Origin of the sequence: Brachybacterium saurashtrense (assembly GCF_003355475.1) — a bacterium.
Classification (GTDB): domain Bacteria; phylum Actinomycetota; class Actinomycetes; order Actinomycetales; family Dermabacteraceae; genus Brachybacterium; species Brachybacterium saurashtrense.
Window position 1 is genome coordinate 3,286,587 of sequence record NZ_CP031356.1, and the last position, 57,671, is coordinate 3,344,257.

Sequence of the window (57,671 nt, forward strand, 5' to 3'; positions counted from 1 at the left end):
CTCGGACGGGGCGTCGGCGGTGGGCAGCTGCTGCGGGGTCGGGACGCCGGTGCGCTCCGGAGCGGGCGGGGCCGCGGACGGCGTCTCCTCCGCGGGACCGTCGCCGGCATGGCACGCGCCGAGCGCGAGTGCGAGCAGGAGGGCGGCGTAGACGGTGCGGAACAGGGAGGTCGATCGACGGTGAGCAGCCATGGGGCGGACGTCCGTTCGGGCACGGGGACGGCGGCCCGTTCCGCCCTCCCCAGGGGACTGCCTTCGAGGATAGGCCCTCCGCCGCGGCGGGGGAACGGTCAGGAGGGGGCTGTCGCCGCCCCGTCGGCCGGTCCGTTCCCCGGCGCCGCCCGGACCCCGCCCGCCCAGGCGCCCAGCCGCGTGATCACCTCGAGCAGCTCCGGCGGGTCGATCACCTCGATCGGCGCGCCGATCCACGCCAGGTGCATCGCGATCCAGTGCAGATCATCCGCGCCGGCGCGCAGGAGGCAGGCGCCCGGACCGTCGGCGGTGACGGTTCCGGCCCGGGCCGGGATCCGCGGGGCGATCTCCTCCGCCGGGGCGAGGATCCGCACGGTCGCCGCGGCGGCGTAGCCGCCCACGGTGATCGACTCGTGCACCGCCTGCTCGATGTCCGGGGCGGTCCGCTCGGAGATCGTGAAGGTCGAGACCTGGACCGTGCCCATGCGGTCCAGGCGGAAGGTGCGCCAGTCCTCGCGGTCCAGGTCCCAGGCGAACAGGTACCAGCGCCCCTCCACCGACAGCACCCGGTAGGGCTCGAGCCGGCGCTCGGCGCGCTCGCCGTCGGCCCGCACGTAGTCCACCCGCACCCGCACCCGGTCCCGCACGGCGGTGGCCAGGGCGGTGAGCACCGCGGCACTGGTGCCGGCCCCGGGCCGCGCGATCACGCCGAGCGCCTCCGTGACCGCGCCGGCCTCCGCCCGCACCGGCGCGGGCAGGATCCGCTCCAGCGCCGCCAGCGCCCGCAGCGCCTCCTCGTCCAGACCGTCCACCCCGGACGCGGCCGCCAATCGCAGTCCCACCGCGACCGTGACCGCCTCGGAGGCGCTCAGCAGCAGCGGCGGCAGCGCGCGTCCCGCGCCCAGCTGGTAGCCGCCGCCGTGCCCGGCCGAGGTGAGTACCGGATAGCCCATCCGCCGCAGCCGGTCCACGTCCCGCCGCACCGTCCGCGTGGTCACGCCCATCTCCGCGGCCAGCTCCGGCCCGGTCCACACCGACCGCGACTGCAGCAGCGCCAGCAGTCGCAGCGCCCGTGCCGTCACATCGCTCATCGCCCCGCCTCTCGTCTCCGTCGGCCTCCAGTCTGCCCGTCTTCGCGGACAGAAGCTGTCCGCCGAGGGGTCGAGGGTGGGCATCGGCCGACCGGCGCGGGAGGTCCGCCACGGGCCGGCCCGCCGCAGGACCCACCACGACCACCACGACCACCACCCCTTCGAGGAGCACCTCATGCCGTTCCTGACCGCCGAGACCACCGACGAGCGCGACAGCCTCGCCACCTTCGCCCAACAGCAGATCGATCAGATCGCCACCACCCTCCACGACCTCGACCGCGAGCAGATCGCGAGCCGCCCCAGCGCCTCGACGATGAGCCTCGGCGCGCTCGCCCGGCACGTGCTGTTCATCGCCAGCGGGGCGGTGCAGGCCCTCGCCGCCGCACCGGAGGCCCCGCCGAGGCCCGAGGGCACCCCGGAGCGGTTCCGCGCCGAGGGCACGATCGCGCCCGAGGCCCTGCGCGAGGAGGACACCGCCGAGTCCCTCGCCGCGCAGCTGCGGGAGGTGGGCCGGGAGCTCGCCGCCGCGATCCGCGCCGCCGACCTCGACGTCGAGGGGCCCGTGCCCGACGGCCCCTGGTTCGCCGGCCGCACCCGGTGGAGCATGCGCTGGTTCGCCCTGCACCAGATCGAGGAGAACGCCCGTCACGCCGGTCACGCGGACATCCTCCGTGAGAGCCTGGACGGCAAGGGCGCCTACGAGCTCAACGCCCTGGCCGACGGGGAGCCCTGGCCGCCCGCCGGGTGGTGAGCGGCCGGGCGGCGGCCCGCCACCAGCAGATGCAGCGGGATCGTCACCACCAGCACCGCCGCGGCCACCAGGGGGAGGTGCGCGGGGCTCGATCCGGCGGCCAGCGCGAGCCCGCCCAGCCCGCCGCCGAGGGCGCTGCCGAGCGAGACCGCGCTCGCGTTCAGCGCCATCACCACCGGCGCGGACGCCGGGGCCATCGCCGCCAGCCGTGCCTGCTGCGGGACGGCGTGGCCCCCGTTGCCCACGCCCGCCACCAGGAACCACACCACGCTCGTCACGACCAGCACCGCCGGTGCGGCGACGGTGAGGACGATCGCGCCGAACAGAGCGTTGACCAGCAGCAGGACGAGGATCACGGAGAGCACCCGCACCGGGGAGAAGCGATCCACCAGGCGCCCGGTCACCCCGTTGCCGAGCATGCTGGCCAGGCCGTAGGCGCACATGAGGGCGATGATCGCCCAGCGTGCCGGGTGCGAGGGCTCCAGGATCAGCACCGCGTAGGTGAAGCAGGCGTAGCTCGCGCACAGCACCCCGGTGGAGACCAGCAGCCCTCCCACCAGGCGGGGCCGCGCGAGCGGACGCAGCCGCCGGCCGAGCGTCGTGGCGGGATGGCGCAGCCGGGGCAGCCGCAGCGCGATCCCCACCAGGGCCGTGAGCCCCACGGCGGAGACCATCAGCAGGGGGAGGCGCCAGCTGGTCTGCCCCAGGATCAGGCCCACCGGCACGCCGAGCGCCGTGGCGGTCATCCATCCGCCCAGCACGAAGGACAGCGCCCGGCCGCGATGGCGCTCCGGGACCAGGTGCACCACGTACCCGGTCACGGCGGCGGCGAGCAGGCAGCCACCGAGCGCGGCGACCACCCGCCCTCCCAGGGCGACCGCGTACGTCGGGGCCAGCGCGTTGACGAGGTTGCCGAGCACGAAGGTGCTCAGCGCCGCCATGATCGTGCCGCGCTGCTCCCAGCCGCTGGTCAGCGCGCCCAGCACGGGCCCCGCGAGGGCGGAGGTGAGGGCGAAGACGGCCACCAGCTGCCCGGCGGCGGCCGCGCCCACCTGGAGATCCGCGGCGATGTCCGGCAGCAGGCCGGCCAGCACGTAGCCGTCGATGCCGGTGGTGAACGTCGCGACCGCGAGCCACAGCAGCACGCGACGGGGCACGCCGTGCGATGCGGGGGCGTCGTGGGGCTCGGGCTCCTCGCTGTGCATCGTCACCCTGGGAACGGTATCCCGATTCGGTGAACTTCTCACCGCCGGGCCGCTCGGCGGGAGACCATGGGGCATGTCCTTCGATCTGGTTCCCGCCGAGCTCCTCGCCAGCGCACTGATCGCCGTGATGGTGGCGATCCCGCTCGCCTTCGCCCTCGCCGCCTCCGTGATCACCGGCCCGCGCCGCACGTGGAACCGCGCCGGCCTCGCCCTGGGGCTGGGCCTGCTGCTGGGCGTGGGGCTCGCCGTGTTCGGCGCGGTGAGCGGGGCCGAGAGCGCCCCGCTGCGGAGCGCCGTGGCGCTGATGCTGCTGGGACTGCTGTGCGCGATCGCGGCCGGTGTGCTGGTGATCGTGCTGGAGGACGGCACCACGCTCTCCGCCGTGGTGGGGGTCGCCGCCTGCCTGCTGATCGGCATGGGCGCCCCGGGGGAGGCGCTGCCGGCGTTCTTCGGCCTCAGCACCTCGGTGCTGGTGGTCGCCGCCGCAGTGGTGATCGAGGCCGTGGCCCTGGTGGCGATCGTGGGCTTCCTGGTCGCCGCGGCCGGGCGCGTGCGCGCCCTGCAGATCGGGGTGGCCGCCGCCGGCGCGATCGCCGCCCTGCTGGTCGCCCTCGGGCTGCTGGGCCTGGAGATCCCGCTGTCCACCGTCCTGATCCTCACGCTGAGCGCGCTCGTGATCGGCAGCGTGGTCAGCGGGGTGCTCGACGCGGTGCGCGGTCGGCGCCGCCCCACCGTCGACGCCCGCAACGGCACCGGGGCGGCCTGAGGGACCCGGCGGGGCGCGCCGCGGCCCCGCCCGGGCCGACGGGCCCACTTCCGACGAGCCCACGACCGACGAGCCCACGACCGGCGGGCCGGTCCGTCGGCCGCGGGGCTGTGACCTCGTCGGCCCGCCCACCCGGCGCGCGTCGCGACGGACTATCGTGGAGGTCCTCCGACCCCACACCGTGGTGCCCGCGCTCGCCGCGCACCCTGTGGCGACCGAGCCCGGGCCCTGGAAAGGCCCGCCGTGATCGCCCTGCTCGAGGGGAGCCCCCTGCTCACGCTGTTCCTGGTGGTCGCCACCGGAGCGGTGCTCGGCGCGATCCCCTTCGGTCGCGTACGCTTCGGCGCCGCCGGGGCGCTGTTCACCGGCCTCGCCCTCTCCGCCGCCGCCCCGCACCTGGGCGCCAGCATGGACATCGTGCAGACCCTGGGCCTGGCCCTATTCGTCTACACCGTGGGGATCTCCGCCGGGGCCGCGTTCTTCTCCACCCTGAACCGGCAGCTGCCGCTGCTGGGCGCCGCCACCGCCGCCGCCGTGCTGGGCGCGGCCCTCACCCTGGTGCTCGGAGGGGTGCTGGGGCTGAGCCGCGACCTGTCGCTGGGCCTGTTCACGGGCGCGCTCACCGCCGCCCCCGCCCTGGACGCCGCGCACCGGCTCACCGGCACCTCCGCGCCCTCGGTGGGCTACGCCTTCGGCTACCCGATCGGCGTGATCATCGGGATCGTGGTGGTCTCCACCGTGGTCAACCGTGCCTGGCCCGGCCGCCGCGACACCCCGGCCCTGGCCGGCACCCGCCTCGCCTCCGCCACCGTGGCGGTGCACCGCGCGGTGAACCTGCGGGACGTGCCGCAGTGGAGCGACCAGGAGGTGCGCTTCTCCTACCTGCGCCGCGACGGGCGCGTGCGGGTGATCGTGCCCGGCGAGGACCTGCTCGCCGGGGACGAGGTGGTCGCCGTGGGGATGCCGGACGCCGTCGACGCGGTCACCGAGGAGCTCGGCGAGCGCAGCGACCGGCACGTCGCCCACGACCGCTCGCTGGTGGAGTTCACCCGCCTCACCGTCTCCAACCCGGATCTCGCCTCCCGCTCCCTCGCGGATCTCAACCTCTCGGTGCGCTTCGGCGCGGTGGCGACCCGGGTGCGGCGCGGCGACCTCGAACTGCTGGCCCGCGACGACCTCGTGCTGGAGCCCGGGGACCGGATCGCGGTGGTGGTGGAGCGGCGCCGCCTCGACGACGTGCACGCCTTCCTCGGCGACTCCGACCGCAAGGCCGGCGAGCTGGACGCCCTCTCCCTGGGACTCGGCCTGGTGCTGGGCGTGGCGCTGGGCCTGGTGGAGGTGCCGGTGCCCGGCGGCGGCACCTTCTCGCTGGGCCCGGCGGCCGGGCCGCTGCTGGTGGGGATGATGCTGGGGGCGCTGCGCCGCACCGGTCCGGTGGTGTGGGCGCTGCCCGGCAGCGCGAACCTCACCCTGCGCCAGCTGGGGCTGCTGCTGTTCCTGGCCGGGCTGGGCCTCACCGCCGGCCCCCAGGTCGCCACCGTGCTCGCCTCGCCCACCGCCTGGCGGGCCGCGGTGCTCTCCGCCGCGGTGGCGGCGCTGAGCTGCGCGGCGATGCTGATCGCCGCCCGCTGGGTGCTGGACCTCTCCGCCCCGCGGGCCGCCGGCGCGGTCGCCGGTTTCCTGGGCCAGCCCGCGGTGCTCGAGGCGGCCGGCGCCCGACGGGCCGACGAGCGCATCGAGGCGGCCTACGCGACCCTGTTCGCCTTCTCGATCGTGGTGAAGATCGTGCTGGTGCCGGTGGTGTGGCACCTGTGAGCGCACGGCGGGCACGGCGCCCCGCCGGCCCCGTTGCGCGACGACGCGCCCAGCACTGAGAACACCGCGGCGCGGGACGTCCGGGCAGGGCCTCGGGCGTGCCGCGGGCCCGCACCCCTACAGTGTGCCCATGTCGAACGCCTCGCCCGCCCCGTCGCCGGACCCGTCCGTCGGCCCCTCCGCCCCCGTGCCGTCGCCCGGCGGCCCCGTGCGCCGGCGCACCGTGATGGCCGGCGCCGCGGGCGCCTCCCTGGCCCTGCTGGGCCTCGGCGCCTGCACCGAGGACGCTCCGGAGCCCGGCCCGCAGGAGCCCGACGAGGAGCAGGTCGCCGCCCTTTCCGTCGTCTACCGCGAGGAGGCGCGGGCCCGCGGGGACTGGACCGTGTGGGCGGTGGGCTACGACCTCGGCGAGGACGAGGAGGCGCCCGCGCTGTACGAGGCCACCACCCAGCAGGCCCGCCACGAGGCGCTCGAGGCGAAGAAGGCGGAGAAGCAGTGGACCGCCCAGGACCCGCTGCTGGTGATCGACCCCTACGGCACCACCCTCACCGGCCTGTACGTGTACTTCGAGGACGAGGCCGCCGGTGCCCTCGACGTGCTGGCCCGGGCCGCCTCCACCCAGGACTACGCCCACACCGCCGCCAACCATGCCACCGCTGGCGGCTTCGAGGGCCTGGTGATCGGCCTGATCCCCGGCGCGCACACCACGATGATGCTCACCTGGCGGCCCGAGGGCGGGCAGGGGAGCGCGGGCGAGGTGCGGGTGAAGGCGCCCACCACCGCCTCCGGCTACGGCACCGCCCTGGCCGCCGAGATCCACGACGCCGAGGCGCTCACCCCGGGCCTGTTCGCGATGAACGGCGTCACGGGCCTGGGCAACAACACCTACCTGATGGACAGCACCGGCATCATGCGCGCCGAGGTGCCCGCCGTGGACACCGCCGCCCACCAGTTCATCCCGGAGGACGGCCGCATCGTCACCACCACCGGGTCGCGGCAGCTGGGCGTGCTGGATCCCCTCGGGCACGCCACCACCCTCATCGACCTCGGCGAGCACAGCGTCCACCACGACCTCGCGGTGGTGGGCGACCTGGTGTACCTGCTCACCTCCGACGCCTCCTCCGAGCGGGTGGAGGACCGGGTGCTGCGGGTGGATCTGGCGAGCGGTGCGGTGGAGCAGGTGGTGGACCTCCAGCAGCTGCTGCCGGAGTACGAGAGCCTCGCCCACGCCCAGGAGGGCGCGGCCGGCGGCTCCGTGGTGCAGGGCAAGGACTGGATCCACATCAACTCGATCGACGTCACCGACGGCGTCATGATCCTCTCCGCCCGGGAGACCTCCACGATCATCGCGCTGGACGACGCGCTCGAGCCCGGCGGCGAGCCCTCCGTGCGCTGGATGCTCGGCGTGGAGGAGCTGTGGGAGGGCACCGGCTACGAGGAGCTCTTCCTCGCCCCCGAGGGCGAGGTGCTCGGCAACGCCGGCCAGCACAGCGTGCACCGCCTCGACGACGACGCCCTGCCCGAGGGCCAGTACTACCTGGAGATGTTCAACAACAACTACTGGCGCATGAGCACTCGCGAGGACGCCGAGTGGCAGGACGTGGGCCCCGCGAACGCCACCACCGACGAGCACGACGGCGTGAGCCACGCTCTGCGCTACGTGGTGGACGAGGCGGCCGGCACCTTCTCCCAGGACGAGGCGATCGAGCTGCCCTACTCCTCGGTGGTCTCCAACGTGTACCGGCTCGGGACCGGCGGGATCGACCAGAACATGGTCGCCAACTCCGGGCGCTCCAACGAGTTCAGCGAGCGCTCCGCCGACGGCGAGGTGCTGGCCTCCTACCGCTACGACTCCGCCAGCCACGGCTACCGCGTCTACAAGCACACCTTCGAGGGCTTCTGGTTCGCGGCCCCCTGAGCCGCCGCACCTCAGGAACCGCCGCGACTCCGGGCGGCCCGCGCGTCAGGCCTCGTCGCCGGCGGTGATCGCCTCGGCCTCCTGCGCCGGGTCGAGATCGTGGTGCGCGCCCACGCGGGCCAGGTGCCGCCGCCCGATCGCCAGCATCGCGATCGCGAGCACCAGCGACGCCGCGGCCAGCAGGTACGGCGCGCCGGCCGTGGTCGCCGCCGCCAGCGGGCCGGCCACGGCCGGGGCCACCGCACCACCCAGGAAGCGCACGCCGGAGTAGGCGGAGCTCGCCACCCCGCGCGGCAGGTCGGTCGCCTCCATCACCGTCTCGGTGAGGGCCGTGTTCATGATGCCCAGCAGCAGACCGCCCCCCACGATCAGCGCGATCATGCCGGCCATGGAGCCGTGGAACAGGGCCAGCGCCACCATCAGCACCGTGAGCAGGCCCAGCGTGACCAGCAGCGTGGGCACCAGCCCCAGCCGCCGGGTGAGCTGCGGGGCGGCGAACACCGAGGTGATCGCCAGCGCCACGCCCCAGCCGAAGAACACCCCGCCCAGGCCCAGCGCCCCGAACTCGGTGCCGTGCGCCGCGGCGGCGGCCTCCAGCGGGAAGGGGGAGTAGGCCAGCAGCACGAAGAACGCGAGGTTGTAGAAGATCGCCGTGAGCGCGAGGGTGCGCAGGGCGGGATGGGCCAGCGCCCGCAGCGAGGCCAGCGGCGAGACGCGCGCGGGCCGCTGCTCGCGCTGCAGCAGCAGAGTGATCGCGAGGAACCCCACGCCCATCAGCACCGCGGTGCCCGCGAACGGCGCCCGCCAGGAGACGCTGCCCAGCAGCCCGCCCAGCAGCGGGCCGATGGCGAGCCCGATCCCCAGCGCGGTCTCGTACAGGATGATCGCCCCGGCCGACGGGCCGGTGGTCGCGCCCACGATCGCGGCCAGGGCGGTGGAGATGAACAGGGCGTTGCCGAGCCCCCAGCCGGCGCGCAGGCCGATGATCTCGCCCACGGAGCCCGCCGTGGCGGCCAGCGCCGCGAACACCACCACCAGCGCCAGGCCCACCAGCAGGGTGCGCTTCACCCCGGCGCGGGAGGCGAACCAGCTGGTGAAGAACATCGCGATCGCGGTGACGACGAGGTAGCTGGTGAACAGCAGCATCGCCTGCGAGGGGGAGGCGTCCAGCTGCTCGCTGATCGCGGGCAGGATCGGGTCCACCAGGCCGATCCCCATGAAGGAGACCGTCGCGGCGAACGCGATCGCCCACACGGACGTCGGCTGCCGGAACGCCTCGCGCATCGAGGGGGCGGCGGCCGGGCCGGCCACAGGCTGGCCGGCGCCAGTGCGGCCGGCGCCCGTGGTGGGGGCAGTGCCGTCGGTGGCGGCTGGGGTGTCGGAGGCGGTGGAAGCGGGCGGCGTGGTGCCGTGCTGGAGGGAGGAGGTCATGCGGAGATCCTTCGAGGGGTGCGACCGTGCGGGCGAGGGAGTGCGGGCGTGGCGGCGCGGGGCCGCCGCGCGCTCACCCGCCGTGGTCGTCGATGAGGCGGCTCAGCACGGCGGCGGCGCGCTCGAGCGCGGCGCGATCCTCCGCGGGCAACGGGTCGAGCAGCTCGCCCACGCCCGCGGCGAGCTGGCCGCGCCAGGCGGCCAGCCGGGCGGAACCCTGCGAGGTGGTGCTGATGAGGCTCGAGCGGGAGTCCGACGGGTCGGGGTCCCGGCGCACCAGGGACTCCTCCTCGAGCCGCTTGATCACGGCGGTCGCGGTGGGACGGGAGACGCGCTCGCGCTCGGCGATCTCGCTCAGCCGCAGCGGGCCGTGCCGTTCGATCGTGGCGACCACCCGCCAGGACACGCTGCCTACCCCCACCTCGGAGCGCCGTGCCGCCAGGCGCGAGAACTGGCTGCACACCAGGGCCAGGGTCTGCGGCAGATCGCCGGCAGGTCGGTCGTCGGCGGGCGCGGTGGGGTCGGGCTCGGTGGTCACGGAGCGCCAATATAGTGAGGAATGCGAACTACTTCAACAGGGGTGACCTCTCGCCCCGCCTCTCCCGCGCCTCAGAGCTCCAGCAGCACCTTCGCGGAACGGGAGGCGTCGCGGGCGGTCGCGAAGGCATCCTCCGCGTCCGAGGCGGGGAGGATCTGCGTGACCACGGCGTCGAAGCGCGGATCCTCGGCCAGCAGCGCGATCGCCTCGTCGATCTCGGTGTCGAAGCGCTGCGTGCCGCGCAGCTGCACCTCCTTCGCGACCAGCGCCGCGAGGTTCACGGGGATGTCGTGGTCGGGCAGGATCGCGACCTGCACCAGGATCCCCGCGGGGCGCACCGCGAGCACGCCCGAGGAGAGCGAGGCCGGGGCCGCCGAGCACTCCAGCACCACGTCGTACGCACCGCTTTCGGGTGCCTGGTCCGGCACCTGGAGCGTGGCCTCGGCGCCGAGGGCCCGCGCCCGTTCGAGCGGCTCCGGGCGCACATCGGTGACGTCCACCGAGGCGGCGCCGCGATGCAGCAGCGAGGCGACGGCGAGCAGCCCGATCGGGCCCGCCCCCAGCACCAGGCATCGCTTCCCGGTGACGTCCCCGGCGATCGTCACCGCGTGCAGCGCGACCGCGAGCGGCTCGGCGAGCGCCCCGCGCACCAGCGGCAGCGACCGGGGCAGGCGGCGCACGTTCCCGCGCGTGACCACGAGCATCTCCGAGGCCGCGCCCTGCCTGTGCGGGGTGACGGACGCGCTGCCCAGGTAGTCCCCACCCGGCCAGAGGTGCGGGCGGTCCTCGATGCCGGGTGCGCTGGTGCCGTAGCCGGCCGGATGCACCGTCACCGCGGTGCCCGGCGCGTACTCGCCGCTGGGGTCGAGATCCACCACGGCGGAGAGCTCATGGCCGGGGGTGAGCGGCTCGGTGATGACGAAGGCGCCGTTCGCGCCGTTGTAGAAGTAGTGCAGGTCCGAGCCGCAGATCCCGACGTACCGGATGCGCAGCCGCACCTCGTCGGGCCCGGGCTCGACGTCCGGCACGTCCTGCCAGCGGATGTCTCCGGCGCCATGGATGACGAGGGCCTTCATCAGCGGTTCTCCTTCATCGAGAGGGTGAGGGCCTCGGCGGCCGCGGCGCGAGGTCCGACCGAGACGAGGGTGGTCAGCAGGGCGCCCACCAGGTCGGTGAACTCCTCGTGCGCGGCGAGCTCGGTGGAGAGGCAGCCGCTGGCCAGGAGCGCCCGCGCGTGGGCGGCCGGGGTGGTGGTGCCTGCGGCGACCTCCTGCAGCCGGGCCTGGTCCGGGTCGGTCATCGCACGCGCCTGCTCGCCGGGGTCGAAGCCCGCGGGCGGCACCACACACGCGAACCAGGCCGCGACCGTGAGCGCGAGCATCGCCGGCAACCGCCCGGCGCGCAGGTGCGTGAGGGCGGGGGTGGGCACCCGCTGCGGCAGGCGCATCGACCCGTCGGACCCGACCTGGGCCGTGCGGTGGCCGAGGTCGTGGTTCCGCCAGCGATGCGTGAGGTCCTCGATGTACCCGTTCACGTCCAGGTCCGCGGGCAGGTCGATGGTGGGGAGGTTCTCGTGGTGGATGAGCGCGAGGGTCGCCTCTGCGATCCAGTCCTCGGCGAAGGCGGCGGGGATCGTCGGGCGATCGTCGAGCGCCCCGAGGTAGGCGATCAGCGAGTGCGGGCCGTTGAGAATCCGCAGCTTGACCTGCTCGTACTTCTCCACCTCGGAGCTCATGATCGCCCCGCCCCGCTCCCAGGCGGGCCGCCCGGCGGGGAAGTCGTCCTCGATCACCCACATCGAGAACTGCTCGGCCCGCACCGGCGCATCGTCCTGCACCCCGAGCAGCGCGGCCACTTGCGCGCTCGTCGCGGGGGTGGTGGCCGGGACGATCCGATCCACCATCGCGTCCGGGAAGGAGACGTGCTCGCGCACGAAGGTGAGAGCGTCCTCGTCGGCGCCCGAGAGCTGGAGGAACTCGGTGACCATGCGGCGGGTGGTGCGGCCGGCGGCGGAGACGTTGTCGCAGGGCAGCACGGCGAACGGCGCGCCACTGCGGGCCCGGGCGGTCAGGCCCGCGGCGAGCAGGCCGATCACGGTGCGCGGGGCGGCGGGGTTCTCGGAACGGGCGTCGTCGAGGTCGGCGCGCAGAGCGGGGGAGTCCACGTCCAGACCGCCGGTGCGCGGGGACACGGAGTAGCCGCCCTCGGAGACGGCGAGGGTGAGCAGCTTCCGTGCGGGATCCGCGATCTCGGCGATCACCCGCTGCGGCTCCTCGGCCATGACGCCGAGGCCACGGTGCACGTTCAGGACGTCGGCCCGGGCCCCGGCCTCGGACAGCTCCAGCACCGAGTACACCCCGTCCTGGCGCGCCATCGGGTCGACCACCCGGCGGGAGCGATGCGCGAAGCCGACGATGCCCCAGTCCCCGGGCTCGGCCTGCATCGCCAGCGCCGTGTGCACGGCGGCGTGCGCGCGATGGAAGGCGCCGAGCCCCAGGTGGATGATCCCGGCACGGGCCGGATCCTCGGGGGCGGAGGCGCCGAGCAGCGGCACGGTGCCGAGGCGGGAGCGGCCCAGCGGCGGGACAGAGCCGGGAGCGGTCACGGTGAACCTCCTGGTCGCAGGACGGCGGCGTCGGTGCGCGGGTGCTGAACCCGGCGTGACCAGCAGTCTAGGTGGCCGCTGGCGGCCGCCACCGGCCACGAATCGGCACTACGGCTGCCTTGATCTAGTTCGACAACTTCGTGTCCGTGATCCCCAGTTCCGCGGCGATCCCCATGACCGTGGTAGTCGGCGTCGGGCGGTACGACTCGACAACATCACGACGGAACTCCGCCGAGTACGTCTTCCTGCCGATGACCAGGTCGTCTCGCTTCCTCCGGGTCGGACTCAGCGTGTCCACCTCGAGGAGGCAAGGCACCCAAAGCGGGCCCGAGAGCATTTGAAGGCTCCCAGGCCCGCCCTAGGATGGCCCGTTGGGCCGACAAGTTAGCTCGCGTCAGAGACGGAACCGCCTGATGGCTGCGAACCCTCCGGCAAGTGCCATCAGTGATGCCAGCGCACCGCCGACGATCATTCCGATGCCAGGACCCTGCGCCTGCAAGTCACCAGTCGGGATCGTCGGATTGTCCAGGTTGCCCGGCTGATCAGGGGTGCCCGGCTGATCAGGGGTGCCCGGCTGATCAGGGGTGCCCGGCTGATCAGGGGTGCCCGGCTGATCAGGGGTGCCCGGCTGATCAGGGGTGCCCGGCTGTACCGTCACCACAATCTCGGCTTCCGTTGGAGTGCCGTTCTCGTCCTGAACGGTGTAGAGCAACGGCGTTGTCTTGCCGGAGAAACCGTCCTCCGGAGCGAACGTCACCTCACCCGTCTCCGGATTCACCGTGAACGTGCCTTCGCCGGGAACCGTAACCTCATCCACTGGGTCACCCGACTCCGGATCGATCAGGTCCACAGTTGTGGGATCCAGTGGAACATCCTCGTCACCCGAGTCATCGTTATCCAGGATGGGTACGGTCACCGGCGTGTTCTCAGGAGTGGTGGCTGTGTCATCCACAGCTTCCGGAGTGACCGGCTCGACCGTGACTGTCACGGTGGAGTCAGCGGTCTGGCCATCTTCATCGGTGATCCGGTACGGAACCGCGGGGGTCTCGCCCGTGAATTCAGGCACTGGCGTGAAGACCGCGTTGCCGTCGTCGTCCACGGTGAACGTGCCGACATCCGGGATCTCGACCGAGTCGACCGGCTCGCCGTTCTCGTCCAGCAGAGTGGTCAGCGTCGGATCGATCGGTGAATCGCCCGGGGTGTCATTGTCCAGCAGCGGCACCGTCACCGGCACGCCCTGCGGAGTCGTGTCCGAATCAGGATCGGCAACCGGCGGCGCAACCTCGCCCGGCTCGACCGTGACTGTCACGGTGGAGTCAGCGGTCTGGCCATCTTCATCGGTGATCCGGTACGGAACCGCGGGGGTCTCGCCCGTGAATTCAGGCACTGGCGTGAAGACCGCGTTGCCGTCGTCGTCCACGGTGAACGTGCCGACATCCGGGATCTCGACCGAGTCGACCGGCTCGCCGTTCTCGTCCAGCAGAGTGGTCAGCGTCGGATCGATCGGTGAATCGCCCGGGGTGTCATTGTCCAGCAGCGGCACCGTCACCGGCACGCCCTGCGGAGTCGTGTCCGAATCAGGATCGGCAACCGGCGGCGCAACCTCGCCCGGCTCGACCGTGACTGTCACGGTGGAGTCAGCGGTCTGGCCATCTTCATCGGTGATCCGGTACGGAACCGCGGGGGTCTCGCCCGTGAATTCAGGCACTGGCGTGAAGACCGCGTTGCCGTCGTCGTCCACGGTGAACGTGCCGACATCCGGGATCTCGACCGAGTCGACCGGCTCGCCGTTCTCGTCCAGCAGAGTGGTCAGCGTCGGATCGATCGGTGAATCGCCCGGGGTGTCATTGTCCAGCAGCGGCACCGTCACCGGCACGCCCTGCGGAGTCGTGTCCGAATCAGGATCGGCAACCGGCGGCGCAACCTCGCCCGGCTCGACCGTGACTGTCACGGTGGAGTCAGCGGTCTGGCCATCTTCATCGGTGATCCGGTACGGAACCGCGGGGGTCTCGCCCGTGAATTCAGGCACTGGCGTGAAGACCGCGTTGCCGTCGTCGTCCACGGTGAACGTGCCGACATCCGGGATCTCGACCGAGTCGACCGGCTCGCCGTTCTCGTCCAGCAGAGTGGTCAGCGTCGGATCGATCGGTGAATCGCCCGGGGTGTCATTGTCCAGCAGCGGCACCGTCACCGGCACGCCCTGCGGAGTCGTGTCCGAATCAGGATCGGCAACCGGCGGCGCAACCTCGCCCGGCTCGACCGTGACTGTCACGGTGGAGTCAGCGGTCTGGCCATCTTCATCGGTGATCCGGTACGGAACCGCGGGGGTCTCGCCCGTGAATTCAGGCACTGGCGTGAAGACCGCGTTGCCGTCGTCGTCCACGGTGAACGTGCCGACATCCGGGATCTCGACCGAGTCGACCGGCTCGCCGTTCTCGTCCAGCAGAGTGGTCAGCGTCGGATCGATCGGTGAATCGCCCGGGGTGTCATTGTCCAGCAGCGGCACCGTCACCGGCACGCCCTGCGGAGTCGTGTCCGAATCAGGATCGGCAACCGGCGGCGCAACCTCATCTTCGGTCGTCACCTCGCGCGTGGCATCGACGCGCACGGCGTCTCCGGACCAGCTCATGTTGCGGAAGTTCGTGTACTCGATGCCACCGATCAGCCCATTGGCCAGGGAGATGGATACCCTCGTGGAGTGGCCCGTGGAGCCAGACTCATTCGCGGGCGCCGAGTCTGCGACGCGGATCCGCATGCTTCCGTCGCCGTTGTCCTGTGCGATATAGGTCATTCGTCCGGCAGGGGCCTGTCGGGAGTCGAAGTCAACCTCGAGGTCCGCGGGGTCGATCGGCTGACCGTTCGCATCTGTCGCGGTCACATCGAATACATACACCTTGCTGTCGATGTCGATGAAGGTGAAAGCCGAGTCCGAGACCTCGCTGTTCGGGCTATCGGTCTGATCGATGTTCGGCGCGAGATTGAACGCGACGAGCGCGTTTGGGTTGTCGCCGATGCGGAAGGACAGCCCCTGCCTGTGGTATCCGACCTCCTGCAGAGCGCGCGCGCGTGAGTTGCCTGCCTCTGGGCTCGTTGCGAATTGGTAAGGTCCGTAGGTGCCGGGACCAGTTTGTCCGTTTGGACCGTTGTTCGTGACGATCTCATCGCGCACCGTGTCCGCGCTGGCGGCGGTCGGCAGGGCAATTAAGCCACCTGCGACCAGAGAGGCGGCAACGATGAGTCGAGCAGTGCTTCGCACACCGCTCAATCGGCCTCGGTCGGCGCAGCGAGGGCCATTAGCGCTCTGAGGCGGCGCTGGCTCTTGATCGACTCTGCGGGGGGCAGGCATAGAGAACCTCCAGTGAATCGGTGGGGCGCATCACGGGCGCGGCACGCCTTGGGTGTGGCGACGTCTGGAGGCAGTTCGTGTGCCACGTCTGTCACCGTGACACACGGTACATAGCTGAGGAGGTCCTGGGAAGGTCGAAGTCACATCCGTCCATGTCCCCGAACGCATCGTGAATGTATAGTGAATCCTGTAGGGCGACGTCTGTATCGCCTTTCGTCGCCCTGTAAGGTTGCGAGGGGCCCGCCTGTCCGCCTGACTCCAGAAAGGTCTCTTGTGGCTCGTACGCGCTTCGCGCCACTGGTCGCCACCCTGTCCTTCTGCGCAGCTGTGTTCGTCGCGGGGCTCGTGCTCGTGGTGCTCGGGAGCGGCGAATCCTCCCCCGAGGCAACCCCGACACCCTTGGTCGATGTCTCGATTTCGCCCGAGGAGGCTCGGGACCTTGCCGAGGACGAACCGGGCGACGGGGCTGCTGAGCTTGTCGAGCCTCCCCCTGGCGACCTCGGGCCCTATGTCCGTACTGACCCCGTGCAATCGGTGTGGAGCGAGGTGGTCGCCGGCGATCGGACCGACAATCTCCCCGCAGACATGCTCGTGGTCCCGTCGTTGCCGGTCGAGGCCTCTATCGTGCGCGAGGGCGTTGAGGACGGAGCGATGTCCCTTCCCGCAGATCTGGCCGATGTTGGCCTCCTGGAAACCACGTCCGCGCTCGACGCAGATACTGGCAGTTCCCTCATCGCTGGCCACGTCACACAGGGGGGCAATCCTGGCGCGCTCTTCCTCCTCGGCCTCGCTGAGCCCGGAGCATCCGTCGTGACGACGGACGCAGAGGGCAGGGCGACGGTGTGGGCTATTACGTCGATAACCTCCTACAACAAGCAGAAGCTTCCCAAGGAGATATTCGAGACCAGCGGAGAACGTCGCCTCGTACTCGTGACCTGCGGTGGCGAGGTGGTTCGTACAGACGACGGCAGGTGGACGCATGAAGACAACATCGTCGTCACGGCTGTGCCTATGACCGGTGGCTGAGACCTCAATGCGTCAGGGCGCAGGTTCGCCCACGGCGCACCGCCAACGACCGTTCCTGGTGCACGCTCTGGAGTCGTGAGTCAGGGTGAATCGTCTGTAGGTGTTCGTGGTGCTCCGGACGGGAAACGTGCCGGTGACCTGTTGAATCGTGACTTCACCGCGGCAGCTCCGAACCTGGTGTGGGTCGCCGACTTCACCTACGTCCGCACCTGGGCGGGGTTCGTCTACTTCGCGTTCGTCGTGGGCTTGTTCGCCCCGCGGATTGTCGGCTGGCACGCTTCCACCTCGAAGCAAGTTGACCTGGTCATGACCCCACTGCGCATCGCGCTCTGGCAACGGGAATGGGAAGGAAGCCCCTTCTCACCTGGGAATTTAGTGGCTCTTCACAGATGAGGGTGTAGGAGCTGGCGGCGCGGCGGTGTCGGGATAGACGTCGAGGTCTCCCGATGATGGAAGTTCCTACGCTCGCCATCTGGAAGACCTCGACGTGCTCAACGCTACCTTCACCGCGCCCGATCTCGATACCTTCAGCCAGCTTGACCGGCTGGGCCTGACCGTGACGGGGCAGCTGATCGAGCCGCACCGATCGGTGTTGGAGTGTCGCGTGCTCGAACCGGACAACTGGTGCCACGGTTGCGGCCAGCAAGGCGTCCTGACTTGGCTCACGTCGTCAGCTGTTCGCCTGGCGCGGGGCTGTGACCTGGGTTGATGGTGCTTGAGTGGGCTAGGTTCACGCACTAATCCGGGGTGTTCTAGGCTCGTTGGGTGGCGTTCATCAGGCGGGTTCGAACGAAGTCGGGGGCCACGGCCGTGCAGATCGCGGAGTACGCGCAGGGGCGTCAGCGGATCATCGAGCATCTCGGCTCCGCGCATACCGAGGCGGAGCTCGGTGTGCTGTTGGAGAAGGGCCAACAGCTTCTCGAGGACCCGGCCCAGGAGGCACTCGATCTGGGCGTGAGCCCGGAACCCGTCGTGACTCGGATCCAGCCACCTGCTGAGCAGCAGGGCGAGCTCCTTATGCCACCGGCACAGTGTGAGGAGGGCCGTGACGGGACCGGGCGGGTGCAGTCCACCTCGAGCCATCTCCTCTATGACGTGCTGACCAGTGCATATGCGTCGCTGGGGTTCGATGAGGTCGATGACGCTGTCTTCCGGGATCTGGTGATCGCGCGGATTGTCGAGCCGACCTCGAAACGCGACGCCGCCCGGGTCCTGGCCGACCTCGGCGCCTCACCGGTCAGCTACGCCACTGTGAAGCGGCACCTGCGGTCCGTGCTCGAGGACGACTACCGTGCCGCCATCGCCTCGAAGTGCTTCGAGCACGTCTGGAGCCGCGGTGACATCTCGCTGGTCCTCTACGACGTCACCACCCTCTACTTCGAGGCCGAGAAGGAAGACGACCTCCGCAAAGTGGGATTCTCCAAGAAGCGGAGGGTCGACCCGCAGATCGTTGTCGGCCTGCTGGTGGATCGTCGGGGGTTCCCGCTGGAGATCGGCCGTTTCGAGGGGAACAAGGCCGAGACCAAGACGATCCTGCCGGTCATTTGTCAGTTCCAGGACCGCCACGGGCTTGCGGACATCGTCGTGGTGGCCGATGCCGGCATGCTCTCCGCGGACAACCTCCGCGAGCTGGACGAGGCAGGCCTGCGGTTCATCGTCGGGTCGCGGCAGACCAAGGCCCCGCACGACCTGGACAGTCACGTCCACTGGCACGGCGATGCCTTCGCCGACGGGCAGGTCATCGACACGGTCACGCCCCGGCACGGCAACTCGCAGGTCAACGATCGTGCCCTGCGGGCTGAGCCGACCTGGGACCCGAAGCAGCACTCCCACTCGTGGCGGGTCGTGTGGTCGTTCTCCCGCAAGCGCGGAGTGCGGGACCACAAGACGCTCACCGCTCAGGAGAACCGGGCCCGCGCGATCATCGACGGCGACAAGCCGGTCAAGAACGCCCGCTTCGTCAAGACCACCGCTGGTGGCCGCCACCTGGACCAGAAGAACATCGACCGTGCCCGCTCCGTGGCCGGGCTGAAGGGCTACGTCACCAACATCCCAGCACCCGAGATGCCGCCACGAGAGGTGATCTCGAGCTACCACGACCTCTGGCGTGTTGAGCAGTCGTTCCGCATGTCTAAGGCGGACCTGCAGGCCAGGCCCATGTTCCACCATAGTCGAGACGCGATCGAAGCCCACCTCCCACTGGTCTTCGCGGCACTGGCCGTCTCCAGGGCCGTCCAGCAGCGCACTGGCCTCGCGATCGGCAACGTCATCAAGAAGCTCCGGCCCCTGCGCTCAGCGACCATCGCGATCAACGGCACCACCCAGACCTTCCCGCCCCACGTGCCCGACGAGCTGACCAGACTCATCGAACAGATCCAGACACCCGAACCCACGCACTAACGAAATGAGCCAAGTCAGGTCGAACGACGCGGTGCGGTGTGGCTCAGCGCCCGGTGAGCTCCCGCGCCTGCTCCTGGGCCTTCAGCGCCAGCTCCACGGCCTTGAAGGCGTGCTCCTGGGTCATCGCGTTCTCGGTGCGGTGCAGGAGGTCCAGCACCAGCTCGCCGAAGAAGGGGTAGCCCACCTTGCCGTCGGCCTCGAGGCGGTGCTCGCCCTCGGCGTCCACGAGGATGACCTGGTTGGGGCCGTTGTCGGTGGTGACGTCTACGTACTTGCGCAGCTCGAGGTAGCCCTCGGTGCCCACCACGAACGTGCGACCGTCGCCCCAGGTGCGCAGGCCCGACGGCGTGAACCAGTCCACGCGCACGAAGCCGGTCGCGCCGGAGGAGAGCGCGATGTGCGCGTCGCCGAAGTCGTCGAGCTCGGGGGTGCCGGGGTTGCCGAAGTTGCCGATCGAGGAGGAGAGGATCTCCGCGTCCTCGGAGCCGGTGAACGTGAGCATCTGCTCGAAGTTGTGCGAGCCGATGTCGGTGAGGATGCCGCCGTAGCGGGCGCGCTCGAAGAACCAGTCGGGGCGGGAGGAGGGGTCGCCCATGCGATGCGGGCCCATGCCCGTGACCTGCAGGACTGTGCCGATCGCGCCCTTCTGGATGAGCTGGGTGGCGAGCACGGCGGCCTCGACGTGGATCCGCTCGGAGTAGTACACCATGTACTTCTTGCCGGTGCGCTCCACGGCGGCCTTCGCCTGGGCGAGCTGCTCGAGGGAGATCAGCGGGGTCTTGTCGGTGAAGTAGTCCTTCCCGGCCTCCATCACGCGGATGCCGAGCGGGGCGCGATCCACCGGGACGGCGGCGGCGGCGACCAGGTGCACCTCGGGATCGTTGAGCACCTCCTCCTCGCTGGAGGCGATCGTGACCTGCGGGAACTGCTCCTTGAACGCGGCGGCGCGCTCCGGCTGCGGGTCGTACACCCACTTCAGGGTGCCGCCGGCGCCGAGCAGGCCCTGCGTCATGCCGCCGATGTGGCCGTGATCGAGATGCATCGCGGCGAACACGAACTCACCGGGCTCGACCACCGGCTTCGGCATCGCGGCGGGGGCGTAGTTGGCGCCTTCGGAGGCGGGCATCGACAGTCCTTTCGGTCGAGGGGCGGCGCGGGACAACGAGCCGCAGTCGTCTCCAGTCTCGGTCACGGGCCGGGGCGCCCGGGGGCGGTGCCACCGGTTGCCAGGGTCTCGCCGAGCCGCCCGCATGCACCGGCTGCCGGCATGCAGGGGCCTCCGGAGGGCGCCTGCCTGTGCAGCCACGCCGCGTGGAACGAAACACGACCATGCGTGCAAGGCTCTGGCACGAGGCACCTGACCTGGGCATCTGCACCGGGCGCCTGGGTGGGAAGCCTGCACGGAGCGCACGGGCGGGCCGCGTAGGCGGGGCGCCTCGACGAGCTGCCGGGGTGGGCCGCCGGGGCGGCGCGGCTGCGCGGCGGACCGGGTCGGGAGCTGCCCCTGCTCGGCTCTCTGACCTCCCGGGGCATCGATCCCGCAGCGCAGTTGCGGAGCCTTGCACGCATGGTCGCGTTCCGTTCCATGCCGGGTTCGCGCCGCGAGGTGCTGGTCAGCGCTCGAACGTGCCACGGCCAGCCGGCCCGCCGAGCGGCGGGCCGGCCGTGAGCAGTCCGTCGGCCCCCGACATCGGGCCGGGCCGACGGCCGCCCGTCCGCGTCTCAGACCTGCACGGCCGACGGGGTGAGCGGCACCGCCGCCGGCCGCTCGACGGTGCTGGTGATCTCGACGCGGCCGCCGCCGTGCGCGGCCTCGAGCACCCCGTTCATCACCTCGAGCACGTGCTGGCCCAGCTCCCCGGAGGCGCGCAGATCAGCGCCTCGCACCGCCATGTCCTGCAGCCCGATGCCGCGCCCGGTCTCCTCGTAGCCACCGGTGACGGGCAGGGTCTGCCAGCCGTCGCCGCCGAGGGCGTACAGCTGCACGTCCCCGTCGAAGCGGTTGGGATCCGGGACGGCGAGGGTGCCGCCGGTGCCGTGGATCTCGATCGGGTGCGCCGAGGTCGCGACCGCGTCGAAGCTCATCACCAGCGTGGAGAGCACCCCGGACTCGTGCACGAGCACACCGGTGACGTGCGTGTCGGTGCTCACCGGGATGGTCTCCCCCTCGCGCGGGCCGGAGCCGATGGTGCGCTCGGTGCGCAGCCGGCTCGCGGCGCCCACCACCGCCTGCACCGGCCCCAGCAGCGTGACCAGGGCGTGGATGTAGTACGGGCCCATGTCCAGCAGCGGGCCGCCGCCGGGGACGTAGTAGAAGTCCGGCTGCGGATGCCAGCGCTCATGCCCCGGCGTGACCATCGTGGCCATCGCCGCGATCGGGGTGCCGATCAGCCCGTCGTCGATCACCGCGCGCGCCGTCTGCGTGCCGGTGCCCAGCACGGTGTCCGGTGCCGAGCCCACCAGCACGCCCGCCTCCTGCGCGGCGGCGAGCACCTGCGCGCCCTCCTCGGTGGTCACCGCGAAGGGCTTCTCCGAGTAGACGTTCTTGCTGGCGGCGATGGCGCGCAGATCCACCTCGGCGTGGGCGGCGGGGATGGTGAGGTTCAGGACGGTGTCCACCTCGTCATCGGCGATCAGCTCGTCGACGCTGAGCACCCGCACCCCCTCGCGGCCCTCGGCGGCGGTCTCGGCGCGGGCGCGGTCCAGATCCGCGACGGCGACGAGCTGCACGTCCGGCAGCGTCTCGACACTCTCCAGGTACTGGCGCGAGATGACACCGCACCCGATCATGCCCACCTTCATCGTGCTGCCTCCGTCGTGGTCGTCGTGGTGTGTGCCGTCGTGCCGCGGCCCGTCGTGCCGTGCTCCCCGTAGGGCATGGCGCTGCCGCGTGCGGCCCACAGCATGCCCCGCTCGATGAGCGTGCGGACGTTCGGATCCTCCAGGACCTCCACCCGGTGCCCGGGGGTGGAGACGAAGATCCGCCCCTCGCCCCACTGCCGCGTCCACAGCGCCGGGGAGGTGACCTCGCGATGCCACGGGTCCCACTCCCGCACCTTCTGCGTGGTGGTCGCGAGCACGTCGATGAGGTCGTCGCTGAGCACCCAGTACTGCTCGGTGACCAGGTCGAAGTCGCTGATCCCCGCGGTGATCGGGTGCTCCGCCGCGGCGGGGAGCATGTTCACGGTGTAGGGGACGTAGTTGTCGGCCTGCTCGCCCTTGCGCTCGTCGGGGTGCTTGCCCGGGTGGCACCCGAACTGGCCGCCGATCAGGGTGAGGTAGTCGGACTCGTTGCGGTAGCTGTCGGCGATCCCGCCGTGCCAGCCCGCCATGCCGGTGCCCGCCTCGATCGCGGCGCGCAGCCCCTCGAACTGGGGCCTCTCGATCGTGTTCATGGTGTTGCACTGGACGATGAGGTCCACCGTGGCCATGTACTCGGCATCGGCGTAGATCGCCGGCGACTCCTCGATCCGCACCGTGAAGCCGTTCTCCTCGAGGAACGGGATGAACAGGTTCGTCGCCTCGACGGGCTGGTGGCCGTCCCAGCCGCCGCGGACGACGAGGGCGGTGCGGGGCGCGCCGGCGTCGGCGGCCGCAGGGGTGGTCTGGTCGGTCATCGGGTGGTCTCCTGAGGATCGGTGGCGGTGGCGGTGGCGGTGGCGGTGGCGGTGGCGGTGGCGGTGTCGGTGGTGCTCTCGGGGTCGACGGGGGTCCAGCGCGAGCCGTCGGCGTCGCTGGCCTCGACCGCGGCGAGCACACGCTGCACGTGCAGCGCCTCGGCGAACGAGGGGGAGGGGTCGACGCCCTCCCCGATGGCGCGCACGAGATCGGCGATCTCGTGGGTGAAGGTGTGCTCGTAGCCGAGGCCGTGCCCGGTGGGCCACCACGCCGCGGCGTAGGGATGCTCCGGCTCGGTGGTGAGCACGCGGGTGAAGCCCTGTCGGCCCGCGGGCGCGGTCGCGTCGTAGATCTCCAGCTCGTTCATCCGCTCGAAGTCGAAGGCGATCGAGCCGTTCGCGCCGTTGATCTCCACCCGGATCGCGTTCTTGCGCCCGGTGGCCATGCGGGTGGCCTCGAACTGGCCCAGCACCCCGCCCGCGAAGCGTGCCGTGAACAGGGCGGTGTCGTCGACCGTGACCCGGCCGCGCTCGCCGGAGGCATCCCCCTTCCCGCCGAGGCCCTGCGCCGACCCGGCGACGGGCCGGGTGGGCACGACGGTGGTGAGGGTGGCGGAGACCGCCTCGATGTCGAGCCCGGTGATCCACTGGGTGAGGTCGATGACGTGCGCGCCGATGTCCCCGAGCGCCCCGGAGCCGGCCGTGTCCTTGTCGAGCCTCCAGGTCATGGGGGCGTCCGCGTCGGAGAGCCAGTCCTGCAGGTACTGGGCGCGGACCTGCCGGATCTCGCCCACGAACCCCTCCTCGACGAGCTGCCGCGCATAGGCGAGAGCCGGGGTGCGGCGGTAGGAGAAGCCGCAGAGCGAGAGGATGCCGTCCCGGGCGGCGGCCACCGCGGCCGCCGTCATCTCCTCGGACTCCGCCACCGAGTTCGCCAGCGGCTTCTCGCACAGCACGTGCTTGCCCGCGGCGAGCGCGGCGAGGGTGATCTCGTGGTGGGTGTCGCCGGGGGAGCAGATGTCGATCACGTCGATCTCAGGGTCCTCGAGGAGGTCCTGCCACCGGGTGGTGTGCGCGGTGAAGCCGTACCGCGCGGCGGCGTCGGCGACCGAGGCCTCCGTGCGGCCCGCGATCGTGTGCAGCACCGGGGTGCGCGGCAGGTCGAAGAACCGGTGCGCCGTGCGCCAGGCATGGGAGTGGGCGGCGCCCATGAAGCCGTAGCCGATCAGGCCGACGTTCAGGGGTGCGGGGGAGGTCTGGTCACTCATGGACGACGATGTCTCCTTCGAGGTCGGGGTGGGGGTCACTTGCCGGATCCGGCGGTCATGCCGCTGACCAGGTAGCGGCGACCGAACGCGTACAGCAGCACGATCGGGATCGAGGACAGCACCACGGCGGCCATCACCACCGGCACGTTGGTGGCGTACTCGCCCTGGAAGCTCCACAGTGCCAGAGGCAGCGTGCGCTGCTCCGGGCTCTGCGTGAGGATCAGCGGGAACAGGAACCCGTTCCAGGACATGAGCGTCTGGTAGACGGCCACGGTGATCAGCGCAGGTCGCACGATCGGGAAGGCGAGGCGCCACATCTTCTGCCACTCGGTGGAGCCGTCGATGTCCATCGCCTCGAAGAGCTCCTTGGGGACGTCGCGCAGGGAGTTGGCGATGATGAGGATGCTGAGCGGCAGCCCGAAGGCGATCGCGGGGATCATCAGCGCCACCAGCGAGTCGTACATGTGCATCCGGATGATCATCAGGTAGATCGGCACGATGGTGGCCTGCACCGGGATCGCGAGGCCCAGCAGGAACAGGCTCCGCACGGGGCCGAACACGCGCCGTGTGCCGCGCACGATGGAGTACGAGGCCATGAAGGCCATCAGCACCAGCGGGATCACGGTCCCGGCCGCGACGATGATGCTGTTGAGCAGGTAGCGGGTGAAGTCCGCCTCGAGCACCGCGGTGACGTTCTCGAACGCCAGCGGCAGCGACGGGAGCACCGGATTGGAGCCGAAGTAGGTGGAGATCGACTTCAGGCTCGTGATGAGCACGAAGTAGATCGGGAGCAGGACGACGCCGAGCCACAGCCAGCCGAAGGCGCCGCCGATCCAGTTGCGCTGCATGTCAGGCTCCTTCCATCTGGCTGGCGGAGGAGTCCCGGCCGCCGAGCCGCTGAACGCCGAGCGCAAGGCTCAGCCCGATCACCACGAGCATCACGGCGAGAGCGCTGGCCACGCCCATCTCGTTGCCGCGGAAGCCGGTGAGGTACATGTCCAGGGGCAGGATCCGGGTGGCGATGCCCGGCCCGCCCTGGGTGAGGACGAAGATGATGTCGAAGTAGGTCAGGGCGCCCACCACCATCAGGGTGGAGCTGGTGATCAGCGTGTACTTCAGCTGCGGCAGGGTGATCGAGAAGAACTGCCGCACGCGGCCCGCGCCGTCGATCTGCGCGGCCTCGTACATCGTGTGGGGGATCTGCCGCACCGCACCCTGGTAGATGAGGGTGTGGAAGGGGATGAACTGCCAGGCGATGATGAACAGCAGCACCACCCACACCAGCACGGGGTCCCCCAGCCAGTTCTGCCTCAGCAGCGGCATGTCCAGGCCGTTGGCGAGCCCGAAGTTCGGGTCCAGCAGCGACTTGAAGGTGATCGCGATCGCCGCGGAGGAGAGCAGCAGCGGCAGGAAGTACAGGATCGCCAGCAGGTTCCGGTAGCGCTGCTGGCCCGCGAGGAAGGCGCCCAGCAGGATGCTGAGCGGGGTCTGCAGCAGCCAGGTCGCCACGACCATCAGCACCACCAGGGCCAGGCCGTGCCAGGTGGTGGAGCGGGTGAGCGCGTCGGTCCAGCTGGTCAGGCCCGTGAACTCGATCGCGCCGATGCCGTTCCAGCTGGTGAAGGACAGCGCCACCACGCCGACCAGCGGCAGCAGGGCGAAGACCCCGAAGAACGCCAGGGCCGGCAGGGCGAACAGGAGATGGGAGAGCTGCACACGCTCCTCGCGCGGCCCCCGCGTACGGGACGCGGTCGGCGCGCCGGCCGCCGAGAGCGGGGCGTCGGAGACCGCCCCGGCCGACGGGGTGCTCGACCGGGCGGCGGTCGCACCGTCGGCCCCCGCCCGCGCCGCGGCGGGCAGGGCTCCGGACCCCGGGGAGGAGGACAGGGCCGTCATGCTCACGCCCCCTTGCCCGCGGCCATGTTCTCCGCGAACTGCTCGGGACCGATCGCGCCGAGGAAGAGCTGCTCGATGTTGACCAGCAGGGTCTCCGCCTCGGTGGGCTGGAGCGCCTGATCCCAGGACTGTGTGAAGGCCGGAGCGTCCTGCAGCGAGGTGTAGACCCACTGCAGGTAGTCGGCATCCTCGCTCGCCGCCAGCGCCTCCTCCTGGCCCACGATCACGGGCACCGATCCGGAGGCGATGAGATCCGTGGCCACCTGGTCGGACATCGCGCCGTCGCGCAGGAACGCCAGGGCGACCTCCTTCTCCTCGTCGCTCGCCGCGGAGGAGACCGAGAGGTAGTTGCAGGGGTTGCCCACGAGGTTCGCCAGCTCACCGGCGCCGCCGTCGATCGTGGGGAAGGGGCCGTAGCCGAGCCGGCCCGAGGAGACGAAGTCGCCGCCGCTGGCCTTCATGCTGCCGAAGGTCCAGCCGCCGTGGAGCATGAGCGCGGCCTGATCGGTCCACAGCAGCGCCTGGTCGGTGTTGGAGTCCGCGGCCATCGACTCGAAGCCGTCGGCGAAGGCGCTCGCGTCCAGCAGCTCCACCACTTTCTCGCCCATCGCGATGACGGAGTCGTCGAGCCAGGCCTCCGCGTCGCCCGCAGCGATGCGCGCGAAGACGTCGGGGCCGCCGATGCGGTCCAGCAGGTACTCGAGCCACATCATCGAGGTCCAGCGCGACTGGCCGGCCAGGGAGATCGGCGCGACCCCGGCGGAGTTCGCCTTCTCGACCACGTCGAGCAGCTGATCCCAGGTCTCGGGCGCCTCCGCCCCGATGTCCTCGAGCACGGCGGTGTTCTGGAACAGGATGATCGGCTGGGTCGCGCCCTGGGGGAGGGCGTAGACCTTCTCGTCCACCGAGGCGGCGGCCCAGACGGACTCCACGAAGCGGTCCCGGTACTCGGCGTTCTCGTCCAGCCACGAGGTGAGGTCGTCGACCTGGGACTCCTCCGCATAGGTGCGCAGGCCGCCGCCGCCCCAGCCGTAGATGATCGTGGGCGCCTCGCCGGCGCCGATCGCGGTGCGGATCTTCTGCTTGTAGGCGTCGTTCTGGAAGAACGTGAGATCGATGGTGCCCTGGTCGCCCTCGTTGAAGGCCTCCACGGAGTCTCCGTAGATGGTCTCGTTGGGCTCGCCCGAGAGGGCCCAGTACGAGGCCGAGGCGCCTCCGCCTCCGCCGCTGCTGGAACCGGGGCCCGCGGTGCCGCAGGCGCCGAGGGTCAGGGCGGAGAGTCCGGCGGTGGCGCCGAGCATGCTGCGGCGGGAGAGAGAAAAGTTTCGCATGGCGTGCTCCTGGTGTCGACGGTGACGGGGAGGTCCGAGGCGTCGGCCAGGTGGCCGTCGCCGGTAAGTAAGCGCAATTTACCAACGGCGTCACCAGGGGTCAACTGTGTTGCCGGATCGAGACATGGGGGACGGGATAGTGCGATGTGACCTGTGAGTATGCGGCGATGGCACGGAAGGCGGCGGTGGGATGCGCCGTGCCGCCGTTGCCCTCGCGGCTGCGTGGCGCCTCGTCGGGAGTTCGGGGTCCGCCCGAACCGCGCGGGCTCTCCGCGCAACGAAACTTTCGCTCGCCGGTATGCTCTGCTGCATGAGTGCGACACGGAGGTCCCGGGCGTCGGTCACGCTGGCGCAGGTGGCGGAGGCGGCCGAGGTCTCCCTGGCCACCGCGTCGAAGGCGATGAACGGCCGGGGAGCGGTCAGCGCGAGCACCCGGGAGAAGGTGGCCGAGGCCGCCCAGAGGCTCGGGTATGCGCAGCGTCCGCGCCGTGCCGTCGGTCGCCGCCGGATCGTCCTCCACCTCGAGGTGGCGGACAGTCCCTACGTGATGGGGGTCCTCGCCGGGGCGGAATCCGCCGCACGGCAGGCGGGCGCGGACCTCCTCGTGGTGAGCTCCGACGGGGCCGGCCTGTCGCGGACCTGGATGGCGGAGGCCGCCGGCTCCGGGGTGGACGGCGTGGTCGCGCTCACCGCCCCGATCGGCGCCCAGCACGTGCGCTGGAGCCGGAGCCTGCGCCTGCCCCTGATCGTGGTGGACCCGATCCTGCACGACCCCTCCGTGGAGGGCCTGCTCGCCGTCTCCGCGACGAACTGGGAGGGGGGGCGCAGCGCCGTGCGGCACCTGCTCGAGCTCGGACACCGCAGGATCGGGCTGCTCAACGGCCCCGAGGGCTCCGTGCCCGGCCAGCAGCGGGCCGAGGGGTATCGCAGCGCGCTCGCCGCGGCGGGCATCCCGTTCGACGAGGAGCTCGTCCACGGCGGTGACTTCAGCGCCGAGCTGGGGGAGGAGGGGGCTGCGCGGCTGCTCGCGCTCGCCGATCCGCCCACGGCGCTCTTCGCCGCCTCCGACAACCTCGCCCACGGGGCGATGCGCGCCGCCCGGGCGCGCGGCCTCGAGATCCCGGCGGATCTCTCGATCGTCGGCTTCGACGACACGATGATCACCCGCTGGACCCAGCCGCAGCTCACCGCCGTGCGGCAGCCGTTGTTCTCCCTCGGGCAGGTGGCGATCGAGCGGCTGCTCGCGCTGCTGGACGACCCCTCGCGCTTCGCCCACCCGTTCGAGCTGCGCACCCAGCTCATCGAGCGCGAATCCACGGGCCTCGCGCCGAGCCGGTGACGGCGCCCGCCCGCGCCTACGCCCGTCGCGCCTGCTCGATCCACGCCACCGGCTGATCGAACACGGGCTGCAGCGCGGCGCGCGCCGCGCCGTGCAGCGCCGGGTCCGCGAGGCCGTCGGCCCGCTCGATGGCGATCGGCCCGGCCTCCGCGGCGAGGGCGTGGCGGTCCACCGTCTCCTGCACCACCGGCGTGATCTCCTCCGCGATCGGGGCGAGGTAGCCCGAGAGCACCACGGTGGACAGGTCCAGCACGTTCAGGGCGTTGGCGATCGCCAGGCCCAGCGACCGGCCGATCACGCCGATCACCTCGGCGCGGCTCGAGCTGCGCGCCAGCTCGTCCACCAGGTCCTCGATCCGCACGTCGTCGGAGAGCCCCGCCTGGCGCACCAGCGAGAGGTAGGAGATGTAGGCCTCGAGGCAGCCCCGTCGGCCGCAGCGGCACCGCCGCCCGTCGGGCGCGACCACCGTGTGCCCCAGCTCGCCGGCCCAGCCGTGCGCGCCCTCGAGCACGCCGCCGTCGAGCACCACGGCGCCGCCTACGCCCGTCGAGCCGCGCAGGTAGAGGAACGACTCGCCGGGGCGGCGGTCGATCTCGGTGAGCACCGAGAGCCGGTTGTCGTTCTGGGCCGAGACGGGCCACTGCGCGGGCTCGAGCAGCTCCTGGAGCCGGGCGACGACCGGGACGTCCGCCCAGTCCAGGCCGGGGGCGGAGAGGGTGCGGCCGTCCTCGGGAGAGAGGCGGCCGGGGATCGCCGCGGTGACGCCCACGACGGGCAGATCCGGCAGCTCGGCGCGGACCTCGTGGACCAGCTGTGCGGCCAGCGCCAGGGCGTCCTCCGCGGTGCCCTCGGCCACCCGGTGATAGGTGGTGCGCCGGGCCAGCTCGGCGCCGGTGAGGTCGATGCCCAGGCAGGAGATGTGATCCGCGGCGATCTCGAGACCGATCGCGAGCAGGGTCCGCGCCGCGGGGCGCAGCGGCACCATCGGGCGGCCCGCCCCGGCGGAGACCGGCGCGCCCTCCTCCACCAGCCCGGCGCCCACGAGCTCCTCGACGAGCTTGGAGACGGTGGGCTTGGTGAGGGAGGTGAGGGTGGCGAGGCCCGCGCGCGAGGTGGGGGAGGGGGCCGCCTGCAGGGCGCGCAGCACCGCGGAGAGGTTGTGCTCGCGCAGGTGGGTGGACTGCATCGGGGGTGATCCTCTCCTCTGGTGCGGTGCGGTGCGGTGCGGTGCGGTGCGGTGCGGTGCGGTGCGGTGCGGTGCGGTGCGGTGCGGTGCGGGCACCGGGCGGATGGTGTCGGGTGGGGCGGTGTCGGGCGGTGTCGAGCGGGATGGTGCCGGGCAGGGCGGTGCCGAGGGCGACCGAGCGGGCGTTATGCGGGCCGTGCCCTCGGGCCGCGCCGCCCGGCTTGTGCGGATCAGCATCCCATGAGTAGATTAGTAACGGATACTTACTAAGAGCGCCACCGCGCTGCGCGAGTCCGTCCGCAGCGCCCGACGACGCCGTCGATCTCGACCGAGGAGCACCTCATGACCGCACCCACCCCCACCCGTGACGACAAGTTCTCCTTCGGCCTGTGGACCACCGGCTGGGAGGCCCGCGACCAGTTCGGCCTCGCCACCCGCCCGCCGCTGGAGCTCACCGCCCACATCCGCCGCCTCGCCGAGCTGGGCGCCTGGGGCTTCACCTTCCACGACAACGACGTGATCCCCTTCGACGCCACTCCCGAGGAGCGCCAGCGGATCATCGACCAGCTCAAGGCCGTCACCGAGGAGACCGGCCTGGTGATCGAGATGGTCACCACCGACACCTTCGCCCACCCCGTCTTCAAGGACGGCGCCTTCACCTCCAACGACCGCTCCGTGCGCCGCTTCGGCCTGCGCAAGGTGCTCGCGAACGTGGATCTCGCGGCCGAGCTGGGCGCCACCACGTTCGTGATGTGGGGCGGGCGCGAGGGCTCCGAGTACGACGGCTCCAAGGACCTCCACGCCGCCCTCGAGCGCTACCGCGAGGGCCTGGACACCGTGGCCGGCTACATCAAGGACAAGGGCTACGACCTGCGCATCGGCCTGGAGCCGAAGCCCAACGAGCCCCGCGGCAACATCTTCCTGCCCACCGTGGGCCATGCCCTCGCCTTCATCGAGCAGCTCGAGCACGGCGACATCGTGGGCATCAACCCCGAGACCGGCCACGAGCAGATGGCCACGCTGAACTACACCCACGGCCTCGCCCAGGCGCTGTGGAGCGACAAGCTCTTCCACATCGACCTCAACGGCCAGCACGGCCCGATGTACGACCAGGATCTGGTGTTCGGCCACGGCGACCTGATCAGCGCGTTCTTCACCGTGGACCTGCTCGAGAACGGTTTCCCCTCGAAGCCCGGCGCCTACGACGGCGCCCGCCACTTCGACTTCAAGCCCTCCCGCACCGAGCACGAGACCGGCCAGTACGACTCCGCCGCGGCGAACATGGAGATGTACCTGATGCTCAAGGAGCGCGCGCTCGCGTTCCGCGCCGACTCCGAGGTGCAGGAGGCGCTGAAGTACTCCGGCATCGACGAGCTCTCCCAGCCCACCCTCGGCGAGGGCGAGACCCTGGCGGACCTGCTCGCCGACCGCTCCACCTTCGAGGACTTCGACGCCGATAAGGCCGGAGAGCGCAACTACGGCTTCGTGCGCCTGCAGCAGCTGGCGATGCAGCACCTGCTCGGCTTCCGGGCCTGAGAGTCGGGGTCGGTCGGCCGATTCTGACGGGCCGGCCGTGGTCGGCCCGCTCGGGCGGCTGTCCACCGACGGGCACCCAGCGGCACCTGCCCTGCATAGAGCAGGGCAGGTGCCGCTGGCGTCCCTTTCGTGGCCACGGCTCCGTAGGCTGGCCCTGTCCGGCCTGTTCCCACAGCCCTCACCCGGCCCCACCGCCCACACCCACCGGCTTCAACCGTCCTCCCCCGTCCGCCCTGCCCGAAAGGAACCCTGCGATGGCGCTCGTCCTCGGCATCGACTCCTCCACCCAGTCCACCAAGGCGCTGCTCGTCGACGCCGAGACCGGTGAGGTGCGGCAGGAGCGCCGCGCCGCCCACCCGGACGGCACCGAGGTGGATCCCCGCGCCTGGCTCACCGCCGTCGACGAGGCGGCCGGCCCCCTGCTGGAGCAGGCCGAGGCCGTGGCGGTGGGCGGTCAGCAGCACGGCATGGTGCTGCTGGACGAGCGCGGCGAGGTGGTGCGGGACGCGCTGCTGTGGAACGACACCCGCTCCGCCCCGCAGGCCGAGGCCCTGATCGAGGAGATGGGCGGGCCGGAGGCGAGCGTCGCCGAGATAGGCAGCCTGATGGTCGCCTCCTTCACCGCCTCGAAGCTGCGCTGGGTGCGGGACGAGGAGCCGGAGGTCGCCGCCCGCGCCGCTCGCGTACTGCTGCCCCACGACTACGTCTCGCTGCACCTGGCGGAGCAGGGCACGGTGCCGTTCACCGATCGCGGCGACGCCTCGGGCACCGCCTACTACTCCACCGCCTCCGAGACGTGGAAGCCGGAGCTGGTGGAGCTGGCGCTGGGACGGAGCCTGGACCTGCCGCGCCTCCCGTCGGCCCCGCAGGAGGTCATGGCCCGCACCGCTGCGACCTCCACGAGCCGCGGTGGAGCCGCGATCGCGGCCGGCACCGGGGACAACATGGGCGCCGCGCTGGGCCTCTCCCAGGGCGAGGGGGACGTCTCCGTCTCCATCGGCACCTCCGGGGTGTGCGCGATGGTGAGCCCCACCCGGCCGAACGACGCCACCGGCACCGTCACCGGTTTCGCGGACGCCACCGGCCGCTTCCTGCCGATGGCCACCACCATGAACGCCGCCCGCATCCTCGAGGCCGGCCGCGCCCTGCTGGGCGTGAGCCACGAGGAGATGGCGCAGCTGGCGCTCGCCTCGGTGCCCGGCGCGCACGGCGTGACCCTGCTGCCCTACTTCGACGGGGAGCGCACCCCGAATCGGCCCGACGCCCGCGCCACCCTCACCGGCATGAGCACCTCCACCACCCGGGAGGACATCGCCCGCGCCTACGTGGAGGGACTGCTGTGCTCCCTGGCCGACGGCGTCACCGCGCTCGAGGAGCGCACCGGCACCACCGCCCGCCGCATCACCCTGATCGGCGGCGGGGCCCGCAGCGAGGCCGTGCAGCAGCTGGCCCCGGCGATCTTCGGCCGCGAGGTCACCCTCGCCCCGCCCGCGGAGTACGTGGCGCTCGGCGCCGCCCGCCAGGCCGCCTGGGCGCTCACGGGGGCCGACGAGCCGCCCGCCTGGGAGCTCAACGGCTCGCGCACCGTCACCGCGGAGCCCACCCCGGAGGTGCTCGAGGCGTACCGCGTGCTCAAGGCGCGCACGGGGGAGTGGGGCTGAGAGGACCGGGCGGCCGAATCGCGCCGACAGGGCAGGATCTCCCCATGCCTCCCGCGCTCCTCGATCCTGCCGCCCTGCACGAGATCGCCCTCGGCCGTGCGCTGGAGCTGCCGGCCGCTCGCCTCGAGCGGCCCTTCGGCCCGGACGCCGAGGTGGTCAAGGTGCTCGGGAAGATGTTCGTGCTGGCCACCGAGCTGCGCGGGGCGCCGATCGTGGTGCTCAAGGCGGATCCGCGGGACGCGGAGATGCTGTGCGAGCACGTGGCCGGGATCAGCCCCGGCTACCACATGAACAAGCGCCACTGGATCACCGTCGAGGCCGGCGCGGGCGTGGACGCCGCCCTGCTCGAGGAGCTGGTCACCGACGCCTACCGGCTCGTGGTCGCCACCCTGCCGCGCCGCCTGCGGCCCATCGACCCCGAGACGTTCGAGGCGCCCGGGACGGCCGGGACCGACGGGAGCTCCGCGGCGTCAGGCCTGCTCGAGACGTCGGAGCATCACGCACCGCCGCCGTCCGACGCTCCCTGAGGGCCGGCGGCGGCAGCCGCCGGCCTCACCGCGCGACCGGCATCCGCTCCGCCAGCCAGCCCAGCTGCAGCATGGTCTGCGCGGCGGCACCGCCCTCGTGCCCGTTGTACGGGTACACCTCGATGCGGGTCGAAGGAGCGGCGTCGGTGCGGTCGGCCCAGTGGTTGAACGCGGCGAACACGGTCGAGGGCGGGCAGATCATGTCCCGCAGCGCCACCGAGAACAGGGTATCGCCCCGAGCGCGACGGGCGTGGTGGATCGCGTCCACGTGCGCGAGGGTGTTCTCCACCGCTGCCTCGCGGTGGCGGTTCGCGGCCAGGTAGCGCACGATCTCCTGGTACGGATCGGCATCGGTGAGGTCGATCGCGCGCCGGATGTGGCACAGGAAGGGCACGTTCGCCATCACCGCGGCGACGTCCGGGACCAGGCCCCCGGCGGCGATCGCGAGACCGCCGCCCTGGCTGTTCCCGGTCACCGCGACCCGCCCGTCGGCCCCCGGGAGGGCGCGGGCGGCGTCCACGGCACGGGCCGCGTCCGTCATCAGACGGGTGAGGTACGAGGTCTGCGGCGACTCGATGCCGCGGGTCATGGAGCCCGGGGCGGCGGGCCCGGAGCCGGCCGGGTCCGGGGTGTCCCCGCCGGAGCCCCACGCCGAGCCCTGTCCGCGCGTGTCCATCACCAGGTGCCCGTAGCCGGCCGCGGGCCAGGCGAGGTGCTCGAGCGGCGTGGAGCGGCCTCCGCCGTAGCCGATGTACTCGACCACCACCGGCAGCTCGTCGTCGGCCCCCTCGGGCCGCAGGTACCAGGCACGGATCGGCGCGCCGTCATGGCCGGAGAAGGTGACGTCCCAGGTGTCCACGCGGGACATCCCCGTCTCCACCTCCGTCACCTCCTGGAGCACCTCCGTCGTCCGAGCGCGTCCGAGCACCTCGGCCCAGAAGGCGTCGTAGCCGTCGGGCTCGGGAAGGTCCGGGCGGTACTCGTGCAGCGCGGGCAGGGGCAGATCGAACAGGGCCATGGTCGGAGCCTTCCGGGGAGCAGCAGCAGGGGACGGTGTGGGAGGGCAGGAGGGGACCGGCCCGGCGGGAGGGACCCGGCCCGACGGGAGGGGACCGGCCCGGCGGGCGGGGACGGGTCCGGCGGGAGCGACCGGTCGCCTCAGGCGCCCACGAGCTCCACCGGCGCACCGGGCGGCACCGCCAGCACCGCCGCGTCGCCCGGAGCGATCCGCAGCCCGGCACGACCGTCCTGTCCGGAGAGCAGATCGGGCCCCTCCCCGCGCACGGTCACGGGCTGTGCCCCATGATGCAGCAGCACCACGTGGTCGGCCCCGTCGCCGCGGCGGCGCACCGCCTCCAGGCCGCGCTCGGCGGCACCCGGCACCGTGGCGGCGATGCCATGAGCGGCGGCGAGTCCCGCGAGGAACCGGTCCCGGGCGGCCTGCACCGGCCGTGCCGAGAGGTACACCGCATGGCCCTTTCCGCGGGCGGCCCGGGTGATCGCGGGCCGGCCGGCCAGGTCGTCGTGGGTGTAGGAGGCGAGCACCTCGGCGTCGACCGCCTCGAGCAGCTCGGTCCACTCCTCGACCTCCGTGCCGTCGTCGAGCACCACCTGCTCCCCGGCGGGCAGCGGGCGCATCTCCTGGCCGCGCACGCCGAGCAGGTCGCGCAGCCGGCCCGGATAGCCGCCCGGGACGATCCGCAGCGAGGGGTCGGCGATGCCGCTGAGGAAGGTCACCACCAGCTCGCCGCCGCTCTCGACGTACTCCTCGAGCCACGCCGCGTGCTCCTCCGAGAGGGGGTAGAGGCACGGCACCACCAGCAGTCGGTACTGCGATGCATCGGCGCCGGGGCGCACGACGTCCGTCGGGATCCCCGCCCGCCAGAACGACCGGTGGGTGGCGCGCACCTCGTCGGAGTAGCGGATCGCGTCGCTCGGGAGGTGCGGCGTCTCCAGCGCCCACCAGCCGTCCGCGTGCCAGAGGATCCCCACCTCCGCCTCGACCAGCGGCCCGTCGGCCGGCAGCGGGGCGAGCGGGGCGAGGGCCTCGAGGGTCTCGCCGAGCGCGCACACCTCGGTGAAGTGTTCCGAATCCGGCCCGGCGTGCGGCACCAGCCCGGCATGCCACTGCTCGGAGCCGCCCAGCGAGGCGCGCCACTGGAAGAACAGCGAGGACTGCGCGCCGCGGGCGATGTAGCCCAGCGAATGGCGGAGCATCCGGGAGGGGGACTTGACCACGGTGCGGTCGCCGAGGGAGATCCCGCGCGCGTTCTGCTCCATCAGCACCCAGGCGCCGCCGGACCAGGAGCGGGCCAGATCCGCGCCGTAGGCGACGTGCGCCTCGGCGTCCTCCCCGGTGGTGTCGAGGTAGTGGTCCAGGGAGACCACGTCGAGCTCGTCCGCCCAGCCCCACTGCTCGAGATGGTTCCAGGTGGGCAGCATGAAGTTCGTGGTCATCGGCGCGGTCGAACCGGCGGCCCGGATCGCGTCGCGCTGCTCGCACATCGCGGCCAGCATCTCGTCCGAGCTGAAGCGGCGGAAGTCGAGCGCGTGCGCAGGGTTGGCCAGGTACTGGGTGGCGCGCGGCGGGGTGACCTCCTCGAAGTCCCCGTACCGCTGCGACCAGAACGCCGTGGACCACGCCCGGTTCAGCGACTCGAGATCGCCGTACCGCTCCCGCAGCCAGCGATGGAACGCCCGGGCCGCGTGGGGGCCGTGATCGAGGGTGCCGTACTCGTTGTGCAGATGCCATCCGCGCAGTCCGGGATGGTCCCCGTAGCGTTCGGCGAGCGCGGTCGCGATGCGCCGCGAGGCGTCCCGGTACGCCGGGGCGGAGATCGCGTAGGTGTCCCGCGAGCCGTGGGTGAGTCGCACCCCGTCGGGTCGCACCGGCATCGCGTCCGGGTGGGAGAGCGTGAACCACGGCGGGGGCGAGGCGGTGGGCGTGGCCAGGAAGAAGCCGATCCCCGCCTCGGTGAGCAGCGCGATCACCTCGTCGAGCCAGTCGGTCTCGATCACGCCCTCGGACGGTTCGAGGCTCGCCCAGGAGAATACCCCCAGGGTCACCGTGTTCACGCGGGCGCGGCGCATCAGCGCCACGTCCTCGCGCCACGTCTCCCGATCCCACTGCTCGGGGCTCCAGTCGCCGCCGAACAGCAGGGCGGGCGGGGTGAAGCGGCCGTCGCTCATGCGCCCTCCTCGTCGCCGCGCACCAGCTGCAGCGCCCGGGAGCCCGCTCGGGCGAACACCCCCAGCGAGTGCACGTCGTAGGTGCGGGCCACGAAACGGCCGCCGCGCACCCGCTCGCCGTCGATCAGGTGCACCCACTCGCCCTCGGGAAGGTAGAACTCCACCGCGCCGGAGTCCTGGAACACCGGGGCGACCAGCACGTCCGGGCCGAGCATGTACTGGGTGTCCAGGCCGCGACAGGCAGGGTCGGCCGGGAACTGCAGCGCCATCGAGCGCATCAGGGGAGCGCCGCGGCGGGTGGTCTCCTCGGCGCCGTCGAGCAGGTAGGGCAGCAGGCGCTCCTTGAGCCGGGTGAACTCCCGCATCACCACCACCGACTCCTCGTCGAACAGCCACGGGACCCGGTAGGAGTGCGAGCCGTGCAGGCGCGAATGCGTGCTGAGCAGGCCGAAGGCGATCCAGCGCTTGAACACTGTCGGATCCGGGGTGCCCTCGAAGCCGCCGATGTCATGGCTCCAGTAGCCGAAGCCCGAGGAGGTCAGCGACAGCCCGCCGCGCAGCGACTGCGCCATCGCCACGTAGGTGGACTCGCAGTCCCCGCCCCAGTGGATCGGGAACCGCTGACCGCCTGCGGTGGCGGAGCGGGCGAACAGCACCGCCTCGCCCTCGCCGCGCCGCCGCTCCAGCAGCTCGAACACGGCCTGGTTGAAGCGGGAGGTGTAGTGGTTGTGCTCGCGCAGCGGGTCGGAGCCGTCGTGCCAGCGGATCCCCTCCACGGGGATCCGCTCGCCGAAGTCCGTCTTGAACGCGTCCACGCCGTCCTCCAGCAGCGCCTCGAGCTTGCCCGTGTACCACGCGGTGGCCTCCGGGTTCGTGAAGTCCACCAGCGCCATCCCGGCCTGCCAGAGGTCCGTCTGCCACACGGACCCGTCCTCGGTGCGCAGCAGGTACCCCTTCTGGGCTCCCTCCGCGAACAGGGCGGAGCGCTGGGCGATGTAGGGGTTGATCCACACGCACACCTTCAGCCCCCGCTCGTGGAGCTTGCGGAGCAGGCCGCGGGGATCCGGGAAGGTCGCCGGATCCCAGGTGAAGTCCGACCAGTGGAAGCCGCGCATCCAGAAGCAGTCGAAGTGGAACACCGACAGCGGGATGTCCCGCTCCGCCATTCCGTCCACGAAGGACAGTACGGTCTCCTCGTCGTAGTCCGTGGTGAACGACGTGGACAGCCACAGGCCGTAGGACCACTCCGGCAGCTGCGGCGGCCGGCCCGACCGGGCGGTGTAGCGGTCGAGCACCTCCAGCGGGGTGCCGCCGCCGTAGACCTCGTAGCGCAGCCGCTCACCGGGCACGGAGAACTGGGTGGCCGAGACGTTCTCGGAGCCCACCTCGAAGGAGACCGGTCCCGCATCGTCCACCAGCACGCCGTAGCCGCGGGAGGAGAGGTAGAAGGGGACGTTCTTGTAGGCCTGCTCGGAGCTGGTGCCGCCGTCGGCGTTCCAGATGTCCACGCTCTGGCCGTTCTTCACGAACGCGCCGAAGCGCTCGCCGAGGCCGTAGACGTGCTCGCCCACACTCAGGGAGAGCTGCTCGTGGACGTAGGGCCCCTCGCCCTCCACCTGGGCGTAGCCGATGGAGCGCGCGGTGGAGCTGGTGAGCACCTCGCCGTCCCACAGGTAGTCCACGTGCCAGGGCCCCCGCAGCGCGACCCGCGCGGTGAGGCGGCCGGAGGTGAACGCCGCCGTGGCGCCGTCCTCGCTGCGGGTGATCTCCGGGGTGACCGGTCCCGGCGTCAGCGCGAAGCGGGGGAGGGACTCGCGGTGCCCGGCGAAGTGCTCGATCCTCACCGCGATCACGTCCTCCCGCGGCGCGGTGAAGGACACGCTCAGCACCGGTTTGTTCAGGGTGTCGCCCCGGGTGAGGATCCGGGTGACGGGGGCGTGGACGACCAGCTCGTCCTCGCGGATCTCGAGATCGTGGACCTCGGCCGGGCGCTGCATCGTGACGCCGTCGCGGAGCAGCCAGTAGCCGTTGGTGAACTTCATGGAACCCTCCTGGGGCGGTTGGGGGAGATCAGGGGCGCGCCACGCGGAGGCCGCGGAGCGCGAGCGGGCCGCTCAGACGCACGCGCACCCGGCCGGTGGGGCGAGCGCCGTCGGCGGCGACCTGGTGCGGCAGGGGCAGCGCGGGAGCGGCCGACGGGTCGGCGGCCTCGGGGTCGATGAGCTCCGCGGTGCCGGCCCGGCTCGCGAGCGCACCGGTGGTCCGCGGGGCGGTGAGCAGCTCGACCACCTCGGTGCCCGCGGGGAGGACGAACTCCGCCGTCCCGGGCGCGGCGGACCGCGGCCGCAGCTCGGTGCCGGTCAGCAGCGTGGCCGGGCCGTAGGAGAGGCCGACGAGCCGCTCGGCGCGGTGCGCGGGGATCACCTCGCCCGCGGGCGGCTCCGGGCAGGGCGCTGCCGGGACCTGGACGTCGGCCCGGGCCTCGGTGCGGGTGCTCGACCGCGCCAGGCGCACGGTGACCGGCCCGTCGGGCAGCTCCCACGTCTCGAGGTCCGGGGCGTACAGGGCCAGTCGCCGCCATGGGATCCGCAGCTGCACCTCCCGTGCACCGGCCTCCGGGACCTCGACGGTCGCGAAGCCGAGGAGGCGGGTGGCCGGGGTCTGGACGCGGCGCCGCGAGAACGAGGAGGCGGGCACATCGGCGTAGACCTGCACCACGTCGTGGAGCGGGCCGGCGGTGCGTCGCTCCTCCGGGGCGCTGAGGGTCAGGGCGACGCTGAGATGCTCGCCGTCGGCCGCGATCTCCGGCGCCGACCAGTGCGGGGTGTCGAGCGCGAGCCCATGGCCGAAGGGGAAGCGGGCGCCCTGCCCGTACAGGTAGGTCGCGCCGGCGCCGATCACGTCGTAGTCGAGCACCGAGGGCAGGGGCGAGGAGTCCGGCCAGGTCTGCGCGAGACGCCCGGAGAAGCTCCGCGCCCCGGTGAGCAGGTCCGCGAGGGCCTCGCCCTCTGCCTCGCCGGCGTGGGAGGACCACACCACCGCGCCCACCCGCTCCTCGAGCCCCTCGAGGTCGTAGGGGTAGGAGGAGGTGATCACCAGGACCGTCGGGACGTCCTCGCCCAGGGCGGCGAGCCGCTCCGCGGCCGCGCGATCCGGCGCCATGAGGCGGGCGTGGGGTCGGTCCTCGGTCTCGCGGCCGTGCACGTGGGGGTCGTTGCCGAGCACCAGCACCACGGCCTCCGCCCCCTCGGTCGCGGCACGGAACTGCTCTTCGATGCCGGCGTGCACCGTGGGACGCAGCCGCGCCGCGGTGGAGGGCAGGGCGCTGCGCAGCACGAGCGCCCCCGTGTGGTGCTCGACCCCGACGAACCGGCCGCTGCCGGTGTGCTGGAGAGTCCAGGTGCCGTCGCCGTCGAGGGTCCTGCGGAAGGTCTCCTGCACCACCCAGCCGCCGATCCGCTCGGCGGCGGCGACCAGCTGGCCGCGGTCGTCGGCAGTGACCAGGAGTCCGGTGGAGGTCTCCCGCAGTGCGAGGACGTCCTCGCCGAGGTCGAGGACCTCGAACTCGGCGGGGCCCGGCAGCGCGGGGGCGGGCCCGTCGGCCGCCGGGCGGGAGCATCGCAGGGAGGAGTCGGTCCCCCGCAGCACGGGGTCGCCGGCGGCGGCGCCCGCGGGGAGCCCGGGCTGGCCGCCCGTGCTCACGACCTCCAGGCCGATCCGCTCGAGCAGACGGGAGGAACGCACCTCCTGCGGGTCATGGGCGCGATCGGCGAGCGCATGCGCCAGCGGCACCGGGTCGTGCAGATCGCCGCTGTACCAGTCGCGCAGCACGGTGTGCGCCTGCTCGCCCAGCACCGCGACCCGCCGGCCGGGCAGGGGGAGCGCCCGGGGGGCGCGCTGGGCGAGCAGCACCGCGCAGCGCGTCGCCACCTCGCGGGACAGGGCCCGACGCGCCGCGCGGGTGCTCGGGGCCGACGTCGCGTCCGCGGCGGTCGCCGTCCCGGCGCCCGCCGGCGCGGCGTGCGATTCCGCGGCGGGCGATCCCACGGCGTGGGATCCCACGGCGTGCGATCCCGCGGTGGGCGGGGTCCCGTCGTCGCGGACGTCGGGCCCGAAGCCCGGCAGGGAATCCAGCTCCCCGGTGCGCGCCCGCGCCACCAGCTGCCGCACCACGGCCCGGTCGACGTGCGCGGTCTCGATCAGCCCTCGCTCGAGCGCCTCGGTGAGCGCACGGATCGACTCGGTGGGATCGGCGTCGTGATCGGTGAAGGAGTCCGCGCCCGCGCGCAGCATCGCCGCGTACGCCTCCGCGGCGTCCGGCACCACCTTCTCGGCGCGGAAGAGGTTGGACGGCGCTCCGGCATCCGTCACCACGAACAGCAGATCAGGATCCGGCAGGAGCGCCCGCAGCTGGGTCTCGAGGAGATCCGTGATGTGGGCGGGACGGCCGTTGACCAGGTTGTACGAGAGCATCACCGAGCCCGCCACCCCTCGTGCGACGGGCTCGACGAACCCGGGCAGCTCGTACTCGTGCAGCACCCGGGGGGAGAGCTGCGAATCCGTCACGCAGCGATCCGTCTCGTTCGAGTAGGCGAGGAAGTGCTTCAGGGTGGGGACCGTCCGCCAGGTCTCGCCGGGTCCGCGCAGGCCGTGCGCGAAGCCCGTGGCGAGCTCGGCGTTCAGCAGCGGGTCCTCGGTGTAGGCCTCCTCGGTGCGGCCCCACAGCGGATGGCGCAGCGTGTTCACCACCGGCGCCCAGACGCTCAGGCTCACCCGCGGATCCGCCGCGTGGAGCTCGCGCACCTCGACGCTCGTGACCGCGGCCGCGGCGCTCATCAGGGCGGGGTCCCAGCTGGCGGCCATGCCCACCGGCTGCGGGAACTGGGTGGCGAGTCCCTTCCAGGCCACGCCGTGCACTCCCTCGGTGCCGGTGACGAACGGTGCCAGCCCCAGGCGCGGCACGCCGGGGGAGTGCTGGTGGAGCATCGCCGTCCGTTCGGCGAGGGTCATCTGCGCGACGAGCATGCGGGCCGCAGCGAGACGGCGGGCGTCGGCGGGCGAGGGCGCGGGCGCCGGGGCGGCGGGGCCGGGAGAGGAGCTCATGGGGTCCTTCGTCGCGGAGGGCGGGACGAGTGGCGGGGCGGTGCACTCGCCGATGGGTGGCCGGCCGCCCCTGCCTCCGTACCGAGGTTCGCCGGAACTATATCGAACCGGTTCGACGAAAGCCAGGATCGGCAAGCGTGTGCCAGACTTCGTCCATGAGCGGTGGTCGACGATGAGGATCGATCCGGAGATTCGTACCTTCCAGGGGGTGACGACCTTCGGCACCTTCGCGGTGCTCAACGTCCTCTACCTCCTGGCCTGCCTTCCGGTGCTCACTGCCGGAGCGGCCACCAGCGCGCTGCTCGAGGTGGCGATGCGGTACACGGACGGGGAGCGCGGCACGCCGCTGCGCGACTTCCTCGTGGCCCTGGTGCGCAACGCGCCTCGTGCCACCCTCGTGCTCCTCGTGCTCGGAGCGCCGATCCCGCTGCTCCTCTGGGTGGGGTGGTTCTGGTATCTCTCCGGATCGGCATTATCCCTGGTCGCAATGCTGATCGCGGGGCTCGCGGCGCTCTATCTGTGCGGCGCCCTGCTGCATGGTCTCGCACTGGTCGCGGCCTTCGAGGCGGGCCCTCTGCGCACGGTGCGCAACGCCCTCCTGCTGCCCGGCGCGGACCCTCTCCGCACCGCCGGGCTGGTGCTCCTGCCGGTCGGCTCGGTGCTCGTCGTGCTCGCCGTCCCGTCGACGCTCTTCCTGCTGCTGACCATCGGGTGCTCGGCCGGCGCCGTTCTCGCCGCCCTGCTGCTGCGGCCGATCTACCGCCGGCTCACGGGCGACGCCTGAGGGCGAGGGCGCGGCGTCGCGCCGCGTCGACCGGCTGGCCTGGCGATGCGCAGTGGAGACCAGTTCGTTATCGAAGCGCTTCCGCGAAAGTCTTGACGAGGCCTGTCGGCCGACTTAGTGTTCGACTCTGACAAAGGCGGTCCGGGCGTTGGTGTCCCCGCCGACAGCGAACCGGGGAGCACGGCTCCTCGACTCGGCGAGAGCCCTCGGGCCGCCGCACCAGGAGAGGAAGGGCATCGATGGCCGTCCCGGTGAATGTCAGCACCGTCGTCGCGACGGAGAGGGAGCAGGTGCGGTCGCGCCGTTCCCGCGGCGCGGGGCGAGGTGGTCGCGAGGCGCGCCCGCCCAGCCATCGGCGTCAGTCCTTCGGGCTGTTCCTCACGATCGTCCCCTTCCTCGTGCTGATCTTCGTGTTCAGCTACCTTCCGCTGTACGGCTGGATCTACTCGCTGTTCGACTACCGTCCGGCACGCGGTCTCTTCGGCAGCGAGTTCGTGGGGCTGCAGTGGTTCCGGATGCTCGTGGGGTCGCCCACCCAGGTGGAGCAGATCGTCCAGGTCATGCTGAACACGCTCGCGATGAGCTTCCTGGGCATCGCCGCCTCGGTGCTCCCGCTCGCCTTCGCGGTGTTCCTCAACGAGATCCGGGCGAAGTGGTTCAAGAACCTGGTGCAGACGATCACCACGCTGCCGAACTTCATCTCCTGGGTGCTCGTGTACATGATCGCGTTCTCGATGTTCTCCAGCACCGGCATGGTCAACGGCCTGCTGGAGAACTGGGGAGTGATCTCGGAGCCGCTGAAGTTCCTCGACAGCGACGAGCACGTGTGGCTGAAGATGACGCTGTGGGGCATCTGGAAGACGGTGGGCTGGGGCGCGATCCTCTATCTCGCGGCGATCGCCGGCATCGACCAGTCGCTGTACGAGTCCGCGAAGATGGACGGCGCCGGGCGCTTCCACACCATGTGGCACATCACCGTGCCGCAGCTGATGCCCACCTTCTTCGTGCTCCTCCTGCTGGCCATCGCCAACATCCTCAACAACGGGATGGAGCAGTACTACGTGTTCCAGAACGCGTTCAACCGGGAGACCATCGAGGTCCTCGACCTGTACGTCTACAACATCGGCATGACCGGCGGGAACCTCTCGCTGGCCACCGCGGTCAGCATGCTCAAGAGCGTCATCTCGGTGGCCCTGCTGCTGGCGGTCAACGCCCTGTCCAAGCGCGTTCGCGGCACGTCCCTGGTCTGAGGAGGCACGATGACTACGTCCACCCTGTCCCGCCCGAGGCCCGCGAAGATCCGCGACGAGAAGGGGACCGTTCCGTTCTCGATCGTCAACTACACGGTGTTCGCGCTGCTCGCCTTCGTGTGCGGTTACCCGTTCTACTACCTCATCGTGAACTCGATCAGCGCCAACGACCTCTCGGCGCTGGGGGAGATCAGGTTCCTGCCCCAGGGCATGCACCTGGACAACTACCGCCAGGTGTTCGACCTCGACGGTCTTCCCCGTGCGGCCGTGATCTCCGTGGCCCGCACGGTGATCGGCACGATCGCGACGGTGCTCGCCTCGGCCTATCTCGGCTTCATGTTCACCCAGCAGCGGCTGTGGAAGCGGCAGTTCTGGTACCGCGTCGTCATCATCACGATGTACTTCAACGCCGGGCTGATCCCGATCTTCATCATCGTGAAGTCCCTGGGCCTGACCAACTCGTTCTGGGTCTACATCCTCCCGATGGTGGTGCAGCCCTTCAACATCATCCTCGTGAAGACCTTCGTGGAGTCGATGCCGAGCGAGCTCCAGGAGGCCGCCGAGATGGACGGTGCGAGCATCCTGCAGATCTTCTTCCGCGTGTACCTGCCGAACATGACGCCGATCCTCGCGACCATCGCGATCTTCTCCGCGGTCGCCCAGTGGAACAGCTTCCAGGACACGCTCATCTACATCACGGACCAGAGCCTCTACACCCTGCAGTTCCTGCTCTACATGTACATCAACCAGGCCGACAGCCTCGCCCAGGCCGCCCAGCAGTCCGGCGGCGACCTCGGTGCCGTCGCGGGCGCCGCGACCTCGCAGACGGCCACGTCCATCCGCACCACCGTCGCCGTGGTGGTGGTGCTCCCGATCCTCTTCGTCTACCCGCTGTTCCAGCGCTACTTCGTCAAGGGGATCATGCTCGGCGCCGTCAAGGGCTGAGCATCACCGCAGATCCCGCACGATCCCCGTGCACTCTCAAGGAGGAGAAATGTCCCGTCCCGTCGCCCGCCGCTCCCTTCTCGCAGGGGGGCTCTCGCTCCCGCTGCTCGGCCTCGGCCTCAGCTCCTGCTCCTCAGGGCCGGGGGCCGAGGAGGGCCCCGCCACCCCGTTCCCCACCGCCTGGGACGACCAGGCCACCATCGACGTCTTCGACGGCCTGGCGAACCAGATGGGGGAGCAGCCCGGATGGTTCGGCCACCTCGTCGCCGACGAGTTCGCGCTCACCCTGAACGTGATCGCCCCGAACGTCGCCGGTGGCGGCGACACCCTCTACAACACGCGCGTCGCCGCCGGCGAGCTGGGCGACCTCGTGCTCACTGACGTCGGCCAGAAGCTCGATGAGCTCATCGAGGGAGGACTCCTGATGGACGTCTCCTCGCTCTACGCCAACATGGACAGCGCGAGCCGCTTCGACGACGCCGTGCAGAAGGTCAACGAGGGGAAGGACGGGATCTATGCGATCCCCACCCAGGTCTCCTCGCTGAAGCCCACCGAGCCGAGCGAGGGCATCGACCCCACCTTCGGGCCGTTCGTGCGCTGGGACCTGTACAAGGAGGTCGGCTACCCCGAGATCGGCACCCTCGAGGATCTGCTGCCCGTCCTGAAGGAGATGCAGGACGTCGCTCCCGAGGCGGACAACGGCGGCCGGGTCTATGCCCTCTCCCTGTTCAACGACTGGGACGGCAACTACATGAACAACGCCAAGCAGCCCTGCTGCTACTACGGCTACGACGAGGTCGGCTTCGTGCTGGCGAAGGCGGACGGCTCCGACTACCAGTCGATCCTCGACTCGGACAGCCTCTATGTGCGAGTGCTGCAGTGGTTCTTCGACGCGAATCAGATGGGGCTGGTCGATCCCGACTCGACCACACAGAACTACGATTCGCTGTTCTCCAAGATGCAGGGCGGCCAGGTGCTGTTCTCCTTCTGGCCCTGGCAGGGCCAGGCCGCGTACAACAGCGAGGCGAACATGGCGGAGGGCAAGGGGTTCATGATCGCCCCTCTCGCCGACCAGAAGATCTTCTCCTACGGTGCCCCTGCCTTCGGTGCCCGTCAGGTGTTCGGTGTCGGCTCGACGGCAGAGGACCCTGAGCGTGTCGCGGCGTTCCTGGACTGGCTGTACTCGCCGGCGGGCGTCTACTCGAACAGCAGCCAGACGATGGGCGCCGCGGGCCCGCAGGGCCTCACGTGGGAGCTGAACGACGACGGGAAGCCCGAGCTGACAGATTTCGGACGCGACGCGCTGCTGGGAGACGGGGCGACCGTTCCCGAGGAGTGGGGAGGCGGGTCCTACACGGACGGCGCGTCCTGGCTGAACGTCACCACGGTTCTCGGCAACGACGAGGATCCCGAGACCGGCCACCCCTTCAACTACAAGATGTGGGAGACCTACCAGCAGTCGGTGTCGAACCCGCTCACGGAGGACTGGGCGGGGGTCATGGGCGGCTACGCGACCACGATGGAGTACCTCAACGACAACGACATGGTCCTGGTCGCGCCCGGCGCGAGCTACGTCGCGCCGCAGGAGAGCTCCGAGGTCGAGACCATCCGCAACCAGGTCAAGGCGGTCATCGTCGAGAACTCCTGGAAGATGGCCTTCGCCTCCGATCAGGCGACCTTCGATGCGCTGCTGAAGGACATGCAGGAGACCGCCGAGGGGCTCGGATATCAGACGGTGCTCGACGTGGACATGGCCAATGCCGAGGAGCAGAACGCGCTGCGGGAGTCGGTCGCGGCGGAGTTCGGCTGATCCGGAGGCGGGGCGGTGCCGGTCCTCCGGCGCGACCCCGCCGGCCGGCGCGCACGCGGCGCCTCCGACGCTGGAGGCGCCGCGTTCGTGTGCGCCCGCGGAAGCGCTCCGGCGGTGCCCCGCTCCGGCGTGTCCGTCAGCGGGCCCGGGTGGTGCCGCGGGGGACGAAGGCGGGGCTGAGGAGGCGGGCGTGCGCGGGGGTCTCGTGCGTGCTCAGCCGCTCGAGCGCCATCGCGACCGAGGTCTGGCCGATCGCCGGGATCGGGATGTCCACGGAGGAGACCTCCCACGGGCCGTTCATCGCGACGTCGGCGGGGGAGACGGCGACCACCTGGAGGTCGTCGGGGCAGTGCACTCCCTGGGCGAGGAGCGTCCGGCCGAGCAGGGCGAGCGCCGGCTCGTGGTGGACGAACAGACCGTCGAACTCGCGCTGCTCCACCAGATGGTCGCGCACGAAGGAGGTGACGGCCTCCGGCTCCGGGGGCAGCTCGACCACGTGGGACTCCATGCCCAGTTCGGCGCACGCCATCGCGTAGCCGAGTCGGCTGCGTCGCGCGTAGGTGGGCACCGGGCCGTCCGGGCCGGCCGACGGCGGCTTGAGCATCGCCACGCGCGAGGCACCGCGCGCATGGAGTTCGCGCACGGCGAGCATCGCGCCGGCGAGGAAGTCGAAGTCGACGCAGGCGAGCCCCCCGGCGTCCTGAGGATTCCCGATCAGCACGACGGGGCTGTGCAGTCGCGCCAGCGAGGGGATGCGCGCATCGCCCTCGACGACGTCCATCACGATCAGGGCGTCCACCTTGCCCTCCTCGGCCACGCGGAGGGTGCGCGCGTGGTCCTCGGCGGTCACCAGCAGCACGTCGTAGTCCTGCTCGTGGGCGGCGCCGAGGATCGAGCCGACGAACTCCATCACCACGTGATCGTCGACGTCCGGCCGCTGGGGCACCGCGAGGCCGAGCAGCGAGGTGCGCTGCAGGGCCAGGGCCCGGGCGCTGGCACGGGGATGGAAGTCGAGCCGATCGATCGCCGCCTGGACCCTCTCCCGGGTGGCGTCGGAGATCGGGCGCTTCCCGCTCAGCGCGTAGCTGACGGTGCTCAGCGAGACGCCCGCCTCCCTGGCGATGTCGGTCATCGTGGCCATCGAGCCCTCCCTCTGCCGCCTGCCGCGGCACCGCTCATCCCCTCCCGGAATGCGTCGCGGGAGGGGATTTCGACAGTCTTTCACAGAAGCGCTTCGATGGGGAGGCGCGACGAGATGCTCGGGAGCTGAACGGCAGACCTCGACCGATCCCGGGGAGGGGCTCGGAATCACCTGTCGCCGAGCACGCGCAACCGCACCGTCAGCGGCGCCGAACTCGAGGCAGGGATCAGCAGCACGTCGCCCTCTGGTTCGTCGGTCGCCCCGAGGAAGGTGTATCCCTCCCCCGGGTCGTAGAAGGCGCGGCCGCCGAGAGCCCCGCTGGCGGTGATCTCCACGCGTTCGGAGGCTCCCTCGAGCACGCATCGTGCTCGACTCGTGTCCTGACCGCTCTCGGAAGGTTCGAGGACGTGGCGTCCCTGCGCGTCACGTCGCAATGCTGGAGCGTTCCGCACACCGTCCAGCGCCAGCAGCAGGCACTGCGGCGCGGCAGCGCCGTCGAATGTCCACGTCAGCTCGAGTTCGCCGGGCCGCGACGTCGCCTGAAGGCTCGTGTCGAGTCGGACGGCGTCGGCCGGGCGACGGGAGAAGTCCATGGCAGCGGCGAAGCGGCCGTTGAACTCGAGCGCGTAGCGACCGTCCGCATCGCGCTCGGGACGGGGGAGAGGATGGAAGTACTCCCCCTGGACCCGCTCTTCGAGGAGGTAGCGATGCTCGCCGGAACGAGGCCCGGGCACCTCCACCGGTGGGCCCGGTCGCATGGGCCCGAGGGAGAAGAAGTCACGGGAGAGTCGGAGTTCCCGAATGCCGACCTCGCGTCCGCGGAAGCGCGCGAGCACGGGGCGGGACGAGGAACCGGAGGTGATCCGCCCCAGCGCGGCGGTGTCCGTGCCGCCGAAGAGCACGGTGGACGTGCTGCCGTGATCGATGGTGACCAGCCCGGACTCGTCCAGGCTGACGACCTCGGGGCTCGTCGGCGTGGGGTCGGGCGCGGGCGCGTCCGACGGGGTGGCGGCCTCCGGCTCCTCCGCCGTGTGCGCGAGGAACGTGAGCAGTGCGTCGGCATCGGCGCGTGCTGCCGTGCGGTGAGCCGCCCGTGCGGTGAGAGGGTCGCCGGTCCGTGCGGCGTGAGCACGGAACCAGGGGTGGAGCGCGCCCCCGTCGAACGGCGCGAACTGGTCCTGGCGACGCGAGGCGAGGGTCTCCACGAAGCCGCGGGCATCCGTCAGCTCCGCCTGGCGCCGAGTCGCGATGTCCGCGTCACGGATCAGCTCCGGCCTCTCGAGGATCCGACCCATCGTGAGGAGCGACGGCACGGACACGTGCGCGGCGTAGTTCGCGCTGCGCTCCGAGAAGAGACCGTCGCGCTGGAGGTCCACGCCCTCGCCGAGCCACTGCTCGGCGCGGTCGAGGCACGATCTGTCGCCGTGCACCTCCCACAGCCGGCACAGCGCGGACGAGATCTCCCACCGATGGTTGGGCGTGTGGACGCCGCCGTGGCGCAGTGCGGGAGTGACAGCGTCGAGCAGGTGGTCGAGGTCATCGATGACGGTGCTCGGCAGCGACTCCCGCACGGAGGCATCGGTGTGCGAGAGCGTCGTGCGCGTCCAGGCGAGGTCGTTCACCGTGAAGGCGGTGTCCGGCGGGGAGTCCACGTTGTCGCCCCCGCTGAACGTGCCGGAAGGGAGGAGGAGAGTGCGCAGACGTGTGAGTGCTGAGCTCGCCGCCTCATGGAGACCCGCGGCGTCGACCTCGTGCACCGGGCTGCCGGGGAGCAGGAAGAGCGTCGCGTCGCGGAGGACACGACCCAGCGCGCGGTGGGTGGGGTGAGCGAGGGCGGCGTGCGCTCTCTCCGGCAGCGCTCGAGCGCTCTGCGCGACACGTGCCTGCTCGTCGACGGACAGCGCTGAGGCACGGAGGCCACCACGCGAGTCAGAGGTGGGAGTGGTCAACGGGGCGTCCTTCCCTGGGCGGATCAGTCCTTGAGCCCGGAGCTGATGTCGGAGTTCATGATCTGACGGCGGAACACCAGGAACAGCAGCACCATCGGGATCAGCGAGATCACCGAGGCGCCCAGCAGGACCGACCAGTCGATGTTCTCGGCGCCGACGATCGAGCGCAGCGCGATCTGGAGGGTGTACTTGTCCTGATCGTTCAGCACCAGCAGCGGCCAGATGTAGTCGTTCCATCTCCACTGGAACGAGAAGATCGCCAGCACCGCGATGATCGGCCGAGCGATCGGGAGCATCAGCGTGAAGAAGATCCGGAACTCTCCGGCACCGTCGATCCGAGCTGCCTGAAGGAGCTCGTCGGGAACCGTCAGGAAGAACTGCCGGAACATGAAGATGCCGGTCGCCGTGATGATCGAGGGGATGATGATGCCCGCGAGCGAGTTGTACAGACCGAGCCCCAGGATCACGGCGAACGTCGACGGCATGATCACCTCTGTGGGGAGCATCGTGGTCGCGAGGATCATGAGGAAGAAGGCCTGGACCCAGCGGTTGCGGTACTTCGCGAGGGCGAAGCCCGTGCATGCGCTCACGAACACCGTGAAGACCGTGGTCACCACGGCGACGAAGGCGGTGTTGAGGAAATAGGTCTGGAAGTCGAACCGCGACCAGGCGGTGCGGTAGCCGTCCAGCGTCCAGTCCTGCGGGAAGAGGCGGAGCGGCCAGGTGAAGAGCTCGCTGCCCGGCTTGAAGGAGCTCAGGAGGAACCAGGCGACGGGGATCAGGAACAGCGCTGCGAGAGCCCACAGCAGGGCCGTCGGTGCGATCCAGCGCGTGGACGGCGCCGTGCGCGTGGTGGGGGTCATTCGAGATCACTCCTGTCGAAGCGCTTCTGGATCAGGGCGATGGCCAGAAGGATCACCATCAGCACCATCGAGGCGGCGCTCGCATATCCGATCTTCGACTGCTCGAAACCGGTCTTGTAGATGTACTGGACGATGAGGACGTTCGAAGTCCCCGGTCCGCCGCCGTTGAGCGCCTGGATCATCGCGAACTCCTTCATGGCACCGATCGTCCCCAGCAGGATCACCATGAAAGAGGTGGGGCGGAGCAGCGGCCAGGTGATGCGGACGAATCGCGTGACGGGTCCCGCGCCGTCCAGGGATGCCGCTTCCAGGTACGACGAGGGGACATTCCGCATCGCCGCCATGAACAGCAGCATCGAGAAGGCGGTCCCTCCCCAGGAACCGGCGAGGATCACCACGAGGAGTGCGAGGTTCGGATCCGCCGCCCAGTGCAGAGGGTTCAGCCCTGCGGAGGAGAGCAGGTAGTTCACCAGGCCGAAGTTCTCCCCGAACAGCCAGCGGAAGATCACGCCCGTGACGATCGGCGAGACGAGCCAGGGGAAGAAGAAGATCACCTGTGCGACCGTGGTGCCCTTGGCGTGCCGCGAGACGAGGAGCGCGCTCACGAACAGGGAGAGGAAGTACCCGAAGGGCACCGCGACCGCGGTGTACAGGAAGGTGCGGAGCAGGCTCGTGTAGAAATCGGAGTCGGCCAGCAGAGCGCTGTAGTTCTCGATCCCGACGAACTCCGCATCGCCGTAGCCGCGGTAGTCCGTGAAGGAGTACAGGACCCCGAGGGCGGCAGGGCCGACGAAGAAGAGGCAGAAGAGCACGAACGCCGGCAGGAGGAAGACGGCGGCGACGAGGCCGCGTCGTCTCCGCTCGCGAACGGCATTGGGCCGCCTGGCCCCGTCGCCGGCCCGGACAGGGCCGGCGACAGGGGAGGCGTCGGTGGGCGAGGTGAGCGTGGGCATCGGCTCAGGCAAGGCTCTCGTTGAGCTGTGCGAGGGCGTTCTCGACGACCTCCTCGGCAGAGATGTCACCCGAGATCGCCTTGACCGTCTCGTCCCGCAGCGGGTCTCCGCTGAGCGGCGCCGCGGTGCCCGAGACCTGGAGGGCGAGGTCGCGCTCCTTGATCTGCCCGACGAACGCCGGCGACCCGGCGATCGCCGCGTTGTAGAGGTCGAAGTCCTCCTGGCGTGCGTCGTAGGAGACCTCGACGCCTTCGGTGGCCGGCAGGAAGCCCGCGATGCGGGAGATCTCCGCGTAGTTCTCCGGGGAGTAGAGCCACCTCACGAAGTCCAGCGCCTGCTCCTCCTGGCCCGTGCCCTCGAAGACGACGATCTGGGCAGCGGCGCCGAAGTTCGTGGCCTGATCGGGCTGAGCGGGCATGGGCACGCTGATCCATTCGAAGTCGGCGATGTTCTCGACGAAGTCCGCGATCTGCCACGAGCCCGAGTAGTAGGCGGCGATCTGTCCCGTCTTGAACATCGCGTTGGGATCCTCCTCCGTGAGCCAGACGGAGCGAGGCATGACCTCGTCGTCGTTCATCGCGATGAAGCGTTCGAGGGCGCCGGCGGTGCCGTCGTTCGCAACGTACTCGGAGAGGTCATCCGTGAGCGCCAGGCCCTCGGAGCCGTTCTGGTAGAGGAAACTGCTCAGGCGGTGCGAACTGCGATCCATCGTGAGGGAGAACCGGATGCCGGTCGCCTCACGAACGGTGCGTGCGGACTCGAGGAACTCATCCCATGTCCACACATTGTCGTCGAACGACGTGGGGTACTCGACGCCGGCTTCGTCCCACAGGTCCTTGTTGAGGAACATGCCCACGGCGGTGAGGTCGCTCGGAAGCGCGGGGATCTTTCCGTCCTCGTCCGCTGCGTACATTCCCTCGATAGGCTTCACCTCGGCCGCGATGTCGGCGAGATCCACGGTGCGATCCAGCCAGACAGGGTCCACCGAGGGCATGCGGCCGATGGCGGGAAGGTCGTTCGCCTGCGCGGCATTGCGCACCTTGGTCTGCAGGTCGTCGTAGGGAACGTCGACGATCTCGACCACGACCCCTGTCTCCTCCTGGTACTTCTCTGCCATGGTGGCGTATCCGCCGCCCTGGTTCGCATCGCCGGAGAGGATGAACTGGAGCGGGGCGTCCGTCGAGCCGGAGGAATTCCCTCCGCAGGCGGCGACTGTCGGGACGGCCGCGGTGGCGAGGCCGGCGGCAAGCAGGGTGCGACGATTCAATGCGGGCATGGGGCTCTCCTCGGTGGACTGCGCTTCATTGACGCGGCCATCGCTCCCTCGCCGAATGGCGGTGACGGGGAGCGGGGCATGTCCACACATAGTCCGCTCGATGCAGAGAGATTGTCAAGCGCTTTCCGGTCACAGTCTCAACGTTGCAGGTGTCGAGGGTGGCTCCGAGGTCCGGATGCGGGGCGTCGCGGTCCGGCGGTGAGGCGTCGCGATCCGGCGGTGAGGCTTCGCGATCCGGACCCGTGGCCGTGGCCGCCCCGAGCGGAAGACGGCTGGGCGACCTGGGCCGCAGGCCGCTCTCGGAGCTCTCCGCGCCTGGCGTGAGGGCTCCTGACGCCCCCCACCTCCTCACACCCGCCGCAGGATCGCCTCCGCGAAGGTCTCCACTACCTCGGGCACGAGGTGCAGGTTGAAGGTGGGTTCGAACAGCTCCGCCTCGAGCAGCACCAGGCCGTGGGCGGCGGAGTCGACCATGTCGATGCGGGCGTAGAGCGGGGCGGGCAGTCCGGTGGCGTCGGCGACCGCGTCGAGCACCCGTCGGGCGAACGCGCGCTCCGCCTCGCCCGCCTCCACCAGCTGCGGGTTCTCCTGGTACACGCCGCCGCGCAGGCCGCCGCCGCGGGCCAGCAGCGCGCCCTTGGCGACGGCGTGGGTGACCGCTCCGTCGAGCGTGTACAGCGCCTTCTCCCGCCCGGAGGAGAGCTCCTCGATCTCTGGCTGCAGCATCAGGGTGCCCCGCTCGGCGAGGATCGTGCGGGCCTGGTCCGCGGCGGCGGGGTCGTCGCGACCGAAGAGCCCGGTGAGGCGCGATCCGGCGCCGACGGACGGTTTGACCACCACGTGCGCGTCGGCCGGGAACTCCTCGAGGGCCGCGGTGAACGTCCCCTCCTCGTGGTGGTAGCTGGTGGGCACCACCGCGATGCCTGCGGCCTCGAGTGCGGAGAGGTAGCGCTTGTCCATGTTCCAGCGCACCAGCTCGGGCTCGTTGAGCACCCGGGTGAGGGCGCTCGCGCGGGTGAGCCAGGCGTCGAACTCGGCGGGCCGCTCGGAGTAGTCCCAGGGACTGCGGATCACCACCAGGTCGTACCCGGCCCAGTCCACCGAGGCGTCCCGCCACACCAGCGCCTCGGCGTCGACGCTCCGTGCCCGCAGCGCCGCCACGAGGGGGCGGCTGTCCCGTTCCGGATCCGCGGCGGTGAAGAAGTCGGGGCGCGTGGTGAGGATGCCGATCCGGGTCATGGGTCCGACACTAGCCGGTGAACAGGGCCCTCTCGACGGGGGTCGATGGGGGAGAGGAGGGTTGTGTGTCCGCGCGCCCGCACCGGTGGACGAAACGATGCCACGCGTGCAAGGACGCGCATACCGCTGCCGCCGCCGTGGCTCGCTGCATCCGCCCGGAGCGGCCCGTCGGCCCGCGCCACCCGCCCGGAGCGGCCCGTCGGCCTGCGGCACCCGCCCGGCTCAGCCCCGGGGGCCCACGCCGCTCAGCCGGTACGCCTCCTTCAGGATCTCCAGCGAGGCCATCGCCTGCTGCGGCCCGATCCAGAACGGCTCCGGCTCCGCCAGGCGGGCGTGGAAGTCGCGGATCAGCAGCTCGTGGGAGACGCCCCAGTAGGAGCGGCCGCCGGAGGTGACCGAGCGCTCGCCCAGGGTGTCCACCCGCCCGTCGGCCCAGCGGATCGTGAGCCCGCCGTCGGTGCCGCCGCGCAGCGTGACGTAGGCGTTCTCGCAGTCCAGCTCGATCTCCACCGGCCGGTGCTGCGGAGCGGTGAGCGTGGCGTAGAACGAGGTGGTGATCCCGCCGGGATGGTGGAGCAGCAGCTCGGCGGTGTCCTCCACCTCGATGACGTCGCCGTACTTGCGGGTCGCGACGTGGCCGTCGGTGCGCTCCACCCCGCCCAGCAGCCATTGCACCAGGTCCAGGGTGTGGATCGCCTGGTTGATGAGCAGCCCGCCGCCGGAGCCCGCCCATGTGCCGCGCCAGGGCTTGGCCCGGTAGTACTCCGCCGTGCGGGTCCACACCACCGACGCCCAGGCACCCCGCACCGCCCCCAGCTCCCCGGAGCGCAGCATCTGGTGCAGACGCTGGCTGGCCAGGTTGTAGCGGTTCTGGAAGCAGATGCCCACCTTCGGGCCGTCCGTCGGCGCAGCGGCGAGGGCATCCACCAGGCGCCGGCCCTCCTCCAGGGTGTGGGCGAGCGGCTTCTCCTGCAGCACGTGCACGCCCGCCGCGAGCGCGGTGAGGGAGGGGTCGATGTGGGCATCGTGCGGCGTGGTGACGTGCACGGCGACCGGTCCGACGCCGTCGATCAGCTCCTGGGTGCTCGCGAAGCCCGGCACCCCGGTGGCCTCGACGGCGCGGGCCAGGGCCTGCGGGTCGGTGTCCGCCACGCCCACCAGCTCCAGGCCCTCGATGTCCCGGATCGCCTCGAAGTGGACCACGGAGACGTCCCCGCATCCGATCACGCCGATGCGCACGGTCATCCTCGTCCTCCTCCTCGCGGCCGACGGTCCGGCCCGTCTCGATCCTGCTCACTGTACGGGCGGCTCGGACCCGGCGCTCGTGGATGCCGCCTGATGCCGCGGGTTGCCGGGAAGGGGCCCGTCGCGAAGGGCCCCACCCGCCGAGTGCATCAGCATGCATCGTGATCGCGATCGTATGCGCCATCCGTTTGTCTGACAATCGGTTTATGCGCCCTGACCTGCGAGAGTGACCTGATAGTTACCTTCGGACTGGTAACCCTGCCCCTGCTGTGCGACTATCTATGCGGCTCCCGGTGCGACAGCGCCGCGGTGCGCCCTGCACGGGCGCGGACCGACGGGTGCCGCCCCCTCCCCGGAGCAGGTGCACGGCACCGCCCGGGTCGACGCGGGGCGGCCGGCGTCGCGGGGGTCGAACGCCGGTCGGCCCGACGCAGGGGCGCCACGAGCCCTGTGCGCACTCGCGCGCCTCGCGGAGACCGGATGCACGTGAAGAACGGTTTGTCCGCGACGAAAGGAAGTCCAGTGCCGCCCGCAGGCGAGATCGCACAGCTCGGAATCATCGGAGTGATCCTGCTTCTGCTCCTGTTCTACGGGGGCACGATGTGGATGTCGGTCGCGATCTCCCGCAAGAAGGAGAACGCCGACGACTACATGACCGCCGGCAACAGCATCGGCTTCGGCGTCTCCGCCGCCTCGATGACCGCCACCTGGATCTGGGCCTCCTCCATGTACGCCTCGGTGACCGCGGGCTACACGTACGGCGTCTCCGGCCCCATCCACTACGGCCTCTGGGGTGCGCTGATGATCCTGTTCATCTACCCCTTCGGCAAGCGGATCCGCTCCGTCGCGCCGCGCGCCCACACCCTCGCCGAGGTGATGTACGCCCGGCACGGCCGCTCCTCGCAGCTGATGCTCGCCGGCTCCAACGTGCTCGGCTCCGTCATCTCGCTCACCTCGAACTTCATCGCCGGCGGCGCGATCATCTCGATGCTCTCCCCGCTCAGCTTCGGCGCGGGCATCCTCATCATCGCCGGCGGCGTGCTGATGTACACCCTGTGGTCCGGCTTCCGCGCCTCCGTGCTCACCGACTTCACGCAGGTGATGGCGATGCTGGGCGCCGCGGTGATCATCATCCCCGCGGTGTTCTTCCTCGCCGGCGGCCCCTCGATGTTCACCGAGGGCGTGGCCAGCGGGAACGTCACCCCGCAGCAGGAGACCTTCTTCTCCTCCGACGCGTTCATGAACCAGGGCGCCCCGTACATCGCCGCCGTGCTGGCCTACGCGATCGGCAACCAGACCATCGCCCAGCGCCTGTTCGCCGTGCGCGAGGACCTCATCAAGCCCACCTTCATCACCGCCACCATCGGCTACGGCGCCACCGTGATCGGCGTGGGCATGCTGGGCGTGATGGCGCTGTACCTGGGCGTGCAGCCCACCGGCGGCGACGTCAACAACCTGATGCCGCAGATGGTGGGCACCTACCTGCCCGTGGCCCTGGTGGCGCTGGCCTTCGTGATGATCGTCGGCTCGCTCTCCTCCACCGCGGACTCCGATCTCGCGGCCCTCAGCTCGATCGTGATGACCGACGTGTACGGCCAGTCCGTGGGCCGCAAGAACGTGAACCCCAAGCTCATGCTGCTGATCGGTCGGGTCACGATGATCGTGGCCACCGGGCTCGCCCTCTACTTCGCCACCGCGAAGTTCAACATCCTGGACCTGCTGGTGTTCGTGGGCGCCCTGTGGGGCTGCCTGGTGTTCCCGGTGATCGCCTCCTTCTACTGGAAGAAGGTCACCAACCTCGCCTTCAGCGTCTCCGTGGTCGCGGCGCTGGCGATCTTCCTGCCGGTGCGGTTCCAGTGGATCCCGCTCACCGGCGGCTGGGCGCTCCTGGTGGAGCTGCTCGCCGTGGTCGGCGTGGGCGTGGTGCTCGGGATCATGGCCTTCGGCTTCTTCGGCCTGCGCCCGGCGATCATCGTCGGCGTGGTCGCGGCGCTGGCGGCCCTGCCCTTCGGCCTCTTCGCGCTGCGCGACTACGAGACCCTCTCCGGCTCCCTCGTCGCCTACGCCGTCTCCTTCCTGGTCTGCTACCTGATGAGCGTCCGCTCGACCCAGGACTTCGACTTCTCCGTGATCAAGAAGGTCACCGGCGACTTCGACGAGGAGACCCCCGCCGCCGAACCCACCACCGGGGATGACGACGACCGTGATCGCGTCGTCGCCGGCTCCGACCGCTGAGAACCCCGATTCCCCCACCTGCAAGAGGAGGACCCCCATGCTCACCGTCTACGTGCTCATGTGGCCGCTGATCGTGCTCGGCGTGCTGATCGCCATCGCCGGCGGCTTCGCCAAGGACGTCAAGAAGGCCCGCGACGAGGGCCGCCCCGTCATCTGACGGCACCCGGCCGGGCGGCAGCTCGAGCCACCGGCCGGCCGTGCCGCCCCTCGGCGCCGGGCCGGCCGGGGCGCCACCTCGCGGGCC

The 57,671-nt window shown here is 71.2% G+C and carries 45 protein-coding genes (1 of these 45 only partly in view); 18 read left to right on the top strand and 27 right to left on the bottom strand.

Features of this window, described 5'->3' with window-relative positions; all coding sequences use genetic code 11:
- Nucleotides 1-192, bottom strand: partial view of a hypothetical protein gene (locus DWV08_RS14800; protein WP_115414502.1) — the 5' portion only. Its footprint begins 612 nt before the window's first position; the window shows 192 of its 804 coding nt (coding positions 1-192); it begins with the start codon at nt 190-192; its stop codon lies off the left edge, out of view.
- A gap of 98 nt (nt 193-290) precedes the next feature.
- The gene (locus DWV08_RS14805) at nt 291-1,283 is read right to left on the bottom strand and encodes a helix-turn-helix transcriptional regulator (protein WP_115414503.1); all 993 of its coding nucleotides are present in this window, start codon (nt 1,281-1,283) and stop codon (nt 291-293) included.
- 175 nt (nt 1,284-1,458) lie between these two features.
- Here DWV08_RS14805 and DWV08_RS14810 point away from each other — a divergent pair, with 175 nt between their 5' ends.
- Nucleotides 1,459-2,034 (top strand): mycothiol transferase, encoded by a 576-nt coding sequence (locus DWV08_RS14810; protein WP_115415055.1) that lies wholly within the window; start codon nt 1,459-1,461, stop codon nt 2,032-2,034.
- Here the strand turns inward: DWV08_RS14810 and DWV08_RS14815 are convergent.
- Nucleotides 1,980-3,239, bottom strand: coding sequence for an MFS transporter (locus DWV08_RS14815; protein ID WP_115414504.1), 1,260 nt, complete (start codon nt 3,237-3,239; stop codon nt 1,980-1,982). The genes DWV08_RS14810 and DWV08_RS14815 overlap by 55 nt on opposite strands.
- Nucleotides 3,240-3,312: 73 nt before the next feature.
- Between DWV08_RS14815 and DWV08_RS16835 the strand changes: the two genes are divergently transcribed.
- The 3 genes from DWV08_RS16835 (at nt 3,313) to DWV08_RS14830 (ending at nt 7,738) form a co-directional block, all read left to right on the top strand.
- Nucleotides 3,313-4,005: a hypothetical protein gene (locus DWV08_RS16835; RefSeq protein ID WP_162801588.1), complete on the top strand. Its 693-nt coding sequence runs from the start codon at nt 3,313-3,315 to the stop codon at nt 4,003-4,005.
- A gap of 243 nt (nt 4,006-4,248) precedes the next feature.
- Nucleotides 4,249-5,820, top strand: a complete 1,572-nt coding sequence (locus DWV08_RS14825; RefSeq protein ID WP_115414505.1) for an aspartate-alanine antiporter-like transporter — start codon at nt 4,249-4,251, stop codon at nt 5,818-5,820.
- Nucleotides 5,821-5,950: 130 nt separating this feature from the next.
- Nucleotides 5,951-7,738, top strand: a complete 1,788-nt coding sequence (locus DWV08_RS14830; RefSeq protein WP_115414506.1) for an aryl-sulfate sulfotransferase — start codon at nt 5,951-5,953, stop codon at nt 7,736-7,738.
- Between the two features lie 45 nt (nt 7,739-7,783).
- Here the strand turns inward: DWV08_RS14830 and DWV08_RS14835 are convergent, their stop codons facing one another.
- The 5 genes from DWV08_RS14835 to DWV08_RS14860 all read right to left on the bottom strand — a co-directional run bounded on the left by DWV08_RS14835 (nt 7,784) and on the right by DWV08_RS14860 (nt 15,568).
- Nucleotides 7,784-9,169 carry an MFS transporter gene (locus DWV08_RS14835; protein WP_206516751.1) on the bottom strand — a complete coding sequence of 462 codons (1,386 nt, stop codon included), beginning with the start codon at nt 9,167-9,169 and terminating at the stop codon, nt 7,784-7,786.
- A gap of 73 nt (nt 9,170-9,242) precedes the next feature.
- Nucleotides 9,243-9,707 carry a MarR family winged helix-turn-helix transcriptional regulator gene (locus DWV08_RS14840; protein ID WP_115414507.1) on the bottom strand — a complete coding sequence of 155 codons (465 nt, stop codon included), beginning with the start codon at nt 9,705-9,707 and terminating at the stop codon, nt 9,243-9,245.
- Nucleotides 9,708-9,778: 71 nt separating this feature from the next.
- Entirely contained in the window at nt 9,779-10,783 is a 1,005-nt protein-coding gene (locus DWV08_RS14845) for an L-idonate 5-dehydrogenase (RefSeq protein ID WP_115414508.1), read from the bottom strand.
- Nucleotides 10,783-12,312, bottom strand: a complete 1,530-nt coding sequence (locus DWV08_RS14850; protein ID WP_241237331.1) for a mannitol dehydrogenase family protein — start codon at nt 12,310-12,312, stop codon at nt 10,783-10,785. The genes DWV08_RS14845 and DWV08_RS14850 overlap by 1 nt, the downstream gene beginning before the upstream one ends.
- 394 nt (nt 12,313-12,706) lie before the next feature.
- Nucleotides 12,707-15,568 carry an Ig-like domain-containing protein gene (locus DWV08_RS14860; protein ID WP_162801589.1) on the bottom strand — a complete coding sequence of 954 codons (2,862 nt, stop codon included), beginning with the start codon at nt 15,566-15,568 and terminating at the stop codon, nt 12,707-12,709.
- 363 nt (nt 15,569-15,931) lie between these two features.
- Here DWV08_RS14860 and DWV08_RS14865 point away from each other — a divergent pair, with 363 nt between their 5' ends.
- The 4 genes from DWV08_RS14865 (at nt 15,932) to DWV08_RS14875 (ending at nt 19,084) form a co-directional block, all read left to right on the top strand.
- Nucleotides 15,932-16,684: a class F sortase gene (locus DWV08_RS14865; protein WP_115414511.1), complete on the top strand. Its 753-nt coding sequence runs from the start codon at nt 15,932-15,934 to the stop codon at nt 16,682-16,684.
- Nucleotides 16,685-16,759: 75 nt separating this feature from the next.
- The gene (locus DWV08_RS16840; RefSeq protein ID WP_127097499.1) at nt 16,760-17,077 is read left to right on the top strand and encodes a DDE-type integrase/transposase/recombinase; all 318 of its coding nucleotides are present in this window, start codon (nt 16,760-16,762) and stop codon (nt 17,075-17,077) included.
- A gap of 94 nt (nt 17,078-17,171) precedes the next feature.
- The gene (locus tag DWV08_RS14870) at nt 17,172-17,393 is read left to right on the top strand and encodes a hypothetical protein (protein ID WP_206516752.1); all 222 of its coding nucleotides are present in this window, start codon (nt 17,172-17,174) and stop codon (nt 17,391-17,393) included.
- Nucleotides 17,394-17,449: 56 nt separating this feature from the next.
- Nucleotides 17,450-19,084, top strand: a complete 1,635-nt coding sequence (locus DWV08_RS14875; protein WP_115414512.1) for an IS1634 family transposase — start codon at nt 17,450-17,452, stop codon at nt 19,082-19,084.
- Between the two features lie 43 nt (nt 19,085-19,127).
- On the opposite strand, the gene DWV08_RS14880 is transcribed toward DWV08_RS14875, so the two are convergent.
- From DWV08_RS14880 to DWV08_RS14910, 7 genes are all read right to left on the bottom strand, one after another.
- Nucleotides 19,128-20,210, bottom strand: a complete 1,083-nt coding sequence (locus DWV08_RS14880) for a Gfo/Idh/MocA family protein (protein ID WP_115414513.1) — start codon at nt 20,208-20,210, stop codon at nt 19,128-19,130.
- Nucleotides 20,211-20,806: 596 nt separating this feature from the next.
- Nucleotides 20,807-21,886 carry a Gfo/Idh/MocA family protein gene (locus DWV08_RS14885; RefSeq protein ID WP_115414514.1) on the bottom strand — a complete coding sequence of 360 codons (1,080 nt, stop codon included), beginning with the start codon at nt 21,884-21,886 and terminating at the stop codon, nt 20,807-20,809.
- Complete coding sequence (locus tag DWV08_RS14890; protein WP_115414515.1) at nt 21,883-22,701, bottom strand: ThuA domain-containing protein; 819 nt, start codon at nt 22,699-22,701, stop codon at nt 21,883-21,885. The genes DWV08_RS14885 and DWV08_RS14890 overlap by 4 nt, the downstream gene beginning before the upstream one ends.
- Nucleotides 22,698-23,969 (bottom strand): Gfo/Idh/MocA family protein, encoded by a 1,272-nt coding sequence (locus tag DWV08_RS14895; RefSeq protein ID WP_115414516.1) that lies wholly within the window; start codon nt 23,967-23,969, stop codon nt 22,698-22,700. The genes DWV08_RS14890 and DWV08_RS14895 overlap by 4 nt, the downstream gene beginning before the upstream one ends.
- 35 nt (nt 23,970-24,004) lie before the next feature.
- Nucleotides 24,005-24,817 (bottom strand): carbohydrate ABC transporter permease, encoded by an 813-nt coding sequence (locus DWV08_RS14900; RefSeq protein ID WP_115414517.1) that lies wholly within the window; start codon nt 24,815-24,817, stop codon nt 24,005-24,007.
- 1 nt (nt 24,818) lies between these two features.
- Nucleotides 24,819-25,865, bottom strand: a complete 1,047-nt coding sequence (locus DWV08_RS14905) for a carbohydrate ABC transporter permease (protein ID WP_241237332.1) — start codon at nt 25,863-25,865, stop codon at nt 24,819-24,821.
- Nucleotides 25,866-25,867: 2 nt separating this feature from the next.
- Complete coding sequence (locus DWV08_RS14910) at nt 25,868-27,196, bottom strand: extracellular solute-binding protein (RefSeq protein WP_115414518.1); 1,329 nt, start codon at nt 27,194-27,196, stop codon at nt 25,868-25,870.
- A gap of 310 nt (nt 27,197-27,506) precedes the next feature.
- Here DWV08_RS14910 and DWV08_RS14915 point away from each other — a divergent pair, with 310 nt between their 5' ends.
- Entirely contained in the window at nt 27,507-28,535 is a 1,029-nt protein-coding gene (locus tag DWV08_RS14915) for a LacI family DNA-binding transcriptional regulator (RefSeq protein ID WP_115414519.1), read from the top strand.
- A 16-nt stretch (nt 28,536-28,551) separates the two neighbouring features.
- Here DWV08_RS14915 and DWV08_RS14920 read toward each other — a convergent pair whose 3' ends face one another.
- Nucleotides 28,552-29,721, bottom strand: a complete 1,170-nt coding sequence (locus DWV08_RS14920) for an ROK family transcriptional regulator (protein WP_115414520.1) — start codon at nt 29,719-29,721, stop codon at nt 28,552-28,554.
- A gap of 342 nt (nt 29,722-30,063) precedes the next feature.
- On the opposite strand from DWV08_RS14920, the gene xylA reads away from it, so the two are divergent.
- From xylA to DWV08_RS14940, 3 genes are all read left to right on the top strand, one after another.
- The gene (xylA, locus tag DWV08_RS14930) at nt 30,064-31,257 is read left to right on the top strand and encodes a xylose isomerase (protein ID WP_115414521.1); all 1,194 of its coding nucleotides are present in this window, start codon (nt 30,064-30,066) and stop codon (nt 31,255-31,257) included.
- A gap of 254 nt (nt 31,258-31,511) precedes the next feature.
- Complete coding sequence (gene xylB, locus DWV08_RS14935; protein ID WP_115414522.1) at nt 31,512-32,918, top strand: xylulokinase; 1,407 nt, start codon at nt 31,512-31,514, stop codon at nt 32,916-32,918.
- A 44-nt stretch (nt 32,919-32,962) separates the two neighbouring features.
- Nucleotides 32,963-33,445, top strand: a complete 483-nt coding sequence (locus DWV08_RS14940) for an MmcQ/YjbR family DNA-binding protein (RefSeq protein WP_115414523.1) — start codon at nt 32,963-32,965, stop codon at nt 33,443-33,445.
- A 25-nt stretch (nt 33,446-33,470) separates the two neighbouring features.
- Here DWV08_RS14940 and DWV08_RS14945 read toward each other — a convergent pair whose 3' ends face one another.
- The 4 genes from DWV08_RS14945 to DWV08_RS14960 form a co-directional block, all read right to left on the bottom strand.
- Nucleotides 33,471-34,463, bottom strand: a complete 993-nt coding sequence (locus DWV08_RS14945; protein WP_115414524.1) for an acetylxylan esterase — start codon at nt 34,461-34,463, stop codon at nt 33,471-33,473.
- 140 nt (nt 34,464-34,603) lie between these two features.
- Complete coding sequence (locus DWV08_RS14950; protein WP_115414525.1) at nt 34,604-36,634, bottom strand: beta-galactosidase; 2,031 nt, start codon at nt 36,632-36,634, stop codon at nt 34,604-34,606.
- Nucleotides 36,631-38,676, bottom strand: a complete 2,046-nt coding sequence (gene yicI / locus DWV08_RS14955; RefSeq protein WP_115414526.1) for an alpha-xylosidase — start codon at nt 38,674-38,676, stop codon at nt 36,631-36,633. Before yicI ends, DWV08_RS14950 begins: the two co-directional genes overlap by 4 nt.
- A 28-nt stretch (nt 38,677-38,704) precedes the next feature.
- A complete protein-coding gene (locus tag DWV08_RS14960) occupies nt 38,705-41,737 on the bottom strand; it encodes a glycoside hydrolase family 3 protein (protein WP_115414527.1) in 3,033 nt (1,010 codons plus the stop codon).
- 172 nt (nt 41,738-41,909) lie between these two features.
- Between DWV08_RS14960 and DWV08_RS14965 the strand changes: the two genes are divergently transcribed.
- The 4 genes from DWV08_RS14965 to DWV08_RS14980 all read left to right on the top strand — a co-directional run bounded on the left by DWV08_RS14965 (nt 41,910) and on the right by DWV08_RS14980 (nt 46,526).
- On the top strand, nt 41,910-42,521 hold the full coding sequence (locus DWV08_RS14965; RefSeq protein WP_115414528.1) for a DUF624 domain-containing protein: 612 nt from the start codon (nt 41,910-41,912) through the stop codon (nt 42,519-42,521).
- Nucleotides 42,522-42,760: 239 nt separating this feature from the next.
- A complete protein-coding gene (locus DWV08_RS14970; RefSeq protein ID WP_115414529.1) occupies nt 42,761-43,771 on the top strand; it encodes an ABC transporter permease in 1,011 nt (336 codons plus the stop codon).
- Between the two features lie 9 nt (nt 43,772-43,780).
- Nucleotides 43,781-44,716, top strand: a complete 936-nt coding sequence (locus tag DWV08_RS14975; RefSeq protein WP_115414530.1) for a carbohydrate ABC transporter permease — start codon at nt 43,781-43,783, stop codon at nt 44,714-44,716.
- A gap of 49 nt (nt 44,717-44,765) precedes the next feature.
- Nucleotides 44,766-46,526 carry a type 2 periplasmic-binding domain-containing protein gene (locus DWV08_RS14980; RefSeq protein WP_115414531.1) on the top strand — a complete coding sequence of 587 codons (1,761 nt, stop codon included), beginning with the start codon at nt 44,766-44,768 and terminating at the stop codon, nt 46,524-46,526.
- A gap of 136 nt (nt 46,527-46,662) precedes the next feature.
- Here the strand turns inward: DWV08_RS14980 and DWV08_RS14985 are convergent, their stop codons facing one another.
- The 7 genes from DWV08_RS14985 to DWV08_RS15020 all read right to left on the bottom strand — a co-directional run bounded on the left by DWV08_RS14985 (nt 46,663) and on the right by DWV08_RS15020 (nt 55,192).
- Nucleotides 46,663-47,667 carry a LacI family DNA-binding transcriptional regulator gene (locus DWV08_RS14985; protein WP_115414532.1) on the bottom strand — a complete coding sequence of 335 codons (1,005 nt, stop codon included), beginning with the start codon at nt 47,665-47,667 and terminating at the stop codon, nt 46,663-46,665.
- Nucleotides 47,668-47,834: 167 nt separating this feature from the next.
- A complete protein-coding gene (locus DWV08_RS14990; RefSeq protein ID WP_115414533.1) occupies nt 47,835-49,319 on the bottom strand; it encodes a hypothetical protein in 1,485 nt (494 codons plus the stop codon).
- Nucleotides 49,320-49,639: 320 nt separating this feature from the next.
- The gene (locus DWV08_RS15000) at nt 49,640-50,479 is read right to left on the bottom strand and encodes a carbohydrate ABC transporter permease (RefSeq protein WP_115414535.1); all 840 of its coding nucleotides are present in this window, start codon (nt 50,477-50,479) and stop codon (nt 49,640-49,642) included.
- On the bottom strand, nt 50,476-51,432 hold the full coding sequence (locus DWV08_RS15005; RefSeq protein WP_115414536.1) for a carbohydrate ABC transporter permease: 957 nt from the start codon (nt 51,430-51,432) through the stop codon (nt 50,476-50,478). Before DWV08_RS15005 ends, DWV08_RS15000 begins: the two co-directional genes overlap by 4 nt.
- Nucleotides 51,433-51,436: 4 nt before the next feature.
- On the bottom strand, nt 51,437-52,708 hold the full coding sequence (locus DWV08_RS15010) for an ABC transporter substrate-binding protein (RefSeq protein WP_162801590.1): 1,272 nt from the start codon (nt 52,706-52,708) through the stop codon (nt 51,437-51,439).
- Between the two features lie 348 nt (nt 52,709-53,056).
- Nucleotides 53,057-53,947, bottom strand: a complete 891-nt coding sequence (locus DWV08_RS15015; protein WP_115414538.1) for an ATP-grasp domain-containing protein — start codon at nt 53,945-53,947, stop codon at nt 53,057-53,059.
- Nucleotides 53,948-54,169: 222 nt separating this feature from the next.
- A complete protein-coding gene (locus tag DWV08_RS15020; RefSeq protein WP_115414539.1) occupies nt 54,170-55,192 on the bottom strand; it encodes a Gfo/Idh/MocA family protein in 1,023 nt (340 codons plus the stop codon).
- A 480-nt stretch (nt 55,193-55,672) separates the two neighbouring features.
- On the opposite strand from DWV08_RS15020, the gene DWV08_RS15025 reads away from it, so the two are divergent.
- Nucleotides 55,673-57,427, top strand: coding sequence for a sodium:solute symporter family protein (locus DWV08_RS15025; RefSeq protein WP_115414540.1), 1,755 nt, complete (start codon nt 55,673-55,675; stop codon nt 57,425-57,427).
- 37 nt (nt 57,428-57,464) lie between these two features.
- Nucleotides 57,465-57,584: a putative transporter small subunit gene (locus tag DWV08_RS16960; protein ID WP_211315066.1), complete on the top strand. Its 120-nt coding sequence runs from the start codon at nt 57,465-57,467 to the stop codon at nt 57,582-57,584.
- Nucleotides 57,585-57,671 lie beyond the last annotated feature (87 nt).

Excerpts from the sequence above, each read along its gene's own strand:
- DWV08_RS14805 (WP_115414503.1), bottom strand. The coding sequence starts at position 1,283 with ATGAGCGATGTGACGGCACGGGCGCTGCGACTGCTGGCGCTGCTGCAG.
- DWV08_RS14810 (WP_115415055.1), top strand. The coding sequence starts at position 1,459 with ATGCCGTTCCTGACCGCCGAGACCACCGACGAGCGCGACAGCCTCGCC.
- DWV08_RS14815 (WP_115414504.1), bottom strand. The coding sequence starts at position 3,239 with ATGCACAGCGAGGAGCCCGAGCCCCACGACGCCCCCGCATCGCACGGC.
- DWV08_RS16835 (WP_162801588.1), top strand. The coding sequence starts at position 3,313 with ATGTCCTTCGATCTGGTTCCCGCCGAGCTCCTCGCCAGCGCACTGATC.
- DWV08_RS14830 (WP_115414506.1), top strand. The coding sequence starts at position 5,951 with ATGTCGAACGCCTCGCCCGCCCCGTCGCCGGACCCGTCCGTCGGCCCC.
- DWV08_RS14835 (WP_206516751.1), bottom strand. The coding sequence starts at position 9,169 with ATGACCTCCTCCCTCCAGCACGGCACCACGCCGCCCGCTTCCACCGCC.
- DWV08_RS14845 (WP_115414508.1), bottom strand. The coding sequence starts at position 10,783 with ATGAAGGCCCTCGTCATCCATGGCGCCGGAGACATCCGCTGGCAGGAC.
- DWV08_RS14880 (WP_115414513.1), bottom strand. The coding sequence starts at position 20,210 with ATGCCCGCCTCCGAAGGCGCCAACTACGCCCCCGCCGCGATGCCGAAG.
- DWV08_RS14885 (WP_115414514.1), bottom strand. The coding sequence starts at position 21,886 with ATGAAGGTGGGCATGATCGGGTGCGGTGTCATCTCGCGCCAGTACCTG.
- DWV08_RS14890 (WP_115414515.1), bottom strand. The coding sequence starts at position 22,701 with ATGACCGACCAGACCACCCCTGCGGCCGCCGACGCCGGCGCGCCCCGC.
- DWV08_RS14895 (WP_115414516.1), bottom strand. The coding sequence starts at position 23,969 with ATGAGTGACCAGACCTCCCCCGCACCCCTGAACGTCGGCCTGATCGGC.
- DWV08_RS14900 (WP_115414517.1), bottom strand. The coding sequence starts at position 24,817 with ATGCAGCGCAACTGGATCGGCGGCGCCTTCGGCTGGCTGTGGCTCGGC.
- DWV08_RS14905 (WP_241237332.1), bottom strand. The coding sequence starts at position 25,865 with ATGACGGCCCTGTCCTCCTCCCCGGGGTCCGGAGCCCTGCCCGCCGCG.
- DWV08_RS14910 (WP_115414518.1), bottom strand. The coding sequence starts at position 27,196 with ATGCGAAACTTTTCTCTCTCCCGCCGCAGCATGCTCGGCGCCACCGCC.
- DWV08_RS14915 (WP_115414519.1), top strand. The coding sequence starts at position 27,507 with ATGAGTGCGACACGGAGGTCCCGGGCGTCGGTCACGCTGGCGCAGGTG.
- DWV08_RS14920 (WP_115414520.1), bottom strand. The coding sequence starts at position 29,721 with ATGCAGTCCACCCACCTGCGCGAGCACAACCTCTCCGCGGTGCTGCGC.
- xylA (WP_115414521.1), top strand. The coding sequence starts at position 30,064 with ATGACCGCACCCACCCCCACCCGTGACGACAAGTTCTCCTTCGGCCTG.
- xylB (WP_115414522.1), top strand. The coding sequence starts at position 31,512 with ATGGCGCTCGTCCTCGGCATCGACTCCTCCACCCAGTCCACCAAGGCG.
- DWV08_RS14940 (WP_115414523.1), top strand. The coding sequence starts at position 32,963 with ATGCCTCCCGCGCTCCTCGATCCTGCCGCCCTGCACGAGATCGCCCTC.
- DWV08_RS14945 (WP_115414524.1), bottom strand. The coding sequence starts at position 34,463 with ATGGCCCTGTTCGATCTGCCCCTGCCCGCGCTGCACGAGTACCGCCCG.
- DWV08_RS14950 (WP_115414525.1), bottom strand. The coding sequence starts at position 36,634 with ATGAGCGACGGCCGCTTCACCCCGCCCGCCCTGCTGTTCGGCGGCGAC.
- yicI (WP_115414526.1), bottom strand. The coding sequence starts at position 38,676 with ATGAAGTTCACCAACGGCTACTGGCTGCTCCGCGACGGCGTCACGATG.
- DWV08_RS14960 (WP_115414527.1), bottom strand. The coding sequence starts at position 41,737 with ATGAGCTCCTCTCCCGGCCCCGCCGCCCCGGCGCCCGCGCCCTCGCCC.
- DWV08_RS14965 (WP_115414528.1), top strand. The coding sequence starts at position 41,910 with ATGAGGATCGATCCGGAGATTCGTACCTTCCAGGGGGTGACGACCTTC.
- DWV08_RS14970 (WP_115414529.1), top strand. The coding sequence starts at position 42,761 with ATGGCCGTCCCGGTGAATGTCAGCACCGTCGTCGCGACGGAGAGGGAG.
- DWV08_RS14975 (WP_115414530.1), top strand. The coding sequence starts at position 43,781 with ATGACTACGTCCACCCTGTCCCGCCCGAGGCCCGCGAAGATCCGCGAC.
- DWV08_RS14980 (WP_115414531.1), top strand. The coding sequence starts at position 44,766 with ATGTCCCGTCCCGTCGCCCGCCGCTCCCTTCTCGCAGGGGGGCTCTCG.
- DWV08_RS14985 (WP_115414532.1), bottom strand. The coding sequence starts at position 47,667 with ATGGCCACGATGACCGACATCGCCAGGGAGGCGGGCGTCTCGCTGAGC.
- DWV08_RS15000 (WP_115414535.1), bottom strand. The coding sequence starts at position 50,479 with ATGACCCCCACCACGCGCACGGCGCCGTCCACGCGCTGGATCGCACCG.
- DWV08_RS15005 (WP_115414536.1), bottom strand. The coding sequence starts at position 51,432 with ATGCCCACGCTCACCTCGCCCACCGACGCCTCCCCTGTCGCCGGCCCT.
- DWV08_RS15010 (WP_162801590.1), bottom strand. The coding sequence starts at position 52,708 with ATGCCCGCATTGAATCGTCGCACCCTGCTTGCCGCCGGCCTCGCCACC.
- DWV08_RS15015 (WP_115414538.1), bottom strand. The coding sequence starts at position 53,947 with ATGACCCGGATCGGCATCCTCACCACGCGCCCCGACTTCTTCACCGCC.
- DWV08_RS15020 (WP_115414539.1), bottom strand. The coding sequence starts at position 55,192 with ATGACCGTGCGCATCGGCGTGATCGGATGCGGGGACGTCTCCGTGGTC.
- DWV08_RS15025 (WP_115414540.1), top strand. The coding sequence starts at position 55,673 with ATGCACGTGAAGAACGGTTTGTCCGCGACGAAAGGAAGTCCAGTGCCG.
- DWV08_RS16960 (WP_211315066.1), top strand. The coding sequence starts at position 57,465 with ATGCTCACCGTCTACGTGCTCATGTGGCCGCTGATCGTGCTCGGCGTG.